This window comes from Agrobacterium sp. ST15.13.015, from assembly GCF_027871645.1.
In the GTDB taxonomy this organism is placed as follows: Bacteria; Pseudomonadota; Alphaproteobacteria; order Rhizobiales; family Rhizobiaceae; genus Agrobacterium; species Agrobacterium leguminum.
Genome location: NZ_JAQAHF010000002.1, coordinates 1 through 55888 on the forward strand (window position 1 = coordinate 1; position 55888 = coordinate 55888).

Annotated in this window: 55 protein-coding genes and 1 tRNA gene (1 of these 56 cut by a window edge); 31 read left to right on the forward strand and 25 right to left on the reverse strand. The window is 59.8% G+C overall.

Features of this window, described 5'->3' with window-relative positions; genetic code table 11:
- The first annotated feature begins 207 nt into the window (after nt 1-207).
- From PIB16_RS03190 to PIB16_RS03200, 3 genes are all read left to right on the forward strand, one after another.
- Nucleotides 208-579 (forward strand): hypothetical protein, encoded by a 372-nt coding sequence (locus PIB16_RS03190; protein ID WP_271044974.1) that lies wholly within the window; start codon nt 208-210, stop codon nt 577-579.
- A gap of 446 nt (nt 580-1025) precedes the next feature.
- On the forward strand, nt 1026-2690 hold the full coding sequence (locus tag PIB16_RS03195; RefSeq protein WP_271044975.1) for an electron transfer flavoprotein-ubiquinone oxidoreductase: 1665 nt from the start codon (nt 1026-1028) through the stop codon (nt 2688-2690).
- Nucleotides 2691-3143: 453 nt separating this feature from the next.
- A complete protein-coding gene (locus PIB16_RS03200) occupies nt 3144-3884 on the forward strand; it encodes a pentapeptide repeat-containing protein (protein WP_020808663.1) in 741 nt (246 codons plus the stop codon).
- Between the two features lie 87 nt (nt 3885-3971).
- Here the strand turns inward: PIB16_RS03200 and PIB16_RS03205 are convergent, their stop codons facing one another.
- The gene (locus PIB16_RS03205; RefSeq protein ID WP_020808664.1) at nt 3972-4988 is read right to left on the reverse strand and encodes a zinc-binding alcohol dehydrogenase family protein; all 1017 of its coding nucleotides are present in this window, start codon (nt 4986-4988) and stop codon (nt 3972-3974) included.
- Nucleotides 4989-5091: 103 nt separating this feature from the next.
- On the opposite strand from PIB16_RS03205, the gene PIB16_RS03210 reads away from it, so the two are divergent.
- Both PIB16_RS03210 and PIB16_RS03215 read left to right on the forward strand, forming a co-directional pair.
- A complete protein-coding gene (locus PIB16_RS03210; protein ID WP_059753738.1) occupies nt 5092-5481 on the forward strand; it encodes a winged helix-turn-helix transcriptional regulator in 390 nt (129 codons plus the stop codon).
- 120 nt (nt 5482-5601) lie between these two features.
- Nucleotides 5602-6438: an undecaprenyl-diphosphate phosphatase gene (locus tag PIB16_RS03215; protein WP_271044976.1), complete on the forward strand. Its 837-nt coding sequence runs from the start codon at nt 5602-5604 to the stop codon at nt 6436-6438.
- Nucleotides 6439-6507: 69 nt separating this feature from the next.
- Here PIB16_RS03215 and mgtE read toward each other — a convergent pair whose 3' ends face one another.
- Nucleotides 6508-7884, reverse strand: coding sequence for a magnesium transporter (gene mgtE / locus PIB16_RS03220; RefSeq protein WP_125144607.1), 1377 nt, complete (start codon nt 7882-7884; stop codon nt 6508-6510).
- Between the two features lie 248 nt (nt 7885-8132).
- Complete coding sequence (locus PIB16_RS03225) at nt 8133-9377, reverse strand: MFS transporter (RefSeq protein WP_271044977.1); 1245 nt, start codon at nt 9375-9377, stop codon at nt 8133-8135.
- Nucleotides 9378-9612: 235 nt separating this feature from the next.
- Between PIB16_RS03225 and PIB16_RS03230 the strand changes: the two genes are divergently transcribed.
- The 3 genes from PIB16_RS03230 (at nt 9613) to PIB16_RS03240 (ending at nt 12735) form a co-directional block, all read left to right on the forward strand.
- A complete protein-coding gene (locus PIB16_RS03230) occupies nt 9613-10521 on the forward strand; it encodes a diacylglycerol/lipid kinase family protein (RefSeq protein ID WP_271044978.1) in 909 nt (302 codons plus the stop codon).
- A gap of 305 nt (nt 10522-10826) precedes the next feature.
- Entirely contained in the window at nt 10827-12203 is a 1377-nt protein-coding gene (locus PIB16_RS03235) for an aspartate aminotransferase family protein (protein ID WP_271044979.1), read from the forward strand.
- Nucleotides 12204-12264: 61 nt separating this feature from the next.
- Nucleotides 12265-12735 carry an OsmC family protein gene (locus PIB16_RS03240; RefSeq protein WP_271044980.1) on the forward strand — a complete coding sequence of 157 codons (471 nt, stop codon included), beginning with the start codon at nt 12265-12267 and terminating at the stop codon, nt 12733-12735.
- A gap of 3 nt (nt 12736-12738) precedes the next feature.
- Here PIB16_RS03240 and vapC read toward each other — a convergent pair whose 3' ends face one another.
- The 7 genes from vapC to PIB16_RS03275 form a co-directional block, all read right to left on the reverse strand.
- Entirely contained in the window at nt 12739-13128 is a 390-nt protein-coding gene (vapC, locus tag PIB16_RS03245; RefSeq protein WP_003524104.1) for a type II toxin-antitoxin system VapC family toxin, read from the reverse strand.
- Nucleotides 13125-13355: a type II toxin-antitoxin system VapB family antitoxin gene (locus tag PIB16_RS03250; protein ID WP_003524105.1), complete on the reverse strand. Its 231-nt coding sequence runs from the start codon at nt 13353-13355 to the stop codon at nt 13125-13127. Before PIB16_RS03250 ends, vapC begins: the two co-directional genes overlap by 4 nt.
- 66 nt (nt 13356-13421) lie before the next feature.
- Entirely contained in the window at nt 13422-14927 is a 1506-nt protein-coding gene (gene amn, locus PIB16_RS03255; protein WP_078054232.1) for an AMP nucleosidase, read from the reverse strand.
- A 105-nt stretch (nt 14928-15032) separates the two neighbouring features.
- Nucleotides 15033-15206 carry a hypothetical protein gene (locus PIB16_RS03260; RefSeq protein WP_003509979.1) on the reverse strand — a complete coding sequence of 58 codons (174 nt, stop codon included), beginning with the start codon at nt 15204-15206 and terminating at the stop codon, nt 15033-15035.
- Nucleotides 15207-15216: 10 nt separating this feature from the next.
- Nucleotides 15217-15399: a hypothetical protein gene (locus tag PIB16_RS03265; protein ID WP_333779990.1), complete on the reverse strand. Its 183-nt coding sequence runs from the start codon at nt 15397-15399 to the stop codon at nt 15217-15219.
- Between the two features lie 158 nt (nt 15400-15557).
- Nucleotides 15558-16154, reverse strand: a complete 597-nt coding sequence (locus PIB16_RS03270; protein ID WP_271044982.1) for a hypothetical protein — start codon at nt 16152-16154, stop codon at nt 15558-15560.
- A gap of 162 nt (nt 16155-16316) precedes the next feature.
- Nucleotides 16317-16655, reverse strand: a complete 339-nt coding sequence (locus PIB16_RS03275) for a DUF2147 domain-containing protein (RefSeq protein WP_003524108.1) — start codon at nt 16653-16655, stop codon at nt 16317-16319.
- 599 nt (nt 16656-17254) lie between these two features.
- Between PIB16_RS03275 and PIB16_RS03280 the strand changes: the two genes are divergently transcribed.
- Nucleotides 17255-17518, forward strand: coding sequence for an SEL1-like repeat protein (locus tag PIB16_RS03280; RefSeq protein WP_003524109.1), 264 nt, complete (start codon nt 17255-17257; stop codon nt 17516-17518).
- 48 nt (nt 17519-17566) lie between these two features.
- Nucleotides 17567-17770 (forward strand): hypothetical protein, encoded by a 204-nt coding sequence (locus PIB16_RS03285; protein ID WP_271044983.1) that lies wholly within the window; start codon nt 17567-17569, stop codon nt 17768-17770.
- Nucleotides 17771-17952: 182 nt separating this feature from the next.
- Here PIB16_RS03285 and PIB16_RS03290 read toward each other — a convergent pair whose 3' ends face one another.
- Nucleotides 17953-19065, reverse strand: coding sequence for a pyridoxal phosphate-dependent aminotransferase (locus PIB16_RS03290; protein WP_271044984.1), 1113 nt, complete (start codon nt 19063-19065; stop codon nt 17953-17955).
- A gap of 156 nt (nt 19066-19221) precedes the next feature.
- A complete protein-coding gene (locus PIB16_RS03295; protein WP_035240153.1) occupies nt 19222-19569 on the reverse strand; it encodes a hypothetical protein in 348 nt (115 codons plus the stop codon).
- Nucleotides 19570-19875: 306 nt separating this feature from the next.
- On the opposite strand from PIB16_RS03295, the gene PIB16_RS03300 reads away from it, so the two are divergent.
- Nucleotides 19876-21093: an NAD(P)/FAD-dependent oxidoreductase gene (locus tag PIB16_RS03300; protein ID WP_271044985.1), complete on the forward strand. Its 1218-nt coding sequence runs from the start codon at nt 19876-19878 to the stop codon at nt 21091-21093.
- Nucleotides 21094-21100: 7 nt separating this feature from the next.
- Nucleotides 21101-21907, forward strand: coding sequence for an HpcH/HpaI aldolase/citrate lyase family protein (locus PIB16_RS03305; RefSeq protein WP_271044986.1), 807 nt, complete (start codon nt 21101-21103; stop codon nt 21905-21907).
- Nucleotide 21908: 1 nt separating this feature from the next.
- On the opposite strand, the gene PIB16_RS03310 is transcribed toward PIB16_RS03305, so the two are convergent.
- Nucleotides 21909-22085, reverse strand: coding sequence for a hypothetical protein (locus tag PIB16_RS03310; protein ID WP_271044987.1), 177 nt, complete (start codon nt 22083-22085; stop codon nt 21909-21911).
- Between the two features lie 89 nt (nt 22086-22174).
- Nucleotides 22175-22516, reverse strand: coding sequence for a hypothetical protein (locus tag PIB16_RS03315; RefSeq protein WP_078054229.1), 342 nt, complete (start codon nt 22514-22516; stop codon nt 22175-22177).
- A 162-nt stretch (nt 22517-22678) separates the two neighbouring features.
- Here PIB16_RS03315 and PIB16_RS03320 point away from each other — a divergent pair.
- From PIB16_RS03320 to PIB16_RS03330, 3 genes are all read left to right on the forward strand, one after another.
- Nucleotides 22679-22769 (forward strand) — tRNA-Ser (locus tag PIB16_RS03320).
- 715 nt (nt 22770-23484) lie between these two features.
- Entirely contained in the window at nt 23485-24549 is a 1065-nt protein-coding gene (locus tag PIB16_RS03325; RefSeq protein WP_078054127.1) for a porin, read from the forward strand.
- Between the two features lie 603 nt (nt 24550-25152).
- A complete protein-coding gene (locus tag PIB16_RS03330; protein ID WP_149741625.1) occupies nt 25153-26220 on the forward strand; it encodes a porin in 1068 nt (355 codons plus the stop codon).
- A gap of 326 nt (nt 26221-26546) precedes the next feature.
- Here PIB16_RS03330 and PIB16_RS03335 read toward each other — a convergent pair whose 3' ends face one another.
- Nucleotides 26547-28619, reverse strand: coding sequence for a lytic transglycosylase domain-containing protein (locus PIB16_RS03335; protein WP_271044988.1), 2073 nt, complete (start codon nt 28617-28619; stop codon nt 26547-26549).
- Between the two features lie 465 nt (nt 28620-29084).
- Between PIB16_RS03335 and dapA the strand changes: the two genes are divergently transcribed.
- Together dapA and smpB are read left to right on the forward strand one after the other, a co-directional pair.
- On the forward strand, nt 29085-29969 hold the full coding sequence (gene dapA / locus PIB16_RS03340) for a 4-hydroxy-tetrahydrodipicolinate synthase (RefSeq protein WP_003524121.1): 885 nt from the start codon (nt 29085-29087) through the stop codon (nt 29967-29969).
- 161 nt (nt 29970-30130) lie between these two features.
- On the forward strand, nt 30131-30613 hold the full coding sequence (smpB, locus tag PIB16_RS03345) for an SsrA-binding protein SmpB (protein ID WP_078054125.1): 483 nt from the start codon (nt 30131-30133) through the stop codon (nt 30611-30613).
- 192 nt (nt 30614-30805) lie between these two features.
- Here the strand turns inward: smpB and PIB16_RS03350 are convergent, their stop codons facing one another.
- On the reverse strand, nt 30806-32305 hold the full coding sequence (locus PIB16_RS03350) for a globin-coupled sensor protein (RefSeq protein ID WP_271044989.1): 1500 nt from the start codon (nt 32303-32305) through the stop codon (nt 30806-30808).
- Between the two features lie 215 nt (nt 32306-32520).
- On the reverse strand, nt 32521-33090 hold the full coding sequence (locus PIB16_RS03355) for a LabA-like NYN domain-containing protein (protein WP_004440903.1): 570 nt from the start codon (nt 33088-33090) through the stop codon (nt 32521-32523).
- A gap of 392 nt (nt 33091-33482) precedes the next feature.
- Here PIB16_RS03355 and rpoZ point away from each other — a divergent pair, with 392 nt between their 5' ends.
- From rpoZ to recO, 11 genes are all read left to right on the forward strand, one after another.
- Complete coding sequence (rpoZ, locus tag PIB16_RS03360) at nt 33483-33872, forward strand: DNA-directed RNA polymerase subunit omega (protein ID WP_003521126.1); 390 nt, start codon at nt 33483-33485, stop codon at nt 33870-33872.
- Nucleotides 33873-34004: 132 nt separating this feature from the next.
- Nucleotides 34005-36239: a RelA/SpoT family protein gene (locus tag PIB16_RS03365; RefSeq protein WP_065654813.1), complete on the forward strand. Its 2235-nt coding sequence runs from the start codon at nt 34005-34007 to the stop codon at nt 36237-36239.
- 197 nt (nt 36240-36436) lie between these two features.
- On the forward strand, nt 36437-36583 hold the full coding sequence (locus tag PIB16_RS03370) for a hypothetical protein (RefSeq protein ID WP_003496944.1): 147 nt from the start codon (nt 36437-36439) through the stop codon (nt 36581-36583).
- Nucleotides 36584-37015: 432 nt separating this feature from the next.
- Complete coding sequence (locus PIB16_RS03375) at nt 37016-37594, forward strand: DUF2062 domain-containing protein (RefSeq protein ID WP_080856170.1); 579 nt, start codon at nt 37016-37018, stop codon at nt 37592-37594.
- Nucleotides 37591-37995, forward strand: a complete 405-nt coding sequence (gene acpS, locus PIB16_RS03380) for a holo-ACP synthase (RefSeq protein ID WP_271044990.1) — start codon at nt 37591-37593, stop codon at nt 37993-37995. Before PIB16_RS03375 ends, acpS begins: the two co-directional genes overlap by 4 nt.
- 209 nt (nt 37996-38204) lie before the next feature.
- Entirely contained in the window at nt 38205-38951 is a 747-nt protein-coding gene (gene lepB, locus PIB16_RS03385; RefSeq protein WP_003496938.1) for a signal peptidase I, read from the forward strand.
- Nucleotides 38948-39667: a ribonuclease III gene (gene rnc / locus PIB16_RS03390; protein ID WP_125146846.1), complete on the forward strand. Its 720-nt coding sequence runs from the start codon at nt 38948-38950 to the stop codon at nt 39665-39667. The genes lepB and rnc overlap by 4 nt, the downstream gene beginning before the upstream one ends.
- Nucleotides 39668-39744: 77 nt before the next feature.
- Entirely contained in the window at nt 39745-40695 is a 951-nt protein-coding gene (era, locus tag PIB16_RS03395; protein WP_271044991.1) for a GTPase Era, read from the forward strand.
- Nucleotides 40696-41038: 343 nt separating this feature from the next.
- On the forward strand, nt 41039-41791 hold the full coding sequence (locus PIB16_RS03400) for a Crp/Fnr family transcriptional regulator (RefSeq protein ID WP_065654134.1): 753 nt from the start codon (nt 41039-41041) through the stop codon (nt 41789-41791).
- Between the two features lie 136 nt (nt 41792-41927).
- Complete coding sequence (locus PIB16_RS03405; RefSeq protein ID WP_271044992.1) at nt 41928-42305, forward strand: response regulator; 378 nt, start codon at nt 41928-41930, stop codon at nt 42303-42305.
- 69 nt (nt 42306-42374) lie between these two features.
- Nucleotides 42375-43154, forward strand: coding sequence for a DNA repair protein RecO (gene recO / locus PIB16_RS03410; RefSeq protein ID WP_125145848.1), 780 nt, complete (start codon nt 42375-42377; stop codon nt 43152-43154).
- Here the strand turns inward: recO and PIB16_RS03415 are convergent, their stop codons facing one another.
- The 6 genes from PIB16_RS03415 to PIB16_RS03440 all read right to left on the reverse strand — a co-directional run bounded on the left by PIB16_RS03415 (nt 43155) and on the right by PIB16_RS03440 (nt 51019).
- A complete protein-coding gene (locus PIB16_RS03415; protein ID WP_271044993.1) occupies nt 43155-44369 on the reverse strand; it encodes an MFS transporter in 1215 nt (404 codons plus the stop codon).
- Between the two features lie 153 nt (nt 44370-44522).
- Nucleotides 44523-45029 carry a hypothetical protein gene (locus PIB16_RS03420; RefSeq protein ID WP_078054121.1) on the reverse strand — a complete coding sequence of 169 codons (507 nt, stop codon included), beginning with the start codon at nt 45027-45029 and terminating at the stop codon, nt 44523-44525.
- A 73-nt stretch (nt 45030-45102) separates the two neighbouring features.
- A complete protein-coding gene (locus tag PIB16_RS03425; protein ID WP_078054120.1) occupies nt 45103-45945 on the reverse strand; it encodes an MOSC domain-containing protein in 843 nt (280 codons plus the stop codon).
- Between the two features lie 11 nt (nt 45946-45956).
- Nucleotides 45957-46601, reverse strand: coding sequence for an HD domain-containing protein (locus tag PIB16_RS03430; protein WP_271044994.1), 645 nt, complete (start codon nt 46599-46601; stop codon nt 45957-45959).
- Nucleotides 46598-49348: a DUF2339 domain-containing protein gene (locus PIB16_RS03435; RefSeq protein WP_271044995.1), complete on the reverse strand. Its 2751-nt coding sequence runs from the start codon at nt 49346-49348 to the stop codon at nt 46598-46600. The genes PIB16_RS03430 and PIB16_RS03435 overlap by 4 nt, the downstream gene beginning before the upstream one ends.
- Nucleotides 49349-49459: 111 nt before the next feature.
- Complete coding sequence (locus PIB16_RS03440; RefSeq protein ID WP_271044996.1) at nt 49460-51019, reverse strand: VOC family protein; 1560 nt, start codon at nt 51017-51019, stop codon at nt 49460-49462.
- Between the two features lie 290 nt (nt 51020-51309).
- On the opposite strand from PIB16_RS03440, the gene PIB16_RS03445 reads away from it, so the two are divergent.
- From PIB16_RS03445 to PIB16_RS03455, 3 genes are all read left to right on the forward strand, one after another.
- Nucleotides 51310-52353 (forward strand): ABC transporter substrate-binding protein, encoded by a 1044-nt coding sequence (locus PIB16_RS03445; RefSeq protein ID WP_065654125.1) that lies wholly within the window; start codon nt 51310-51312, stop codon nt 52351-52353.
- 253 nt (nt 52354-52606) lie between these two features.
- Nucleotides 52607-53395: an ABC transporter ATP-binding protein gene (locus PIB16_RS03450; RefSeq protein ID WP_065654124.1), complete on the forward strand. Its 789-nt coding sequence runs from the start codon at nt 52607-52609 to the stop codon at nt 53393-53395.
- On the forward strand, nt 53392-54210 hold the full coding sequence (locus PIB16_RS03455; RefSeq protein WP_065654123.1) for an ABC transporter permease: 819 nt from the start codon (nt 53392-53394) through the stop codon (nt 54208-54210). The genes PIB16_RS03450 and PIB16_RS03455 overlap by 4 nt, the downstream gene beginning before the upstream one ends.
- Nucleotides 54211-54262: 52 nt before the next feature.
- Here PIB16_RS03455 and PIB16_RS03460 read toward each other — a convergent pair whose 3' ends face one another.
- On the reverse strand, nt 54263-54949 hold the full coding sequence (locus PIB16_RS03460) for a metal-binding protein ZinT (protein ID WP_065654122.1): 687 nt from the start codon (nt 54947-54949) through the stop codon (nt 54263-54265).
- Nucleotides 54950-55115: 166 nt separating this feature from the next.
- On the reverse strand, nt 55116-55888 hold the 3' portion of the coding sequence (locus PIB16_RS03465) for a mechanosensitive ion channel family protein (protein WP_080856178.1). The gene runs 49 nt beyond the window's last position; 773 of the gene's 822 nt are visible here — the last part of the coding sequence; its start codon lies off the right edge, out of view — the gene reads right to left on this strand; the stop codon is at nt 55116-55118.

Consider the following 55888-nt stretch of genomic DNA (forward strand, 5'->3'; position numbering starts at 1 on the left):
CTGTGCGTCCGAAAACTGTGATGCTTTCATCGTCTTCCGTTCCTTTCCCAGCCAGGAAAATGCACCGGAAAACTCTAACCAAAAACGGTCCAGTTTGAAGGGTTCAGATCATTTGTGGGGCGACGTTCTCTTCAACTGCCCAAAATTGTGGACTTATTGGTCGAGGGAAAGCCAAGAAAACAAGCACTCACACGTCTCAAGATGAGGGTGCAGCGCGTCAAGGAGGGCATCGCGATTCTGGGATTGTCATCCGAAGACGGGCTACTGTACTTGGAGGCCGCAATCGATTTCAACTCCGGGCGTTTGGTTTTTGACCCGATGTTGGAGCACTTTAATTTGGACGACGGTACTATCCGGGCGGCAGAACGTGCAGCTGAACTAAATGAATTTTGGGCTGAGGTGTTTTTGAACGGGGTCTGCCAATTGTGGGACTCAGAGAATTCGAGGTTACTTGCCGAGGCAAATGCTTACTTGCCGCTCAATTGCTTCTTCAATGCAGAAGGGCACAATAAGTCAGTAGAAGCGATACAGGCGGAGATCGAAAGGAGACGTCTTATTGCTGGAGAAAGGGTTAATTGAGAGGGACTTCTTTTCTCCGACAAGCCGCCATAATTGTCTGCCGCTTCACGTCAAAGCTATGCAATTTTGCACCTCGAACGTTTGAAATGGGCGCAAACAGAAGCGCCGCCATTGATGAAGCGAGCCGAATGGGCGTTTCACCCGCGGTAAACGCGAGAGTGGCACAAATGCCGACTACCCTTGACGGCTACACTCCCAACTTCTATTTTCATTATTACGTGAACGTAAAAGTAATTCATCAATCATCAGGTTGTCTGACAATTGGCTGGCGTGCGACATGTTTTGCCGCTATAGAAGCTCGACAAAGGCGTCCTGCTTTGCGAAGACAGGCGCTGGTGGATGCGGTGTCGCGTATGGCTTTTTGACCGGCGCAGGCGATGCGCCGGGAATGCCGGAAAGCGGATATAACAACAGCCGGATGGGACCGGCGATGCGGAGAGGATGAGATGACGGAAGCGATGGAACTGCCCGAACGCGAAGCGATGGAATTCGACGTTGTGATCGTTGGCGCGGGTCCTGCGGGCCTTGCCGCCGCGATCCGGCTGAAGCAGGTGGAGCCGGAGCTTTCGGTCGTCGTTCTCGAAAAGGGTGCCGAAGTCGGCGCGCATATTCTCTCCGGCGCGGTTGTCGATCCGATCGGCATCGACAGGCTGCTGCCGGGCTGGCGCGAAGAGGAGGGGCATCCCTTCAAGACCGAGGTGAAGGACGACCAGTTCCTGTTTCTCGGCCCGGCCGGCTCTATTCGCCTGCCGAATTTCATGATGCCGCCGCTGATGAACAATCACGGCAATTACATCGTCTCGCTCGGGCTGGTCTGTCGCTGGCTGGCGGAAAAGGCGGAAGCGCTCGGCGTCGAGATCTATCCGGGCTTTGCCGCAACCGAAGTGCTCTATAATGATGAGGGTGCGGTCATCGGTGTCGCCACCGGCGATATGGGCATCGAAAAGAACGGCGAGCCGGGCCCGAACTTCACCCGCGGCATGGAGTTGCACGGCAAATATGTGCTGATCGGCGAGGGCGTGCGCGGTTCGCTCGCCAAGCAGCTGATTTCCAAATTCGATCTGTCCAGGGATCGCGAGCCGCAGAAATTCGGCATCGGCATCAAGGAACTCTGGCAGGTCAAGCCGGAAAAGCACAGACAGGGTCTCGTGCAGCATTCCTTCGGCTGGCCGCTCGGTTTCAAGACCGGCGGCGGTTCCTTCCTCTATCATCTCGAAGATAACCTCGTCGCCGTCGGCTTCGTGGTGCACCTCAACTACAAGAACCCCTATCTTTATCCCTTCGAGGAATTTCAGCGCTTCAAGACGCATCCGGCCATCCGCGAGACCTTCGAGGGCGGCAAGCGCATTTCCTATGGTGCGCGCGCCATCACCGAAGGCGGCTACCAGTCGGTGCCGAAGCTGACTTTCCCCGGCGGCGCGCTGATCGGCTGTTCCGCCGGTTTCGTCAATGTGCCGCGCATCAAGGGCAGCCATAATGCGGTGCTGTCGGGCATGCTGGCAGCGGAAAAGATCGCCGCGGCGATTTCCGCCGGCCGCGCCCATGACGAGGTGGCGGAGATCGAGGCCGAATGGCGCGAAGGCGATATTGGCAAGGATCTGAAGCGGGTCAGAAACGTCAAGCCGCTGTGGTCGAAGTTCGGCACGCTCATCGGTGTTGGTCTCGGCGGTCTCGACATGTGGACCAACCAGATCTTCGGCTTCTCCGTCTTCGGCACGCTGAAGCATGGCAAGACGGATGCGGAGAGCCTTGAGCCGGCCGCAAAGCATAAGCCGATCGCCTATCCGAAACCGGATGGTGTGTTGACCTTCGACCGCCTCTCCTCGGTGTTCCTGTCCTCCACCAACCATGAGGAAGACCAGCCGGTGCATCTTCAGGTGAAGGACATGGCGCTGCAGAAATCGTCGGAGCACGACGTCTTTGCCGGCCCTTCGACGCGTTATTGTCCGGCCGGTGTTTACGAATGGGTGGAGAAGGACGGCGAAGAAGTCTACGTCATCAACGCCCAGAACTGCGTGCACTGCAAGACCTGCGACATCAAGGACCCCAACCAGAACATCAACTGGGTGCCGCCGCAGGGCGGCGAGGGGCCGGTTTACGCCAATATGTGATGGCGATTACGGCCGAAGCCTTCTCTTCCGTCATGCTCGGGCCTGTCCCGAGCATCTGCAACGGATTGATTTCACGATACGTGGATAGGTCCTCGGGACAGGCCCGAGGATGATGCCGAGCGTGGGAAGACCGCTCGCAATCACTCTCAGCCGTTGTGTCATACGGCCGAGAGTGACGACATTTGCGGAACGAGCAGACCTCTGATCGAAGGGCCAATTTCCCGCGAAGCAGACGCGTCGTTAACGGTTGCCGTGTCTAGCCCGGGATGAGAGAGCGGCGTTCACAGCCCGTCTCCCCGTCAGTATTTGTGGATTGCTCTTCGATTTCCTACATATAGGATGTTGGGGTGTTGCGTGGTCGCGTGGCCCGTGGATTGTGGTTCAGCGATGCGGTAACGCCTTGAATGTGCATATGGTCCTAGGTACCGTCGCCCGACGGCAGGGAGTGAAGGAATGTCCGGCTTTCAAAGGCTGAATATCGTGCGGAAGACAGGGTTCGTTGCCGGTGTGGCGGCGCTTGCGATGATTGCCGTTTCTTTCAGCGGCGGTCCGCTGGTGGCCGCAAGCTGCCGTACCGACGCCATGGCCGGCATCGACTGGCGCGAATGCAACAAGCGTCTGCTGATGCTGGGCGGCAGCAATCTCGATTCGGCAATGCTTTACGGCACGGATTTCACCTATACCGACCTGCGCGGTTCATCGCTGAAGGGGGCCAATCTCGAGAAGGCGAAGCTCATCCGCACGGCCCTTGGCGAGGCGAACCTGCAGGGCGCCAATCTGACCAAGGTGGAAGCCTATCGCAGCGATTTCTCCGCCGCCGACGCCACCAACGCCAAATTCGTCAATGCTGAAATGCAGCGGACCAAATTCGAAAACACCAAGCTGGACGGCACGGATTTCACCAAGGCTGAACTCGGCCGCGCCGATTTCGAGGGCGCGACACTGAACGGCTCGAAATTCTCCCTGACCAATCTGTCGCGGGCCCGTTTCGGCGGCGCCAAGCTCGGCGGCCCGGTGGATTTCACCAGCGCATTCCTGCTGCTGACGAGGATCGAAGGGCTCGATCTTTCCATGGCCACCGGCCTTGATCAGAAGCAGATCGACATTGCCTGCGGCGACGCCAAGACCAAATTGCCGAACGGCCTCACCGCGCCGGCCTCCTGGCCGTGCCCGGAAGATCCGGACGACGATTGACAGGAATAGCCGGGCGTTTTTGCGCTCGGCCCAAACATCTCCATAAGCGGAAGAGAAGCGTCCGCGATGCGGACGCCTCGCCGGCGATCAGAAGCCCGAAAGCACGATCTTGCCCTTGGCCTTGTTGCTCTCGATCAGCGCATGCGCCTTGATGAGATTTGCGGCATTGATGGTGCCGAAAACCTCGGTCAGCGTCGTCTTGATCTTGCCGGCATCGACAAGCCCGGCCACATGGTTGAGCAGCCTGTGCTGCTCGATCATGTCAGGCGTCTGAAAAACGGCGCGGGCGAACATCATTTCCCAATGGATCGATACGCATTTGCGCTTGAAGGCCATGACGTCAAAACCGCCAGCCGGATCGTCGATCAGCGCGAAACGGCCCTGCGGCGCGATGGTCGCCACGCTGTCGGCGGCATGAATGTCGCTATGGGTGGTGGAGAAGACAAAGCCCGGCGCACCGAGCCCGAGCGCTTCCACCTGCGGGGCTATCGGCTTGCTGTGATCGATGACGTGATGCGCGCCGAGTTCCTTCACCCACGCAATCGTCTCGGGCCGTGAAGCGGTGGCAATGACGGTGAGATCGGTCAGCGCCCGCAGAAGCTGGACGGCGATGGAGCCGACGCCGCCCGCGCCGCCGATGACCAGAATGGCGTTGGCCGCGCCCGGAACCGGCTCCTTCACCCGCAGCCGGTCGAACAGTGTCTCGTAAGCGGTGATGGCGGTGAGCGGCAGGGCGGCGGCTTCCTCGAAATTCAGAGACTTCGGCTTTGCGCCGACGATACGCTCGTCCACCAGATGGAACTCGCTGTTGGAGCCGGGGCGGTTGATGACACCGGCGTAAAACACCTCGTCGCCCGGTTTGAACAGCGAGACCTTGTCGCCGACGGCTTTCACCACGCCCGCCGCATCGAAGCCGAGCACGCGCGGTTCGCCGTTTTCCGGCGACTGGTTGCGGCGCACCTTGGTATCGACGGGGTTCACCGAAACGGCCTTCACTTCCACCAGAATATCGTGCCCCTTTGCTTCCGGCTGGGGCAGGTCGATATCGACGAGGGCGTCTTTCGCGGTGATGGGCTGGCTGGTCCTGTAACCGATGGCGCGCATGAACAGTCTCCTTTGCTTGTTTGCGTGCCTCTTACTTGATACATATGAACATCGATCGCAAGAATGCACATTTTGTGATGATACATACAAAAAGGATACTGTGATGTCGCGACCGCGCGCCAAGCTCACCGGCAACTTTCCCGGCTGCCCGGTGGAATCGGCCTTAAGTTTCCTCGATGGCAAATGGAAGGGCGTGATCCTGTATCACCTCATCAATGAGGGCACGCTGCGCTTCAACGAGTTGCGCCGCCATATTCCGAGCGTCACCCAGCGCATGCTGACCAAGCAGCTGCGCGAGCTGGAAGAGGCCGGCCTGATTTCCCGCACCGTCTTCCCGGTGGTGCCGCCGCGCGTGGATTATGCGCTGACACCGCTCGGCGAGACGATGATACCGGTGATTTCGGCGCTGAAAAGCTGGGGCGACGCCCATGTCGTGTGCAAGAACGGCGCGAAATATACCCGCCTTCCCGAGGCGAAGGAAAAGGCCGCCTGAAAAATCACAGGTAAAAGCGCACCCCTTAGTGCGCCTTTTTCATGGTGCGATGCAACATGTATTTGCCCCGATTGATGCATAATGCTGCGATCTCGATTCGCAGCAGGGACATCAGGACACATGAGCATCGGTTGGTTGGAGGCCGCATTTCTCGGCTTTTTGCAAGGGCTTACGGAATTTCTTCCGATTTCTTCAAGCGCGCATCTGAGGATCGCCGGGGAGTTCCTGCCCTCCGGCGCGGATCCGGGAGCCGCCTTCACCGCGATTACGCAGATCGGCACCGAAGCGGCCGTGCTGGTTTATTTCTGGTCGGATATCATGCGCATTGCCATCGCCTGGCTCCGGCAGAACTTTCGCCTTGGCGAGTATAACAAGGCCGATGCCCGGCTCGGCTGGCTCATCATCATCGGTTCTGTGCCGATCGTCTTTCTTGGCCTGTTCTTCAAGGATGCCATCGAGCACTCGCTGCGCAACCTTTACATCACCGCCGTGATGCTGATCGTCTTCGGCATCGTTCTGGGCGTTGCCGATAAAATCGGTGAAAAGCGTTACAAGCTGAACCAGCTTATCTGGCGAGACGGTATCCTGTTCGGTTTCGCGCAGGCCATGGCGCTCATCCCCGGCGTTTCGCGCTCGGGCGGCACCATCAGCGCCGGCCTGCTTTTAGGCTATACCCGCGAGGCGGCCGCACGTTATTCCTTCCTGCTCGCCGTTCCCGCCGTCTTCGGTTCCGGCTTTTACCAGCTCTTCAAAAGCATCGGCGAAGACAATCCAGTCGGTTGGGGCCCGACGGGGCTCGCGACCCTGATCGCCTTCGTTGTCGGTTATGCGGTGATCGTCGTCTTCCTCAAACTGGTATCCACCAAGAGCTACATGCCCTTCGTCTGGTACCGCGTGGTCATTGGCTTTATTTTGCTCGGGCTTCTGGGAGCGGGTGTTATTAGCGCGGGTGGGTGAGGGTAGGGCTTTTCGCTTTTCCCCACCGCAAATGAAAAGGCCCGCTCTTCCGAGCGGGCCTTTTGTCTTTTACAGCAACGTACCGCTGAGGATCACCAGCGCCACCGAGAAGTAGATGATGAGCCCGCTGACATCCACCAGCGTCGCGACGAAGGGGGCCGAGGCGCTGGCGGGATCGAGCCGCAGGCGCTGCAGCACGAAGGGCAGCATGGAGCCGGCGAGCGAACCGAAGGTGACGATGCCGACGAGGGCTGCGAAAACGGTGGCGCCGACCAGCAGCCAGTGTTCGCCATAGTCGTAAAAACCGGCCTGCTGCCAGAGGCTCAGGCGCAGGAAGCCGATGGCGCCCAGAATGCAGCCGAGCGTCAGGCCCGTCGGGATTTCCCGCAGCAGCACCCGCCACCAGTCGGAAAGCTTGAGTTCGCCAAGCGCCAGCGCCCGGATGATGAGCGAGGTGGCCTGCGAACCGGAGTTGCCGCCCGACGACATGATAAGCGGAATGAACAGCGTCAGCACCACGGCCTTTTCCAGCTCGCCCTCGAAATGCTGCATGGCGCTGGCCGTCAGCATTTCACCGAGGAAGAGCGCTGCGAGCCAGCCGGCGCGCTTGCGGATCATGTCCGGAAAACCGATCGTCATATAGGGCTTGCCGAGCGCTTCCATACCGCCGAACTTGTGGGCGTCTTCCGTCGTGTCGGCGATCATGGTGTCGATCACGTCATCGACGGTGACGATGCCGAGGATATGCGAACGGTCATCGACGACGGGAAGCGCCAGAAGATCGTGCTTGCGGATCAGCCGGGCGACATCCTCCTGCGACATCAGGGGGCTGGCGCAGACGATGCCTTCCTTCGATGCGACGGAGAGGATGGAGGCGCCAGCTTCGCCGGTCAAAAGGCGACGCAGCGTCACGACGGTGCAAAGCGTTCCGTCCTCAGCCAGCACATAGATGGCATAGACCGTTTCACGCGACCGCTCGACGACGCGGATGTGCGAAAGGGTCTGTTCCACCGTCCAATTGTCCGGCACGCTGACGAATTCCGTGGTCATGATCGAGCCGGCGGTACGCGGCGGATAACCCATCAGGTGCTGGATGGAGAGTGCCGTCGTGCGGTCCAGCCGGGAAAACAGCTTTGCGCGCGGCTCTTCGGCCATTTCCGCCATGACGTCGGCAACGCGGTCGTCAGACATCAGATTGACGAGGCGGGCGGCCTGTTCGACAGGAATATGGGCGATTATGGCGGCGGCGCCATGCAGTTCCGGCCGGTCGAGAATGGCGACGGCCTTTGCCTGCGGCATGGCGAGGAGGGCGGTTACGGCCTCGGCGACATCCAGCGTGTTGAGGTGCTCGACGCGTTCGGCAATGGTGGTGGAGGAACCGGCGTTTCCGCTACGAAGAAGACGTGCGGCCTTGCTGGCCCTCTGGGAGAGGTTGTGGAAGTTCATGATTGCTCACCTTTCCGTCGATTCGCCGATCACGGCGAACGCGGTGGTGAGCCGACAGCGGTCGGATCAGTTCACGTTCGCCGGTCTCGGCAAAGGCAATCGACTGCTACTGTCGCTAGACATCCAATGATGCTCCGTTGAAATCCGCGCCGTGCTGATTGGCCTGCGCGTAAGGCCGTGTTGCGCCTGAAACCGAAAAGAGTCAAGCACCCGATTGTGAAATTTCCGTAAGCTGCGATAGGGCCGGCTCAGGCCGCCTTTTCGCGCCGTTCGACGGTGACGGAAACAAGGAAAACGCCAAGCCCGAGAAGGGAAAGAACCGCGCCGACATAACCAGTGGAGGCGTAACCGAAACCCATGGCGATGACGAGGCCGCCGAGCCAGGCGCCGAGCGCATTGGCGATGTTGAAGGCGGAATGGTTGGAGGCGGCGGCCAGCGTCTGCGCATCCTGCGCCACATCCATCAGCCGCGTCTGTACGGCCGGACAGGCGGCGAAACCGCAGCCGATCAGGAAGACGCAGAGGCAGAGCATGAAAGGATTGTCCGCCGTCATGCCGAACACGGTCATGACAAGCACGTTGAAGGCAAGCATGCCGCCAATCGTGCCGTTGAGCGAGATATCGGCCAGCCGCGAGCCGACCACATTGCCGACATTCATGCCGATGCCGAACAGCGCCAGCACCATGGAGACGGTGGAAACCGGCATCATCGCCACATCGGTGGTGGTCTTGGCGATATAGCTGAAGACCGAGAACATGCCGCCGAAGCCGACGGCGGCTATGGCGAGCGTCAGCCACACCTGCACGCGGCGGAAAGCGCCGAGTTCGCGCCACACGCTGGCGCCTTCCTCCACCCTGTCACGCGGCTGGAAGAACCAGAGCAGAGCCACCGTCAGAAGCGCGATGCCGCCGACCAGCATGAAGGCCGCGCGCCAGGAAAGCAGCTGGCCGAAGAAGGTGGCGAGCGGCGTGCCGAGCAGGGTGGCGATGGTGAGGCCGAGCATGACGCGGCCAACGGCGCGGGCGCGCTTGTGGATCGGCGCCATGGAGGCCGCCACCAGCGCCGCAACCCCGAAATAAGCCCCATGCGGCAGGCCGGTGATGAAGCGCAGAACGGTGAAGCTCAGGAAATCCGGCGCGACGGCGCTCAAGATATTACCGGTCGCAAAAAGCCCCATCAGGCCGAGAAGCAGCGTGCGGCGCGTCATGCGCGCGGCGAGAACCGCGATGATCGGCGCGCCGATGACGACGCCGAGCGCATAGGCCGTGATGACATAACCCGCCTGCGGAACGGTGACGCCATAGGTGGTGGCGACGTCCGGAAGGAGACCCATGATGGCGAATTCGCCGGTGCCGATGCCGAAGCCGCCGGCGGCAAGCGCCAGTTCGATGAGCGCGATGGCAAGCGGGGAGAGGGCCACGGCAGGAGCGTCCGTGTAAACGGTTTCATTCTCCGCGCCAGGGCGGGCTTCGGACATATTCGACTGGCTCATCGTGACCTGAAAAGCGGGAAGGGCCCACAGAAAAAAGGGCAAGACCGTATGGGAGCGGTCTGCCCTGACTGGAGATGCGCGGTCATGAAAATGACCTTAAGTGATCCCTAACATGAAATGATGCGTTGCGGTAGAGCGATTCTCGGCAAAAGAGCATCTTCACGCGATGGTGTTCGGAACCCTATATAGGGTCAGGCATTTACGCGCGGCTGCCTCACTGGATCGGGTTGGAAACATGAAGCTCATTGCAATTTTCAATCGTGACGGCGGCACGTTTCGCACCACTGACATGGAAGCCTATTGCGACCATGCCCGCGAGGTCTTCACCCGCGCCGGCCACGCCATCGATTGCCGTCTGGTCTCCGGAAAGGATATCGTTGAGGAAATGGAGCGCGCCGCCGATGAGCCGGGCATTGAAGGCATCATTGCCGGCGGCGGTGACGGCACGATTTCCGCAGCAGCCGCCATCGCCTGGAAACACGGCATCGCGCTCGGCATCGTTCCGGCCGGCACCATGAACCTCTTTGCCCGCTCGCTGAAGCTGCCGCTCGATATTCGGCAGGTGCTGGAGATGCTGGCGAATGGCGAGATTGCCAGTGTCGACATCGCAAGCGCCAATGGCCGCCTCTTCGTCCACCAGTTTTCCGCGGGCCTGCATTCGCGCATGGTGCGCTATCGCAACAATCTCGCTTTTGCTTCCCGCCTCGGCAAGATCAAGGCAAGCATCCGCGCCGCCATCAACGTCATCCTCAATCCGCCGGTCTTCGAAGTGGAATACACCGTCAACGGCGAAACGCAGCATCGCAAGGTCTCGGCCATTTCCGTCTCCAACAATGAATTCGGCCAGAGCTCGCTGCTGGTGGCGGATAATGTCTCGGGCGGCCATCTCGGCTTTTATCTCACCGATCCGTTGCGTCCTTCCGGTGTCGCGAAACTCGCTTTCGACATTCTGCGCGGCAGGCTGAAGGAAAACGCCGCCGTGACCGCCATGACGGTGACGGATGTGGAACTGCATTTTCCGAAGAGACGCCATGACCTGCGCTGCGTCATCGATGGCGAATTGCTGCCGATGGAGCGGGATGTGGCGCTCGAAGTCCATGCCGGCGAATTGAAGGTGCTGGTGGGTCGGTCGTTCTTCGCATAACGCGTGACTGAGGAGCAGCGACACCCGCCTATGGACAGGGTGTTTGCCGCTTGTTTCTTCTCCCCGAGGGGGAGAAGTCCGCGGCAGCGGGATGAGGGGGCTACGGTAGAGATATTCGGAGAGCTAGCCCCCTCATCCGACCCTTCGGGCCACCTTCTCCCCGGCGGGGAGAAGAAACCCAGCCGCACCCGTTCGTCCAAGCCGCCCCCTAAAAAACGCCAGCCTTGCCAAATCGAAGCCGCCCGGCCATGTTCGGCGGGCGCGGTGGCGTGAGCGCCGCTGCCTTTATGGGAGTGCGATCTGTCATGAATGAAATCTCCAAGCCGATGTCCAATCTTGCCGTCATCGATGCCGCCCATCACCTCCACCCCTTTTCCGACATGGGCAAGCTCAACGCCGCCGGCACCCGCATCATCGAGCGCGCTGAAGGGGTGTTCATCTATGACAGCACCGGCAAGAAATACCTCGACGCCTTTGCCGGGCTCTGGTGCGTGAATATCGGTTACGGACGCCGCGAGATCGCCGATGTCGTGCAGCGCCAGATGAACGAACTGCCCTATTACAACGCGTTTTTCGGCACCACCACGCCGCCCGCGACGCTTCTGGCGCAGAAGATCGCCTCGCGCGCCGGGCCAAAGATGAACCATGTGTTCTTCACCAATTCCGGCTCGGAAGCGACCGATACCTGGTTCCGCATGGCGCGCGTCTACTGGAAGGCGCTCGGCCATCCGACGAAGACCAGGGTAATCGCAAGACGCAACGGCTATCACGGCTCGACGGTGGCGGGCGCTTCGCTCGGCGGCATGAAATGGATGCACGAGCAGGGCAACCTGCCGATCGAGGGCGTGGCCCATATCGGCCAGCCCTATTGGTATGCCGAGGGCGGCGATCTTTCACCGGCCGAATTCGGCCTGAAGGTGGCGCGCGAACTGGAAGCGAAGATCGATGAACTCGGCGAGGAAAATGTCGCCGCTTTCGTGGCCGAACCCATTCAGGGTGCGGGCGGCGTCATCGTGCCGCCGGAAACCTACTGGCCGGAAATCGCCCGCATCTGCAAGGCGCGCAACATCCTGCTCGTCTCCGATGAGGTGATCTGCGGTTTCGGCCGTCTCGGCTCCTGGTTCGGTTATCAGCATTTCGGCGTGGAGCCGGATTTTGCGCCCGTCGCCAAGGGGCTGTCTTCCGGTTACCTGCCGATTGGCGGCGTCATCGTCTCGGATCGTGTGGCGGAGGTGATGTTGTCCGAGGTCGGTGACTTCAACCACGGTTTCACCTATTCCGGCCATCCCGTCTGCGCCGCCGCCGCCCTGGAAAACCTCCGCATCATCGAGGAGGAGGGACTGGTGGAACGGGTACGCGACGATATCGGCCCTTATTTCTCCGAGGGCTGGAAAAGCCTGACGGATCACGAATTGGTCGGCGAGGTGGTGAACGTCGGCCTGATGGGCGGCCTTCAGATTACCGCCGACAAGGCGATGCGCCGGCGTTTCGCCAAGCCGGACGACATCGGAACCGCCGTGCGCAACCATTGCCTGGCAAACGGCCTCGTCATGCGCGCCACCGGCGACCGCATGCTGGCCTCACCGGCACTGACGATCAGCCGCTCGGAAGTGGACCAGATCATAGAAACGCTGCGCAAGGGGCTCGACCACCTGCGCGATACGCGAGAGCATTTCCAGTAAAAGGGCGTAGCGGTTTTACGTTCGGAAAATGCGACGAAAAAAACTCTTAGGGAGGACTAACATGGCAGGACAGGAACATCATTACGCCGTTCAGGTGAAATGGACGGGCAATCGCGGCAAGGGGACGTCGGGTTATCGCGACTATGAACGCGACTACACGATTTCCACTTCGGGAAAGGCGGACATCGCCGGCTCTTCCGACCCCGCCTTCCGTGGCGATCCCGCCCGCTGGAACCCGGAAGACCTGCTGGTCGCCTCGCTCTCGGCCTGCCACAAGCTGTGGTACCTGCATTTCTGCTCGGTCAACGGCATCATCGTCGAAGACTATGTCGACAATGCCGAAGGCACGCTGGTGATGGAAAAGGATGGCGCGGGGCAATTCAGCGAAGTGGTGCTGAAGCCGGTCATCACCATTTCAAAGGGGGATGCCGCCCGGGCGGATGAGCTGCACCATGATGCGCATGACAAATGCTTCATTGCGCGCTCGGTGAATTTTCCGGTGCGGGTGGAAGGGACGGTGAAGGTGGTTTGAGGCTCACGCCAGGCGCAGACCGAGATGATCGGCCATCGGCTGAAAGTCTCGGTCATTTTGCAACAGCTTGTGCCCGTGCTCGATACAGTAGGTACCGATAATGAGGTCGTTGCTTTTTCTGATCGTATAGCCGCGCTCCCGCAGGAAGCGGTAATTGGCGGCGGCCTTGATGGCGAGCTGGGGCGACATCATCGCGACGCAGGGAAATTCGCCCAGCATCTGCTCAAGTCGGCGCGCATGATGACCGTCACGCGCGCCTCTAAGCACCTCAAGAAGAATGATATCGCCGATCAGAATTTCGCCCTGCGCCATTAAGGCGCGAAACTTGGCGGAGAGGGTAGGCGCGTCTTTTCGAATAAATGAAATCCAGGCAGAGCTATCTGCTACGATCATTTGGCGTTCTTCACATCCCAGTCCGTCTCAGCATCCCAATCCGTCCGCATCTCGTCCAGATCACCTTCCCAGCCCATGCCCTCCAACGCATCGAGGGCGCGCATCTGACGATGAATGCGCACCAGATCGCGCAACGCCTTTTCCACCGTTGCCTTTTTTGTCGAAAGACCGGTGATTTCCATCGCCTCGGCGAGCAAGGCGTCATCGAGTTCAATGTTGGTGCGCATCGAAAAATCCTTGGTGTATCGATTTTCGAAACGATACACCAACGACGCTTTCCGCGATATCTGTTTTTACTGGAACGCCGTCTCGTAAAAGCTTCTGAGCTTGCGCGAATGCAGCGTTTCCGTCGGCATGGCGGCGAGCTTCTGCACGGCGCGGATGCCGATTTGCAGATGCTGGGCGACCTGGGTGCGGTAGAACTCCGTCGCCATGCCGGGCAGTTTCAGTTCGCCATGCAGCGGCTTGTCGGAAACGCAGAGCAGGGTGCCGTAGGGCACGCGGAAGCGGAAGCCATTGGCGGCGATGGTGGCCGATTCCATGTCGAGCGCTATGGCGCGCGACTGCGACAGGCGCTTGACGGGGCCAGCCTGATCGCGAAGCTCCCAGTTGCGGTTGTCGATGGTGGCGACGGTGCCGGTGCGCATGATGCGCTTCAGCTCGAAGCCCTCGTAGCCGGTAACTTCCGCGACGGCGCCTTCCAGCGCCAGCTGCACTTCGGCAAGCGCCGGGATCGGCACCCAGACCGGCAGGTCGTCATCCAGAACGTGGTCCTCACGCACATAGGCATGCGCCAGAACATAATCGCCAAGCCGCTGGCTGTTGCGCAGGCCAGCGCAGTGGCCAACCATCAGCCAGGCATGCGGGCGCAGCACGGCGATGTGGTCGGTGATCGTCTTGGCGTTGGAGGGGCCGACGCCGATATTGACCAGCGTGATGCCGGCATGGCCCTTTTTCTTCAGGTGATAGGCGGGCATCTGCGGCAGGCGCGCGAGCACGGCATCCGTTTCCGGCTTGTCGCAACCGGCGGGGGTGACGATATTGCCCGGCTCCACGAAAGCCGTGTAACCCTCGCCACCATTCTTCATCAACTGCCGCGCCCATGCGGCGAATTCATCGATATAGAACTGGTAGTTGGTGAACAGCACGAAGTTCTGGAAATGGTTGGCGCTCGTCGCCGTATAGTGGCTGAGGCGGGCCAGAGAATAGTCGATGCGCTGCGCGGTAAAGGGCGCGAGCGGCGCGGGTTCGCCGGGCACCTGATCATATTCGCCATTGGCGATGAGATCGTCGGTATTGTTGAGGTCGGGCGTATCGAACAGATCGCGCAGCGGCACGTCGGACAGCGAGGAGGCCGCCGCCGCCTCGACATAGGCGCCTTCGCCGAAAGCGAAATGCAGCGGAATGGGCGTGGCCGATTCCGAAACCGTGACCGGAACGCCGTGGTTCTTCATCAGAAGCCCCAGCTGTTCCTTGAGGTAATGGCGGAAAAGCTCCGGCCGGGTGATGGTCGTCGTGTAAACGCCGGGGGCGGTGACATGGCCGTAGGAGAGACGCGAATCGACATGGCCGAAGGTGGCGGTCTCGAGGCTCACCTGCGGATAGCAGGCGCGGTAGCGCCCGGCAATCGGCGCGCCCTTGGCAAGCTCGGTGAAGGAATTGATCAGGAACGCCGTATTGCGTTCGTAAAGCGCGGTCAAAGCCGCCACAGCTTCTTTCGGGTCCGTGAAGGACTGCGGCGCGAAAGGCTCGGGGCTGATGAAGGTGAGGGGCGGAATCGTTCGTTTTGCTATTGTCATGGCCCATTATAAGAGGCCAATTTCGACAGGCAAGCGACAGAAATACGAAGAAACTGAAAAGAAACGCAAAAAGGCAGTTCGAATAACAGCGGGTCGGCGGAAATTTCAGCCGAGCGCGCCACGCTGCAGGCTCATCAAAAGCACGAAGCCGGCGCCCTTGGAGGCGGGGCGGGGATCGGCCTTGTAAACCGCAAGTCCGGCGACCGGACCGAGAAAGATCGAGGCCATCAGCACCAGCCGCAGCGCGGAAAACAGGCCGTTGGAAAAACTTGTCGTCATCGGCCTGTCCTCACAACACGACGGGGCAATTGTCGGCGGGCGAGGGACTGTGCTGGCAGGCGATTGCCGCGCCTGCATTCACCCGCTGGAAACTGCGGTTCGGATTAACGACGAGCGAGGCGAAGGACATGGCGAAGATCGCCATGAGAAACGCGAAGATTGCCAGTCGGCTGATCAGCTTTGCCATGTCCATTCCCCTTATTGGAGTTGATGGACAGAGTTTTGCCACACTCGGACTGAACGGACCCTGAGACCCCGGTTCATATGGCATTCAGGGATGTTAACAGGCGGTGACATGGCAGATTGATGCCGCAATGGCGCCGGGCATCTCGCGGGCCACGCGATTTTCGATCAGGACAGAGGGGCTTCCGCACGTGCAGCAAGATCGGTCAGCAGGGTCTCGAATGCCTGAGGCTGCGTCACATCGACAACCGGCACGCGGTGCTCCTGCGCGGATGCCAGCATGTCCGTATTTTCCTGCAACGAACGCTCGATAAAGGCGTCGATGATCCGCCGCTTCTCAGCCGCTGCATCTTCATAGCGGGCGTGAGAGCGCATTCTCTCGAGAAGAAAATCATTGCCGGCATGGAGAAAGACACCGGCGACCTCGCCGCCAAGCAGGGGCGAGATGAATTCCGGCCGCAGCGCCGCGCCCTCGAAGATAGTGGGAGTGCCGGTGCCGGACCTGCTATCGATCATCGTGCGGATCAGCGGCCAGATGTTCTGATGATGTATCTTCAGGAACCAGTGGATCGTTTCCGCCGAGAGCCGTGTGTAATATTCTTCCACCGGTGCCGGAATGCCCGGCCATGGCCTGCCCGGATGACGGGCGAGACTGTCGGTCGATATCGCCTCGCAGCGCAGCCTTCCGCTCAGCAGGCCGGCAAGGGTGCTTTTGCCGACATGTGAGGTGCCCGCAATCAGGATTGTCGAAAGGGTGGGGCGCATGCGTCGCTCTCGTTGGTGTTGGGCGCAACGATACATCAACGGATATATGGCTTCCATGCGGCGTGCGCCCGCAGTCTCGAACGTAATCCTTGGGCAGCGCACCGTACCGTCAGGCGCGGGACCGCAGGCGGCAGGACAGAAGCCCGCCCGCCGCCCTGTCGATTACAGCCGCGTCCAGGTCTGCGATTTGCACAGAACCTTCAGCACGCAGCCCTTCATGCTCAGCGAGTTGCCGGAAACGGTGCCGGAGCCGCTATAGGTCTTGTCATTGGCGGGATCGGTGATTTCACCCGAATAGCTGTTTCCCTTGCCGGAAAGCTTGCCGATCTGTTTTCCGGCGTGTTTGCCGGTCTTCAGCGTCACGCAGAAGGCGCCGCCGCAGGGGCCGATCACGGCAGTTTCGCCACTGGCGGTCTTCCAGTTGCCTTCGATTGCCTCGGCGGCGAAGGCAAGGTTGCCGCTCAGCATGAGGGCGGCGGCAATCGTCATTATACGCTTCATAAAATTCCTCCCGAAATTCGCGCAGGCTTTCTCGAGCCGGCGGCCCAAAGACGTAATGCGCAGATCAAACCCTTTTGGCGTGCGAATGCGCCATCTCTGGCCCAAGCCGCCTGCGGCGCAACGATTGCTCCTTGCACCGCGTTATCCTGTGCCCGTTTCATCCTCATGACGGGCAGGGCGGATAGTATTTGACGTTCACGTAAAAGGAAACAGAAATTTGCGGCCCCGGCGCGGCATTTTCAGCGGCGGGAGGAGCGAAAGAGGGAGAATTGGAAAATCGCTGTTTTGATCGTGGTGAAGGAAGGGTTTAAATCCAATTCTAAACTTTTCGTAAAATTCGCCGCAAAGTCCTTAATTTCCGCGGCTCGTGATATTTAACGAAAACCCAATTTTACCAATCGTTTGCAGTTTGTTTGCGGCCCATTAATCATGCCTTTTAAGCGACCGTTGAAGGCCCCGTGGCATAGTGAACTCATCAAAAGCGCAGGGAAAACCTGCCGGACGAAAGGACAAAAAAGCCGCAAAAGACGGCAGGTCCGGACGATGGCCTCGACAAGAAGGCGAATGATGAAACAGGCAGAAGGACAGGGATTAAAACAATGGCACGCTTTGAAATTCGCGATATCGAAATGGCTGCCGGTGGCGAAACCCGCGCCGACACTCTTTGCAATCTCGGCCTGGTCTATGCGACCGGCCGGGGCTGCAAGGTGGACCTGATCGCCGCCCATAAATGGCTCAACATCGCCGCGATCCGCGGATCGGAAAGAGCCGCTTCGCTGCGCGCCGATCTCGCCCGCAACATGACGAAATCGGAACTGGCCGAAGCGCTGCGCGCCGCCCGCGACTGGATGACGATGCACTGATCGACCCAGCCATTATTGAGATTGCCGGCCCGGTTCCCTCCAGTCCCGATGACCGGCGCAAAGGAAAGTAAACCCGAAGGGGAACGCGGCGAGGCCTTTGAAAAGGGCTTTTGCGCTGACACATCAAACCGCGACCGGCAGGAACAAGGCCGGCGCGGTTTTCTTATGTTTGGCGATGTCGCTTCGCCGGAAAACGATTCGCGGGCAGGGGCTTGCGGGCGGATGTTGAATCGCATTCGCATCATCCTGTGATGAGGATGAAACCGCTACGGCAGGCATGACAGGTGCGGTTTTCGAATCGCTTCCTTCTTCCGTCATGCCGGACCTGATCCGGCATCCAGCCACGCCGCGTCTGCGGCGTGAAAGGGTCTTTCGCGATCAAGGACTTGATCGCGCTGGATTCCGGCTCAAGGCCGGAATGACGGCACTCGATATCAGCCGATCGACTTAAGAACCTTCGGCAGCGCCTGCTCGAACAGATCGAGCTTGTCACCCGGCCCCACGCTCACGCGAATGCAGCGGTTGAGCGGCGCGACGCCCGGCATGCGGATGAAGACGCCATGTTCCATCAGCCCATCGACGATGGCGCGGGCATAAGCCCCGTCGCGGTGGCAATCGATGGTGACGAAATTGGTAGCGGAGGGGAGCGGGGAAAGGCCGTTATTGCGCGCGATTACCGAAATGCGCTCACGGGCGTCAGAAATTTTACCAACGACTTCACGCAGATAGTCCTGATCCTTCAGCGCCGCCAAAGCGCCGGCGACCGAAATGCGCGCCATCCCGAAATGGTTGCGGATCTTGTCGAAGGCTTCGACATTGCCGAGCGTGCCGATGGCGTAACCCACGCGCGCACCCGCCAGCCCATAGGCTTTCGAGAAGGTTCGCATGCGCAGAATGTTCGGCTGGCCGATCAGCGCGTCGATGGCTGGGACGGCGCTTTCGGGCGCGGTTTCGCAATAGGCCTCATCCAGAATGAGCAGGCAGGTTTCCGGCAATGCGCGGGCAAAGGCGATCACTTCGCTCGCTTCCCACCAGCTTCCCATCGGATTGTCGGGATTGGCGAAATAAACGAGCGGCGCATTTTCCCGGATGACGAGATCGAGAAGCCCGTCAAGGTCTTCGTGATCGTCGACATAGGGTGTGGTCACGAGTTTCCCGCCAAAACCGTTCACATGGTAATTGAAGGTGGGGTAGCCGCCAAAAGAGGTGACGACAGGCGTGCCGGGCTCGACGATCAGCCGCGCGATTTCACCCAGCAGCCCATCGACGCCGCTGCCGATGGCGATATTGCCGCGTGCAACGCCATGGTGGATGGCAAGCGCTTCCTTCAGCTCATAATTTTCCGGATCGCTGTACATCCACGTCTCCGCCGCCGCATCGCGCATGGCCAGAAGCACGGAAGGGGCGGGGCCGAAGCCGCTCTCATTGGCGCCGATACGCGCTTCAACCTTCAGGCCGCGGTTGCGCTCGATGGCTTCGGGGCCGACGAAGGGAACGGTTGAGGGAAGCGAAGCGGCAAGCGGCGTGAGGCGGGAAAAGGCTGACATTGGCTGAGAGTTCCGGTACCTGTGTTTAAAACCCGGCTCACAATAGGTGCAAAAAAACCGGACGCAAGGCGCAGCCGGTTCCGGCACGACTGTTTTGGAACAGAATTTTACGTCCCGGCGAGGAGACGGAAAAGCCATCGGCCTGTCATGTCAGGATCACGCGTTGGTCTCGAAGCTCAGGCGTCGCACATGGTGCAGGAACTCCGCATCGATCAGCATATTGAAGCCGATCGTCACTTTTTCCTCTTCGCGGCGGATCAGCGTGCAGCCGATCTCATCGCGGATACCGAGAATTTCCAGATAGAAATTGGCCGGCATTTCCAGATCGGGACTGACATCCAGTTCCGCGCCGTAAAGGGAAATGGTCCGCACCAGGCAGCGCATGGTGTCCTTGGCGCTGAGATGATGCCCGATGAAGGTGATCTTGCCGGGCCGGTCGATCTGAAATTTCTCGTACATCTCGTCCTGGGGGACGTTCTGACGGGGATCCATATGCAAAGCCATGACAACCTCCCGGATTGCCTCTTTTGATGCCGATTTTAACGCCGCTTCCTTGCCAGGGCATGAAGGAAATCCGCGCAATTGTCTGTTCTGTGTCTCGATCTCGACCAATCTTCCCTTCGGAAGCCGATGTTTCCGCTATGGAAATGCATTCGGCCCCATCCGGTTGCAGCCTGTGCTGATACTGCGTCACGCTTGCACGGGGCTGGTGTTGACTGGGGCCGTACTTGGCGTTACGCCTGAACCTTGCAATATCGCATCTCGGGGCCCGGCAGGACCGGCGCTTCGTGATTCTTCTGGGAGTGGATTGTGACGGGAAGGCTGGTAATCGTCGGGGCGGGGCAGGCCGCTTTCGCGCTGGCGTCGAAGCTTCGGGCGCTGAAGGATGAGCGCCCCATCACCATCGTCGGTTCCGAGGATGCCTATCCTTACCAGCGGCCGCCGCTCTCCAAAAAATACCTCCTCGGCGAGATGAGCTTCGACCGGCTGATGTTCCGGCCGGAGGAATGGTACGCCGAAAACAATGTCGATATCCGGCTTTCTACCTGGGTCGAGGAGATAGACCGAGCCGCCAAATCCCTGCGCATGCAGGACGGCAGCACGCTTTCCTATAACAGGCTGGTGCTGGCAACCGGGGCGGCTCCCCGCCTGCTGCCCGCCAGCATTGGCGGCGATCTGGAAGGCGTCCTGACCGTTCGCGACAAGCGCGATGCCGACCGGCTTATGGAGGAGATGAAGCCCGGCCGCAGGCTGCTGGTGATCGGCGGCGGTTATATCGGTCTCGAAGCAGCGGCCGTCGCGCGCAAGCTCGGCCTCGAAGTGACCTTGATCGAAATGGCCGACCGCATTCTCCAGCGTGTGGCGGCGAAGGAAACCGCCGATATCATGCGCGGCATCCACCAGGCCCACGGCGTTTCCATTCGCGAAAAGACCGGCCTTGTGCGCCTTGTCGACATGGACGGCCGGGTGGCCGCCGCCGAACTCTCCGACGGCTCGACGCTGGATGTGGACTTTGTGATTGTCGGCATCGGCGTGACGCCGAATGATCGCCTCGCTCGCGAATCGGGCCTTGATGTCGGCAATGGCATCGTGGTGGACGACCACACCCGCACCTCCGACAACGCCATTCATGCGGTGGGCGATTGCGCGCTGCTGCCCTGGCGCGGCCAGCATGTGCGTCTCGAATCGGTACAGAACGCAGTCGATCAGGCCGAGGCGGCTGCTGCCGTGCTGACCGGGGCTGAAGCCGCCTATGATCCGAAGCCATGGTTCTGGTCGGATCAATATGACGCCAAGCTGCAGATCGCCGGCTTCAACCTTGGTTACGACGAGACGATGCTGAGGCAGGGCGCGCGTGAGGGTAGCTGGTCCGTCTGGTATTTCCGCGATGGACGATTCGTGGCGGTGGATGCCGTCAACGATGCCAAGGCCTATGTCGCGGGCAAGAAATTGCTCGATACCGGCGCGGAGCCGGATCGCGCCATCCTGGCGGATGCTTCCGCCGATCTGAAATTACTGCTTTCCTGAGGACATCATGCCTGCTCCCGAAAACCGTTTTAAAACCGCCATCCATGCCGGCAAGCCGCAGATCGGCCTCTGGCTCGATATGGGCGAGGCGATCACGGCGGAAATCGCCGGTACGGCGGGGTTCGACTGGCTGGTGATCGACGGCGAGCATGGGCCGAACGATCTGCGCAGCATCATCGACCAGCTGCGCGCCCTTGCCACAGCGTCTGCCGAACCGGTGGTGCGCGTGCCGGTTGGCGAAAGCTGGATGATCAAGCAGCTTCTGGATGCGGGTGCGCGCACGCTTCTGGTGCCGATGGTCGATTCGGCAACCCAGGCGAAGGATCTGGTCAGCGCCATGCATTATCCGCCGCGCGGCATTCGCGGCATGGGCGCTGCCGTTGCCCGCGCTTCCGCCTTCAACACGATAACCGACTATGCCGACAGCGCCTCGGACAGCGTCTGCCTGCTGGTGCAGGCAGAAACGCGCGCGGCGATCAACGATCTCGACAATATTCTTGCGGTGGAGGGCGTGGACGGCGTCTTCATCGGCCCCGCGGATCTGGCCGCCGATATGGGCTATCTCGGCAGGATAGATGAGCCGGAAGTGCAGGCGGTGATCGAGGCGGCCATCGTCAAGATCGTCAAGGCCGGCAAGGCCGCCGGCATTCTCACCTTCAACGAAGCCTATAATCGCCGCTATCTTGAACTCGGCGCGTCCTTCGTGGCCGTCGGCGCGGATGTGACGGAATTCGCCAGTACCCTGCGTGCGCTGTCGGCCCGTTACAAGGGCGGGGCAGCGCCTGCACCATCACCATCACGGTCTGGCTATTAATTCAGTCGTCGTTGCTGGCGTTCAGCTTTTCCGGCGGAATGCCTTCTTCGCCGGAGGCGAGATAACCGGTATTGATAAGCGCGGAGCGAATGATGCGCTGGATGGCCTCATCCCTGTCGACGCCGTGATCCCTCGCAAAATCCGACAGAGCCGCTTCAATATCGTCGCTGAATCGCATATTCGCCCCCATTTACCGCATTTCAAACCAGTAAGAAAAGGCAAGGCAGGATAGACCCGCCTTGCCTCAATTTTAATTCGGTCAGGCGATCAGCGCCAGCGATAAAGGCTGTTGTTCGACGAGTTCTGCTGCGTGCCCGCGCCAACCGCATAACCGATGGCAAAACCGAGTGCGCCAACGATCGTCAGCAGGGAAGTCGCCGTTCCGGGATTTTCCTTGACGGCTTCCACGACATTCTGGCCCTGGGCGCGGACATTATGCGCGGCCTTGCGAACGCGTCCGCGCGCCTCATCCAGAAATTCGGACGCATCCTCGCTCACACCTTCCGCGCGGGCGGAGACGGATTTGGAGAGGGACGAGATCTGCGAACGCAACTCCGCAATCTGGTTTTCGATCGTGTCTTCGACAACATTCAGTTTGGTCTGAGCCATTAGAACACCTCTTTTGTTACCGAAGGCAGAACGTGCCGACCTGCAAGAAGTTCCCGAAAGGCCCGCAAAGTTTCGCAGGAGGATGTTCAGCCAACAGGTTTTTGTGCTTCTTGGCGAAAAAGCCTTGCAATCATTTTTTTTACGCAATAATCAGGCCGCACCGGAGAGGTGGCCGAGTGGTCGAAGGCGCTCCCCTGCTAAGGGAGTATACGTCAAAAGCGTATCGTGGGTTCGAATCCCATCCTCTCCGCCACTTCGGCGCAAGACCGGAAAATTCCAGCCCAATCATTCCCAGTACCAAGCCACCGCCGGAGCGCTTTGGCGACGGTCTTCGCATGTCGCTTGTTCTCCCGTCTGTTTCGAATTGACACGCGTGACAAATCGGCTGCTGCCGATATTGACGGGCAATTGTCAAACGCGAGGTCACGTCATCAAATCAGTTCTCACGACAAACCTGACGGGTGGCGGCGTATCGGTATCTTAACCGACATGCGGCGAGCCTTTCGAATCGTTATGCGGGGAATCGGGCGGCAAACGGCATGGGTTTTTCCATCGTTTCTTCATGCGCGCTGCGAAGGAGTGTCAGGTGCAGGGGTGTGAGGAAGCAAAAGTTTCCATCATCCTTGCCCGGCGAGGCAAGTCTTCGCCGAAAAAGCCGGTAGTTTAGAAATACCTTGTTAACCTCGCTAACTAATGGATTTTCAAGCAATTTCTTAACGCATGGTAAAGCCGCCTGCGGGCCGGCTGCGCACTGTGTGTTGTTTCCGCAACAAACCGAAATGAAGCATATACGTAAATGCTATTTATCGGATGTTGGCGATTGCAAGCGGCGAAACCTTTTGTATTTTCACCACCAGAAGCGAGGCGGTGGATCGTTTGGCTTCTAAGAACACGGGAATGGGGCAGGGAATGCTGTCCTTCAGCGAAAGTACCCAGACCCACTTAAAAACTTTGACTGGAGGTCAACCATGAACATCAAGAGCCTTCTGATCGGCTCCGCTGCGGCTCTCGCAGCAGTATCCGGCGCTCACGCTGCCGACGCTATCGTCGCTGCTGAGCCTGAGCCCCTGGAATACGTTCGCGTTTGCGACGCTTTCGGCACCGGCTTCTTCTACATCCCCGGCACCGAAACCTGCCTGAAGTTCGACGGTTACATCCGTTTCCAGACCGACTTCGGCCGCAACAAGTCCGGCACGTCTGACTGGGATTCGTTCACCCGCGCCCAGTTCAACATCGACACCCGCACCGACACCGAGCTCGGCGCTCTGCGCGGCTATATCGGCTTCCGCGGCCAGGCCGACAACGACAGCAACCGTGGCGTTGTTGTTGACCAGGCTTTCATCGAACTCGGCGGCCTGAAGGTCGGTTACTACTACAACTGGTGGGATGACGGTCTCTCCGGCGAAGTTGACGTTCTCAGCTCTAACCAGACCCGTCTGAACGCTATCCGTTACACGTACGACGCTGGCTCGTTCTACGTTGGCGTTGCAGCTGAAGAACTCGAAGCTGCTCGCGGCGGTTCCAACATCTCTGACGACTTCGTAAAGGGCGGTTTCTTTGAAGGCGCTAACAACGTTGGCGTATCCGCTATCGTTGGCGCGAAGTTCGGCGGCGTAAGCGCTAACCTGCTCGGCGGCTACGACACCGACGCTGAAGAAGGTGCAATCCGCGCTATCGTCACGGCTGACATCGGTCCGGGCACGCTTGGCCTCTCCGGCGTTTGGGCTTCTGGCGCGAACCGCTACTACGAAGAGTCCGAGTGGGCGGTTGCTGCTGAATACGCCATCAAGGCAACTGACAAGCTGACCATCACCCCCGGCTTCCAGTACTTCAACACGATCGACCTCGGCTTCGATAACGACTGGGTTGGCGATCGCGATGCATGGCGCGCTGGTGTAGCTGTTGGCTACAAGATCACCGACGGCCTTTCCTCGCTCGTTTCGGTTAACTACCAGGACGTCGACGGCGTCGATGGTGTTAACGGCGGTGGCGACAGCTGGGTTGGTTTCGTTCGCCTTCAGCGCACGTTCTAATCTGATCTGACATTGTCAGTGATGGAAAGCCCGGCTCTCGAGCCGGGCTTTTTGTTTGAATTGCATCTTGATAGGGCAGGCATCGCCACAGGTGACGAGATCGTGGCGGCGTTCCGATTTTCCGCAGGTTTATCCTCTGAGCAGACCGCTACACATGCCCATCGATTCGCTCGGTAACGGGAGCCTTGAGTCGTTTAAGGAATCCGAATCTGCGGGTTTTTGCTTTTTGCTCAGTTTTTTCTTGCAGAGGTAGGGTCCTCTGCACATTGCAATCGTCTTTTGAACAATTTCCGGTGGCCTGATCGTGTCCAGATTCAGGTGATCTCGTGGGTTTTCTCACGGCGGATTTTTCGACCCTCTTGTTAAGTTATTGAAAAGCATAAGTTATTAATGATTTTTTAACGAATGGGGTCCCGTCGGTTAGAATTGTAGCTATTTCGCAACAATGAAAAACTAAGGACACCTTACTGTCTTCCTTCTGTCATGATTACGATTGCCTGAGCGACCGGTTTTGGCTCTAATCATCTTCATAAGCGGCACGCATTTCTGAAGTGCTTTCCCACCCGCTGCTTAGAAGATTAAGCGTTTGACTGGAGGTCAACCATGAACATCAAGAGCCTTCTCATCGGCTCCGCTGCGGCTCTCGCAGCAGTATCCGGCGCACAGGCCGCTGACGCTATCGTCGCTGCCGAGCCCGAGCCCCTGGAATACGTTCGCGTTTGCGACGCTTTCGGCACCGGCTTCTTCTACATCCCCGGCACCGAAACCTGCCTGAAGTTCGACGGTTACATCCGTTTCCAGACCGACTTCGGTCGCAATCAGTCTGGTACGTCTGACTGGAACTCGTTCACGCGCGCCCAGTTCAACATCGACACCCGCACCGACACCGAGCTTGGCGCTCTGCGCGGCTACATCGGTCTGCGTGGTCAGGCTGACAACGACAGCGATCGCGCTGTTCGCGTTGACCAGGCTTTCATCGAACTCGGCGGCCTGAAGGTCGGTTACATGTACACCTGGTGGGATGACGATCTCTCCGGCGAAACCGATATCCTGTCTTCGAACACGACCCGTGGCAACGCTCTGCGTTACACCTATGACGCTGGTTCGTTCTACGCAGGTATCAGCGTTGAAGAACTGGATGCCGGCCGTGGCGGCTCGAACATCTCCGGCGACTTCGTTAAGGGCGGTTCGTTTGAAGGCCCGAACAATGTTGGCGTAAGCGGTATCATCGGCGCTAAGTTCGGTGCAGTTGCTGCGAACCTGCTCGGCTCCTACGACACCGACCAGGAAAATGGTGCAATCCGCGCTATCGTAACGGCTGACATCGGTCCCGGTACTTTCGGTCTCTCTGGTGTTTGGGCTTCTGGCGCAAACTACTACTACGAAGAGTCCGAGTGGGCAGTTGCTGCTGAATACGCCATCAAGGCGACCGACAAGCTGACCATCACCCCCGGTGCTCAGTACCTCGGCACGATCGACATCGGTGCTGACAACGACTTCACTGGCGACCGTGATGCATGGCGCGCTGGTGTAACGGTTGACTACAAGATCACCCAGGGTCTGGATGCCAAGGTCGCTGTTAACTATCAGGACGTCGACGGCACCGAAGGTCTTGACACCGGCGCTGGCGACAGCTGGGTTGGTTTCGTTCGCCTTCAGCGCACGTTCTAATCTGATCTGACATTGTCAGTGATGGAAACCCCGGCAGAAATGCCGGGGTTTTTCTTTTGGAAGGCTAGATGAGACTACAGGTCGTCGGACACCGCGTCGGCTGCATCGACCAGCCGGCCTCTCGCTTATCGGCAAATCTGCCCAAGCCGTCGACCTTATCCCCGGGACTTGCCCCAGTGATCCAATCACGTCGCATGAAATCTAAATGTTGCAGATGCTCGGGACAGGCTCGAGCATAACGGAAGAGAACTTCAGGCTTTTCAGCGGTCTCGAGCGCTGGCCGGCAGGCGCTTGAATGCTCCGCTCGTCAGCCGGGGAAGCCGCCTTTACCCCGCACGCCCATGGCGCAGGTCGTCAACGATATCGGCCTGTTGCCCGAGCCTCGTCTTGTAGACCTGATAATTCTCCATCACCCGCTGCACGTAATTGCGGGTTTCGGGGAAGGGGATGCGCTCGATCCAGTCGACCACCTCGTCGATCGGCTTGCCGCGTGGGTCGCCATAGCGGGCGATCCATTCCGGCACGCGCTTCGGCCCGGCATTGTAGGCGATGAAGGTGAGGATGTAGGAACCGCCGAAACTGTCGATCTGCTCGCCGAGATAATGCGCGCCGAGCGTGGCGTTATAGCCGGCATCGGTGGTCAGTCGCGCCTGGGTGTAGGGCAGGCCATGGCGTCCGGCCACGCCTTTGGCGGTTCCGGGCAGCAGTTGCAGAAGACCGCGCGCATTGGCGGCGGAGACGGCGGCCGGGTTGAAGGCGCTTTCCTGCCTGGCAATCGCGTAAGCAAGCGCCTTGCCGGAGCCGGCAATATTGGCGCTGGCGGGAATGACGCCGAGCGGATAGGCGAGTGCGGCCGCATCGATGCCGCGGCTGAAAGCCGTCTTGCCGATCTGCAGCGAAACCTGATGATTGCCGTTGCCCTCCGCCCTTGCCGCCAGAATGGCAAGCTCGCCGGGACTGTCGAGCTGTTCGGCCAGCGAGCGGTAAAGGCTGTCGGCCCGCCAGCCGTAACCGGCTGCTTCCAGCCGGTCGATGGCGCGCACGGCTTCGCGGCCGGCGAAACGTTCGCGGTCGCCGCTGCTGGGGCTTGGATAGGTGACATTCAGTGTCTTGGCGCCGATTCGCGCAGCGGCAAGCTGGCCATAGAACGTGCCGGGATGAGCGGCGGCTTTGGTGAAAAAGTCGCGGGCATCCCCCGGTCCGCCGGCTTCCGCCGCTCGCCCGAGCCAATAATAGGCGCGCGACGCCGAAAGTGGCCGGTTCGAAGTCTGAAGCAGCGTGTTGAAGTGGCGTGAAGCCGTGGCCGGATCGCGCAGCGCTCTTAGCGCATACCAGCCGGCATGGAATTCCGCATCGGCGGTATCGACGGCAGAGGTGGCCGAATGATTGGCGACGATGCGATAGGCCTCGGCGAAATCGCCGAGATCGGCGACGCCGCGCGCGATGATGCGCCGCTCGTTCCACCATTCGCCCGGATTGACGAGCTTGGCCGTTTCCTTCGGGGCCTGCCTCAAAAGCACGGCGGCTTCGGAATATTTCTGCTGGTTGCGCAGGTTTTCCACCCGCGCGAAAAGATAGGCGGGGTCGCTGCGCCAGGAGGCGTCGACTTTGCCGAGCAGCGCAGTCGCAGTAGTGGATCGCTGCAACACGGCCGCCCACGCATTGTAAAGCGACTGCGCCTTGCCGAGATCGCCGAAACGCTTCGCCTGGCTGATGCGGCTGCGATACATCAGATAATCCATGCGCGCCTTGTGGTCGGCGGGCGTCAGATAGGTGGGAAATTCGGCAAGCACACGGTCTTCCATGTCCTTGTCCATGCCTTCGCTCACCCAGAGCTGGCGAATGAGATGCTGCGATTCCGCACCCTTGCCGGAGGAGGCGAGCGCCTTGGCGAGCACCACGCTGCCTTCTGCGGTTTCCGGCCGGCTATTGCCGAAGGCGGCAAGCACCTGCGATGCCGGCGGATCTTCGCGGTAAAGCGCTTTTTCGGAATTGGCGCGCAGGGTGGCAGCACCCGGCCAGCCGGAGAGCTCGCGCTGGGCGGCGGCGATTTCGGCCGAAGCGACGTCCTTCTGGCCGGAAACGGCGATTGCCCAGGTAAGGATATGGCGGTCGAGGCTGCCGGTCGGCATGGTGTTGCGCAACGCAATCGCCCGGGCCGCATCGCGGCTGGAAAGCGCGTCGAGGCCGGCCTTCAACTGGCTTGTATCGTCGGGGCGGTCGAGGCGCGGTATGGCCCCGGTGATCTCGGGTGAGGCCGGCATGAAAGCCGGAACGGTCGGCGCATTCGGCTTGACATAGGGAAGCGGTGCCGCACCTTCCGGCAGCGGCCCGGCCAATGCGTTCCAAACGGTTGCGGCAAGGCCCGCCGCCATCAATCCCCAGACTGTCTTTTTCATGCCGTTCTTCATCGTGTAACGGAGTTGCCGACTTTCTTCCAGAGCACGTCCTGTTAGACGGAATCGTTCGACATGCTCTGGCTCTTTGTTTTTCCGCATTTTCCGGACGTAAAACCGCTACGCACTTTTACTGGAAATGCTCTAATATCATTTCATTGCAGCGGGATTGCCGAAACCGGTCTGATGTCCCGCCCGGAAATCTTGGGATTTCAGGCTTAATGAAATGTTAATCGCCGCCCTGCAATTCAATCAACTTTTATTCACCGTCCCGCGAGCGGCGTCTCATTTCGACGCCTGCTTTTTTTGCTTGCCGATTGCGGCCCGGAGACTGTCATACTTCCGACAATTTCGGACAAAATACCCTGCCTTTGCGCTTGTCGGCGCCAAGGGCTGGCACTAATGTGTGCCGGTTTTAACCATCGAATGCGGCCGAAGCATGAACCGGCTCGGCGCCAGGAGCTTTGCATGTTCAAGGGATCAATTCCCGCCCTCATTACCCCGTTCACGGACAATGGCGCCGTGGACGAACAGGCATTTGCCGCCCATGTGGAATGGCAGATAGCCGAAGGCAGCAACGGACTTGTGCCCGTGGGCACGACGGGGGAATCTCCAACCCTCTCCCACGACGAACACAAACGTGTCGTCGAGCTGTGCATTGAGGTAGCGGCGAAACGGGTTCCGGTCATTGCGGGTGCTGGCTCCAACAATACCGATGAGGCGATCGAGCTTGCGCTGCACGCGCAGGAAGCCGGCGCGGATGCGCTCTTGGTGGTCACCCCCTATTACAACAAGCCGACCCAGAAGGGCCTGTTCGCGCATTTTTCCGCTGTCGCCGAAGCGGTGAAGCTGCCGATCGTCATCTACAATATCCCGCCGCGCTCGGTGGTGGATATGTCGCCGGAAACCATGGGTGCGCTGGTCAAGGCGCACAGGAACATCGTCGGCGTCAAGGATGCGACGGGCAAGATCGACCGCGTTTCCGAACAGCGCATTTCCTGCGGCAAGGATTTCATCCAGCTCTCGGGCGAGGATGGCACGGCGCTCGGTTTCAACGCCCATGGCGGCGTCGGCTGCATTTCCGTTACCGCCAATGTCGCGCCGCGCCTCTGTTCGGAGTTCCAGGCGGCGATGCTCGCCGGCGATTATGCCAAGGCGCTGGATTATCAGGATCGCCTGATGCCCCTGCACAAGGCGATCTTCATGGAGCCCGGTGTTTGCGGCACCAAATATGCGCTGTCGAAGACGCGCGGCGGCAACCGCCGGGTCCGTTCGCCCTTGATGAGCACGCTGGAACCGGCAACGGAAGCAGCCATCGATGCAGCGCTGAAGCACGCCGGCCTGATGAACTGAGACAGGCCCGAAAGCGTTTAAGGCGCGCCATGAACCGCTTCGCAACAGAAGCCGTTCGGCGCGCCTTTTCTTTTCGCGGCGACAACATTAAATAGGGGTTCGAAAACCGCTCTCGGCGGTAAGCCGAAGGCGCAATAAGAAAAACAAGGGATTGAAATATCATGGCCCCCAAAGGCAGCCAGCGCGTGGTGAACAAGATCGTTGCGGAAAACCGCAAGGCTCGTTTCAACTACGAAATCATCGACACCTATGAGGCAGGGCTCGTGCTGACCGGCACCGAGGTCAAGTCGCTGCGTGAAGGCAAGGCGAATATCGCCGAATCCTACGCATCGGACGAGGGTGATGAAATCTGGCTCATCAATTCCCACCTGCCGGAATATCTGCAGGCCAACCGCTTCAATCACGAGCCGCGCCGCCGCCGCAAGCTGCTTTTGAGCAAGCGCGAGATCAACCGTCTGCGCGCCGGCATCAACCGTGAAGGCATGACGCTGGTGCCCTTGAAGATTTATTTCAACGACAGGGGCCGCGCGAAGCTGGAACTGGCGCTTGCCAAGGGCAAGAAGCTGCACGACAAGCGCGAGACGGAGAAGGAACGCGACTGGAACCGGCAGAAATCGCGGTTGCTGAAGGGTGGGGCGGCTTAAGTCTCGGTGAGTTTTGCGTATAAGGCGTGCCGCCTTTTGCAGCATACTCCTTCGTCATGCCGGACTTGATCCGGCATCCAGCCACGGCGCGTCTGCGCCGTGGAAAGAGTCCTTTCAGCCCAAGGACTTGGGCTGGCTGGATCCCGGCTCAAGGCCGGGATGACGGGAGTGTGTTGCTGCCCGCTGCGCCCGTCACGCCGCCCGGTACGTCCGTTCCACATGCGCCTTCGTTGTCGAAACGCTGAACCGGCTGACAAGCGCCGCCAGATTGGCGCTGACATCGCTCAGATTATGCGTCGCCGCATTCGTCTCTTCCACCATGGCCGCATTCTTCTGGGTCAGATTGTCCATGCTGTTGATGGCGGCATTGATTTCCTGAATGCCGACGGACTGTTCCTGCGCCGCCTTGGTCAGCGAGGCGATATGCTCCTGAATATGATCCACCTTGTTGCCGATCGTATTCAAGGATTCGCCCGTCTTGTTGACCAACGAAACACCCTGCATCACGTCTTCGGAAGACTTGGAGATCAGCGTCTTGATTTCCTTGGCGGCGGTGGCGGAGCGCTGCGCGAGTTCACGCACTTCCTGTGCGACGACGGCAAAGCCCTTACCGGCATCACCGGCGCGGGCGGCTTCGACACCGGCATTCAGCGCCAGAAGATTGGTCTGGAACGAAATCTCGTCGATGACGGAGATGATCTGGGTGATCTTCTGCGATGAGTCCTCGATGGCCCCCATTGCTTTCACCGCTTCCGTCACCACATCGCGTGAGCGCGCGGCTTCAACGGCCGAGCTTTCGACAATGGCCTTGGCCTCTTCGGAACGCTGCGCCGACAATTTGGAAATGGTTGTGATTTCCTCGACGGCGGCGGCGGTTTCCTCAAGGGCGGCGGCCTGCTGCTCCGTGCGGCGGGCCATGTCGTCGGTCGCGGAAGTCAGCTCGCGCGTATTGCCGGAAATCTTGTTCGCCTCTTCGACGATCTGCGCAAATGCGCCGGAGAGATTGCCGACCGCCGCGTTGAAATTGGCCACCAGCCCTTCGAATTGCGGTGCGGGTTTTTCGCCGATGCTGGAGGTGAGGTCGCCATTGGCCAGCCTGTCGAGAGCGCTGTTGAGCAGTGCGAGAACGTGCTCCTGTTCCTTCTTCATCTGCGCCTGTTCGGCTTCCACCTTCTGCCGCTCGGCGGCCAGCACGTCGAGATAGACGGAGATCGAATAATCCATGTCGAGAAGGGCGGCCTTGATGGTGGCCGACAGGGCGTCCTTCACCTTTTTGGCCTTCTTTTCCATGAAAAAGCCCTTCAACTCGGACTCGATCACCGCCTTGACGATGCCGTCGAGCATCAGCGCATAACCGCCAATGTACCATCTCGGCTCCAGCCCCAGTCTCGCATGGGTACGGCCAATGGCGGTCACGGCGTCGGTATAATCCGCATTGAAGGTGCCGGAGGCGATCCTCTCCCAGTGTTTGAGCTGCATGCTCTTGGCGTGGTGGATATGGGCCTCGCTGGAGAAAAACTTTGCCGTCTCCGGCACCGAGCGAACCTTCGTATAAAAACGATCGAGAGACGCATCGAGAGAGCCGGTGATAACACCTTTCATCTCGGAGAGATTTTTCCGTTGCTCGTGACCAAGTCCCAGAAAATTCAGTCTTTCGTCGAGTTGTCGGTCGGTTTTTGCTTGGCCATGCATGTCTAAACATCCTGATTTGGCACCGAAATCATATCGTTGGCGCCGTTACATCTTTTAGACACCTCTAAAATTAACCAAGTTATAATTTTGACTTATCGAATTTGATGTTTGTTAATTCTAAAAAGAATTTTTAACGCGCCGGCGTCACGCCAAACAAAAACGCGCCCGTCTGTTGGACGGACGCGTTGATGATGTCTTCGCAGCAAAAGCTGGGATCAGACCGTCTCAGGACCCTCGGCGTGCCGGGCAGGGCGTTCGTTCGGGTCGCGCCCGATCTCGGCCTTCAGCGTCATCAGATCGATGAAGTGATCGGCTTGGCGGCGCAGGTCGTCGGCGATCATGGCGGGCTGCGTGGCCATGGTGGAAACCACGGAAACCTTGCGGCCCTTGCGCTGCAGCGCGTCTACCAGCGTGGTGAAATCGCCATCGCCGGAGAAGAGCACCAGATGATCGACCGTCTCGGACTGTTCCATGGCATCGACTGCCAGTTCGATATCCATGTTGCCCTTGATCTTGCGGCGGCCGAGAGCGTCGGTGAATTCCTTCGCCGGCTTCGTCACGACCTTGTAGCCGTTATAATCCAGCCAGTCGATCAGCGGGCGGATCGAGGAATATTCCTGATCCTCGATGAGCGCGGTGTAATAATAGGCGCGCAGCAGGTATCCACGCTTTTGAAACGCCTTCAGGAGCTTGCGGTAGTCGATATCGAATCCCAGGCTTTTCGATGCTGCATAAAGATTGGCTCCGTCTATGAAGAGCGCAATTTTCTCCCGTGGATCGAACATTCCATCCCATTCCTTTTTTTGGAAAGGCCATTATCTGGCTTTTATTTCCGGTCGATAACGCAAAAAAACATGTCGTATCAACGAGCTTTGCGTATCGCCGTTGCGTTTTAAGTAAGCTACCTTCCCCCTTATTCCAAGACAATTCTTCTAGACATTTTGTTCATCAGACGCCAAAGGTGGGCAATAAGGTGCCAAAAGACGCCAAAGACAGGAAAAACTTGAATTCCGCGGCCAATGGCTGTATCGGAAGCTGGAAAGCATCGTCGCGAGAAATCTTGAATGTTTTTCGCAAGGCACGAAGCGCAGATTCAATAGGTTAGAGCAACCCTTGTGCACCCCGAACACCGCACGGCGCTCTGATCCACGACATTACGACCCGCAAAGGACAGGCAATGGCCCGCGTCACAGTTGAAGATTGCATTGATAAAGTAGACAACCGTTTCGAGCTGGTGCTTCTCGCCAGCCACCGTGCGCGCCAGATTTCTCAAGGGTCCTCCATCACGGTTGACCGCGACAACGACAAGAACCCGGTTGTGGCGCTGCGCGAAATCGCCGACGAGACGCTGTCTCCCGACGATCTGAAGGAAGACCTGATCCACTCGCTGCAGAAGCATGTGGAAGTGGACGAGCCCGAGCCCGATCCGGTCACGCTCGCCGCCGCCGCTGCCGACAGCGAAGAAGACGATCAGCCGGAAACCGTTACTTTCGACCAGATGTCGGAAGAAGAACTGCTGGCCGGTATCGAAGGCCTTGTGCCGCCGGAAAAAAATGACGACTATTGATAGGATTTTATGATGCCTTTGGCAGGCGGCGGTTACCGTCTGTCAATAGTTGCCGTCATAATCTGATCCCTATTGATGCAGCATTGTGCGCCGACCCTCAGGTTGGCGCGCTTTCTTTTTGTGGAATATCGCATGATGCGGCAATACGAACTCGTCGAGCGGGTTCAAAAATATAAACCGGATGCGAATGAGGCCCTGCTGAACAAGGCCTATGTTTACGCCATGCAGAAACACGGCCAGCAGAAGCGGGCCAATGGCGACCCCTATATTTCGCATCCGCTGGAAGTTGCCGCGATCCTCACCGAAATGCATCTCGACGAATCGACCATAGCGGTGGCGTTGCTGCACGATACGATCGAGGACACCACCGCCACCCGCGCCGAAATCGACGAGTTGTTCGGCGAAGATATCGGCCGGCTGGTGGAAGGGCTGACCAAGCTCAAGAAGCTCGACCTCGTCACCCGCAAGGCCAAGCAGGCGGAAAACCTGCGCAAGCTGCTGCTTGCGATTTCCGACGACGTGCGCGTTCTCCTGGTGAAGCTCGCCGACCGTCTGCACAATATGCGCACCATGGAATATATGCCGGCCGACAAGCGCAGCCGCATTTCCGAAGAAACCATGGAAATCTATGCGCCGCTCGCCGGCCGCATGGGTATGCAGGATATGCGCGACGAGCTGGAGGACCTGTCCTTCCGATATCTCAACCCGGAAGCCTATGGCACGGTGACGAACCGCCTGCAGGAACTGGAAACGCGCAATGAAGGGCTGATCAAAAAGATCGAGGACGAGCTGCGCGAGCTTCTCGTGGCGAATGGTCTGGTCGGCGCCAATGTCAAAGGGCGGCAGAAGAAACCCTATTCGGTGTTCCGCAAGATGCAGTCGAAGTCGCTTTCATTCGAGCAGCTTTCCGATGTCTACGGTTTCCGCATTCTGGTGGATGATATTCCGTCCTGCTACCGGGCACTGGGTGTCGTGCATACCCGCTGGCGCGTCGTGCCGGGCCGCTTCAAGGATTATATCTCGACACCCAAGCAGAACGACTATCGCTCCATCCACACCACCATCGTTGGCCCGTCGCGCCAGCGTATCGAGCTGCAGATCCGCACCAAGCGCATGCATGAGATCGCCGAATTCGGTATCGCCGCTCATGCGCTTTACAAGGATGGCGAGAACGGGGAGGGCGATCTGCTCTCGCCGGAATCGAACGCCTATTCCTGGCTGCGCCACACCATCGAATCGCTGGCCGAAGGCGACAGCCCGGAAGAGTTCCTCGAGCACACCAAGCTCGAGCTTTTCCAGGACCAGGTGTTCTGCTTCACGCCCAAAGGCAAGCTGATCGCCCTGCCGCGCGGCGCAACCCCCATCGATTTCGCCTATGCGGTGCACACCAATATCGGTGACACCACGGTTGGCGCGAAGATCAACGGCCGGATCATGCCGCTCGTCACTCGCCTGAATAACGGCGACGAGGTGGAGATTATCCGCTCCGGCGTGCAGGTGCCGCCTGCCGCATGGGAAGAGGTGGTGGTGACGGGCAAGGCCCGCTCTGCCATCCGCCGCGCGACCCGCATGGCCATCCGCAAGCAATATTCCGGCCTCGGTTATCGCATTCTCGAGCGCACCTTCGAGCGCGCCGGCAAGGCTTTCTCGCGGGAAGCGCTGAAGCCCGTGCTGCATCGCCTGGCGCAGAAGGACGTGGAAGATGCCATCGCCGCCGTTGGCCGTGGCGAGGTTTCCTCGCTCGATGTCCTGCGCGCGGTATTCCCGGATTATCAGGACGAGCGCGTGACGGTGAAGATGACCGGCGACGATGGCTGGTTCAACATGCGCAGCGCTTCCGGCATGGTCTTCAAGATTCCCGGCAAGTCGCGCTCCGTTCTGGAAGATGACGGTGCGGCCGAGATGCTGGATGGACCGGACCCGCTGCCCATCCGTGGCCTTTCCGGCAATGTCGACGTGCATTTCGGTGCCGCCGGCGCCGTTCCGGGTGACCGCATTGTCGGCATCATGGAAAAAGGCAAGGGCATCACCATCTATCCCATTCAGGCGCCGGCGCTGCAACGCTTCGACGACGAGCCGGAGCGGTGGATCGATGTGCGCTGGGATCTCGATGAGGCGAACAAGTCGCGCTTCATGGCGCGGGTGATGATCAATGCGCTGAACGAGCCGGGCACGCTCGCCTCGGTGGCGCAGTCCATCGCCACGCTCGATGTCAATATTCGCGGCCTCAACATGGTCCGCATCGGCACGGATTTCTCCGAGCTGGCGCTGGACGTCGAAGTCTGGGATCTCAGGCAGCTGAACCAGCTTCTGTCGCAGCTCAAGGATCTCGATTGCGTCTCGACCGTGACGCGTGCCTTCGATTGAGGCATTTTTGATCCTTTGCAAATACTAAAAGGCCGCCGTTATGCATTGAGCGCATGGCAGCGGCCTTTTCCTGTCTCTGGTGGTGAAGGCGGTTTGAGACTATTTTCTTCTCAGAAATTGAAGAGAAGGAAACGCGGCGTGCCGGTGGATGAACACCGATGAGAAACGCCAGTTCCAAACCGAAAGGACCGAAAATCATGTTTACTCCGCTTCGCAAGATCGCCCGCGCCGTTCGTGGCAAGACCACCCAGGAACGCGAATTCGAATATCTCAGCGGCTCGGTATCGAATGTCGACCTGGAATTCCGCCAGCGCGAAATCGACCGCGGCCTGTTCCGCCGGTAATGCACTCAGCGCATGGCAGCCCATCGCCATGCGTATGAGACTCGGAGGGTGCGCGGCCGTTGTTGGCGCGCTCGCCCCTGTATCCTGCAAAACTATGTTCAAGCGGTTGTCCCAAACTGGTTGACAAATACGTCGCGAAAAATCCCGGTTCAGTCCCCTGTCACAATAGACGACACTAAATTGGGACTGATATCGAAGGCTCGATATTCACTTTATTCTTGACATCCCGCGTCCGTCATGCCGGACTTGATCCGGCATCCAGCCAGCCCAAGTCCTTGGGCTGGAAAGAGTCTTCTCGCCGCGCAGACGCACGTCGGCTGGATTCCGGCCCAAGGCCGGAATGACGGACGCGGAGAATACACCTGCAAAAGAAATCCCTGCGTCATCTATGATGCTCTTGGCGCGGCCGGGGCGATGAAATAGACTGCCCCCATGCCGTTTCGCCGCCGTGAACCCGTTGGTTTTTCAGAGAAGATTCGCGACCTCTTCTGGCCGCGTACGGGTTTTTCCCGTTCGTTGCGCTATATGAAGCTGCGCCTTCTGCGGCTTTCCGCCTCTCCGCATTCGGTTGCCGCCGGTGTCGCTCTCGGTGTCGGCGTGGCGTGGACACCGTTTCTCGGCGTTCACATCATCATCGCCATGGCGCTGGGTTTTCTCATGCGCGTCAATCTCGTGGCGGCGGCGCTCGGCACCACCTTCGCCAATCCGCTGACATTTCCCTTCATCTGGGCATCTACCTGGGAGCTGGGGCACCTCATCCTCGGCCGGCAGAAGACGGAAAGCGCTGCGCATGTGGATTTCGTGGCGCTATTCAGCCATCTCGAATTCCGGCAGATATGGACGCCGGTGCTGGAACCCATGACCATCGGTGCGCTGCTTCCTGCCGTTATCAGCGCAATCATCGCCTATATCGCGGTTTATGGTCTCATCAGCGGTTTCCAGCGCCGCAAGATGGAAAACCTCGCGCATCGCGCCGCCAACAAGAATGCTTCTCTGGAGATGTTGAAATGATCATTGGATTGGGCAGCGACCTGATCGATATTCGCCGCGTTGAAAAGTCGATCGAACGTTTCGGCGAGCGCTTCACCCATCGCTGTTTCACCGATATCGAGCGCGCCAAATCCGATGGCCGCAAGAACCGCGCCGCTTCCTATGCAAAGCGTTTCGCCGCCAAAGAAGCCTGTTCCAAGGCGCTGGGAACAGGCCTTGCGAACGGCGTTTTCTGGAAGGATATGGGCGTCGTCAATCTGCCGGGCGGCAAGCCGACCATGGTGTTGACCAATGGGGCAGGGGAGAGGCTGGCGGCCATGCTGCCCGCCGGCCACCGCGCCAATATTCACCTGACGATCACGGACGATTTTCCTTACGCTCAGGCATTTGTGATTATCGAGGCGCTTCCCGTGAACGGGTAAGACCCGGTGAAGCCGCATTGGCGTCCTATTTGCGGACGTGTCACAGAAGCGCTTCCCTTCGGGCTGGAAAGGTTCTAGAGAAGTCGCAGAAATATGAAAGCGTTGCCGGCTGCGTAAAAACCGCTTGCCCGCCGCATATGCGATAAAACAACGGCCCGGCCGCCTTCGTGAAACCGAAGAAGCCGGGAAACAATCAGGCAGGTCTTTAAGTGTCGGAAAAAGCTGAAAAGAAGCAGAACGCCCTCTGGGAGAACGTCAAGGTCATCATTCAGGCGCTGCTGCTGGCCATGGTCATCCGCACCGTGCTGTTTCAGCCCTTCACGATCCCGTCCGGCTCGATGATGCCGACGCTTCTGGTTGGCGACTATCTTTTCGTCAACAAGTTCTCCTACGGCTATTCGAAATATTCGCTGCCTTTCTCGCCGAACCTGTTTTCGGGCCGCATTCTGGAATTCAGCAAGCCGAAGCGCGGCGATGTCGTGGTCTTCCGCCTGCCGCCCAATCCTGAAGTCGATTATATCAAGCGCCTCGTCGGCCTGCCGGGTGATCGCATCCAGGTGACGAACGGCGTGCTGTTCATCAACGGCCAGCCGGTTCCAAAGCAGCCCGACGGCACCTTCACATCAGATTATCGCGCCGATCCAGGCGCCAATGTACCTGTCTTCCGCGAAACGCTCGACAATGGCGTCACCTACGACACGCTCGACCAGTCGCCTGATTCGCGTGGCGACAACACCCGTGAATTCGTGGTGCCGGAAGGCCATTATTTCATGATGGGCGACAATCGCGACAATTCGCTCGACAGCCGTTTCGATGTCGGTTTCGTACCGGAAGAAAACCTGATCGGCCGCGCCAGCGTCATCTTCTTCTCGCTGGGCAATGACACGCCGTTCAGCCGCATTTGGGAATGGCCGGCCAACATGCGTTGGGACCGCCTCTTCAAGGTTGTGGAATGAGCAAGACCAAGCCGCTTGCGGCGGACGAGATTTCCCGTCTGGAAGCGTTGATCGGATATGAATTTAAGGAAAAGGCCCGGCTCGACCGGGCCTTGACCCATGCCAGTGCCCGCTCGGCGGCGGCCGGCAATTACGAGCGGCTGGAATTTCTAGGCGACCGTGTTCTCGGTCTCTGCGTTGCCGAATTGCTGTTCTCCACCTTCCGCAACGCCACCGAAGGCGAGCTTTCGGTGCGTCTGAACCAGCTCGTCAGCGCCGAATCCTGTGCCGCGATCGGTGACGAGATGGGCCTGCATAATTTCATCCGCACCGGCTCGGATGTGAAGAAGCTGACCGGCAAGGCGATGCTGAACGTGCGCGCCGATGTCGTCGAAAGCCTGATCGCCACCATCTATCTGGATGGCGGGCTGGAAGCATCGCGCAAATTCATTCTGAAATACTGGCAGGGCCGCGCAACCAGCGTGGATGCCGGGCGGCGCGACGCCAAGACCGAGTTGCAGGAATGGGCGCATGCCAGATTTGCGGTGACGCCCTCTTACCGGGTTGACGATCGCTCCGGACCGGATCACGATCCCCGCTTTACGGTGACTGTCGAAATTCCCGGCGTGAAGCCGGAAACCGGTGTCGAGCGCTCCAAGCGCGCGGCCGAGCAGGTGGCGGCAACAAGATTGCTGGAACGCGAAGGCGTCTGGCAGAAGACCTCCACCCGGAACTGAGCGCCCGGCGAAACGGGTGCTGAACATCGAGCGCATGACGGGCCCTTTGGCCGCATGTTGAATACCTCTGACCTTGAATGGATATCATGACCGATCACGAAAACCCCGCCATCACTGGCGAAGATGCAACCCTTCCGACCCGCTCCGGCTTCGTGGCCCTCATCGGCCCCACAAATGCCGGCAAGTCGACGCTGGTGAACCGTCTGGTGGGCGCCAAGGTTTCGATCGTCAGCCACAAGGTGCAGACGACGCGCGCCGTGATGCGCGGCATCGCCATTCACGACAATGCCCAGATCGTTTTCATGGACACGCCCGGCATCTTCAAGCCGCGCCGCCGGCTGGACCGCGCCATGGTCACCTCCGCCTGGGGCGGCGCGAAGGATGCCGATCTCATCCTGCTGCTGATCGACAGCGAACGTGGCCTGAAGGGCGATGCGGAAACCATTCTCGAAGGTTTGAAGGATGTCCCGCAGAAGAAGATCCTCTGCCTCAACAAGATCGACCAGGTGAAGCGCGAAGACCTTCTGAAACTCGCCGCCGCCGCCAACGAGACGGTCGCCTTCGACCGCACCTTCATGATCTCGGCGACCAACGGTTCGGGCTGCGAGGACTTGATGAACTATCTGGCCGCCGAACTGCCGGAAGGCCCGTGGTATTATCCGGAAGACCAGATTTCCGATCTGCCGATGCGCCAGCTCGCCGCCGAAATCACCCGCGAAAAACTGTTCCTGCGCCTGCATCAGGAGCTTCCCTACGCCTCGCATGTCGAGACCGAAAAGTGGGAAGAACGCAAGGACGGCTCCGTGCGCATCGAGCAGGTGATCTATGTCGAGCGCGACAGCCAGAAAAAGATTGCGCTCGGCAAGAACGGCGATGCGATCAAGGCCATCTCCACCGCCTCGCGCAAGGAGCTGTCGGAAATCCTAGAGCAGCCGGTGCATCTCTTCCTGTTCGTCAAGGTGCGCGAGAACTGGGGCGATGACCCCGAGCGCTTCCGTGAAATGGGACTGGAGTTCCCGCGGGGGTAACGCGCAGGCGCGATATGCGCGGCGCGAAACCACACCCGCTTCCGTCATTCCGGCCTTGAGCCGGAATCCAGCCAGCCCAAGTCCTTGGGCTGAAAAGAGGGCCTCTCGCCGGCCGACGCGCGTCGACTGGATTCCGGCTCAAGGCCGGAATGACGGGCGGGAAATGTCGCGAACCAACGCGAACGTCGAGATTGCCCAAGCCCTTCGTTTTTTTGTGTTCGAGACGGGGCGCGACGCAATCCCGGAACGAACTGAATATCTTCACTCACCATCGGGAACCGAATACGTTCGGGCGGGTTGTTCCAAAACAATTGGGCGCAACCTTTTTCGATGATGGATATTCATGTCGCCAAAAAAACCGAACGGAATTTCCACCACTCCGTGCCAGCAATGTCCCCTGCGCGACCTGCCGCATTTCCGGGATTTTTCCTCTTCCGAACTGGATTTCGTCTCGCGTTTCAAGACGGGGGAACTTGCGGTGGAAAGCGGCTCCGTCATCCTGATGGAAGGCTCGCACAGCGCCCATCTTTACACCGTTCTGCAGGGCTGGGCTTTCCGTTACAAGACGCTTGAGGACGGTCGGCGGCAAATCCTCAACTATGTCATGCCCGGCGATCTCGTCGGTCTTCAGGGCACGGTGATGGGGGAAATGCAGCATTCGGTGGAGGCGCTGTCGCCGGTGACGCTCTGCGTCTTCGAGCGCTCCCGCCTCAACAATCTCTTCACCGATCACCCGACGCTTGCCTATGACCTCACCTGGATCGCGGCGAGCGAGGAACGCATGCTGGACAACCATCTCCTCAGTATCGGCCGCCGCACCGCGCTGGAACGCGCCGCCTATCTGATCGCGTTTCTTTATCGCAAGGCGAAAGCGGTCAACCTCATCCCCGGCGAAACACCGATCCCGGTTACCCAGCAACACGTTGCCGATACGCTCGGCCTGTCCATCGTTCACACCAACAAGACCTTGAGAAAGCTCGTCGATCGCGGTCTCATCCGCTGGACGGACAAGGGCTGTCTGGTGCTGGACGATGCCGGCTTGACCAACGTGGCGGGATGGGAAAGCGATGAAAAGCGGCAAAGGCCCTTCATCTGATCTTCCTTTGACATGTCTTTTTTAAATGACGGCGCAGCCGCAATTTGCGACTCCTGTCGTGTTATCTGACGGGAGAATCATGTCGGAGACCGCAGCTTCGAGCCGTGCGGTCCTCTTTTTGGAAAGAAGAAAACATATGGTGCCACAACGGGTTATCATCGTTGAGGATGAATATCTGGTGGCGCTCGATGTCGAAGCGGTTCTCCAGTCCATGGGGGTGGAATCCGTCGCCATCGCCACCACGCTTGCGCAGGCGAGGCAGGCCGTCGAAGAGGATGGCGCCGATTGCGTGCTTCTCGATGTCAGCCTCACCGACGGCAAGAGCTACGATTTCGCGCGCGGGCTGCGCGATGCGGGCATTCCCTTCGGTTTCGTCAGCGGTTATGGCGACACGACGGGTTTTCCGGAAGATCTCGCGCACGCGCCGTTGCTCGGCAAACCCTTCGGGGAAAACGAGATTATCGATTTCGTTCTCAACCTCGTCGGCGTGGTTGACGGTGCCGTAAAAGAATAACGTTTTGCCGCCAGATCGGGTATGATCGGGCCTGAATCGAAATCCTGAATCGAAATTCGGACGCGTTTCATGCAGTGGCAGGAAGAGGCAATCATTCTCGGCGTCAAACGCCATGGCGAGACGAGTGTCATCGCCGAGGTGATGACCCCTTCGCGTGGCCGCCATCTGGGGCTGGTGCGTTCCGGCCGTTCCCGCAGCATGCAGCCTGTGCTACAGGCGGGCAACCGGGTGGATGTCATCTGGCGGGCGCGCCTTCACGATCATCTGGGTGAATTCCGCATCGAGCCGCTGCAATTGCGCGCTGCGCAGCTGATGGAAACAGCGACCGCCGTTTATGGCGTGCAGGCCATGGGCGCTCTGCTCAGGCTTCTGCCGGAGCGTGATCCGCATCCGCATCTTTATCAGGCGCTGGATATCATTCTCGACAATCTGCATGACCCAGTCGATGCCGGAGAATTATTCGTGCGCTTCGAACTGGCGGTGCTGAACGAACTCGGTTTCGGGCTCGATCTCACCGAATGTGCGGCGACGGGGCTGCGCACCGACCTCATCTATGTATCGCCGAAAACGGGCAGGGCGGTTTGCCGCACGGCAGGTGCGCCCTATGCGGAGCGGATGCTTTCGCTTCCGGCTTTCTTAAGCGAAGGCCAGTCGAAGGCCGCCGATCCTGACAGCCTCGCGGCTGCTTTCCGCCTCACCGCTCATTTCCTCAACCGGCATGTCTACGATCCGCGTGGCCTCAACGAAAACGCCGCCCGCGACGGTTTCGTGCAGGCGGCGCTGAAGGCGCTTGAGCGGAGGGCGAAGGAGGGCAGGGCGATGTCGCCCGCCCTCGATAAGGCCGTCTGACTAGGCCATTGCAGGCCTCGGAGCCGGTCGCTCCTGAATGGGCCAATGCACGATGGCCGCGAAAATCCCCATGCCGACGCCCAGCCACCAGACGAGATCATAAGAACCCAGCCTGTCGTAAAGGAAACCGCCGAGCCAGACGCCGAGGAACGAGCCGATCTGGTGCGACAGGAACACGACGCCGCCGAGCATGCCGAGATGGCGCGTGCCGAACATGATCGCCACCAGCGCATTGGTCGGTGGCACGGTGGAAAGCCAGAGGATGCCCATGACGGCCGCAAAGATGATGACTGAAAGCGGCGATTGCGGCAGGAGCATGAAAGCGGTGACGGCAACCGAACGGGCGATATAGATATAGGCCAGCAGATAGGGTTTCGAATAACGCTGGGCGATGACGCCGGCGGCAAGCGATCCGATGATGTTGAAGAAGCCGATCAGCGCCATGGCGATGACGGCGTAGCGCGGTTCGATGCCAATATCGCCGAGATAGGCCGGGAAATGCGCGGTGATGAAGGCCACCTGAAAACCGCAGACGAAAAAGCCCGTGGTCAAAAGCAGGTAGCTTTTATGGCCGAGCGCTTCTTTCAGCGCTTCGCCCGCCGTCTGCTGGAACTGCGCCTGCGACTGGCTGCCGGAAGAGGAATTGCCACGCATCGGAAAGGCGAGCAGCGGCACGAGCATCATCATCGCGGCAAGCCAGACGAGGCTGTCCGACCAGCCATAGGTGGAAATCAGGCCCTGGCTGATCGGCGCGAACAGGAACATGCCGGCTGAGCCCGCCGCGGTGCCGATGCCGAAGGCGAGCGAACGCTGCTGCGGCGTGACATGGCGCGCAAAGGCCGAAAGGATGACGCTGAAGGAGCCGGCGGCAATGCCGAGCCCGACGAGAACGCCGCCGCCGAAATGCAGCCAGAAGGGCGAGGTGCCGAAGGACATGCAGATGAGGCCGGCAGCATAAAGCAGGCCGGAAAGCACGAGCACGCGGCCAGTGCCGTATTTATCGGCGATGGCGCCGAAGAAGGGCTGACCGAGCCCCCAGAAGAGGTTCTGCAGGGCCATGGCGAGACCGAAGGTGGAACGGTCCCAGTCGGTATCGGCGAGCATCGGCAGCTGGAAAAAGCCCATGGCGGAACGGGGGCCGAAGGTCATGACCGCGATCAGCGACCCGGCGGCGATAATCAGCCAGGGCATGGTCTGGCGTGTGGCTTGCGACATGAATATTCTCCCATCGCGGCGCCGCGTCCCAAAAAAATAGGGACATGGCTTGCCGCAGATTCCGCTACGATGGGATGAATATTATCTTTTGTCAGCCGGTCCCACTAGCGACTTTTCTTGACGGCCACTATTCATGGGATTGATAAGACGCTGTCAGCGCATCTTGCCTATCAAAGCCTCGTTTTTGCCGAGAATATCCTCAACGCTCTGCTGCCGCTGCTGAATATCGCCCAGGAGCGAGTCTGATTTGTCTATCGATGAGCTCAGATTCTTCTGGATTTGAAGCCAATTTATCTTTGGCGTAAAGGAATTATCCGACCCGGCGGCAGGCGTGCTGGCAAATGTTTGCACCACGGTGTTGAGTGCCGCCAGCCCCTGTTTCACTTCCTCGATGGCTTGCGTTTGCTTAGCGACGGTCGTCGCCAGTTCAATATTGGCCTTCTGGCTATTGGTCAAAATCTCCAATCCGTCCCTATTGACCTTCATGCTGGTGATGAAGGGCAGAGCGGTAAAAACGGCGCCGACAAGAGCAAGCAGGAGCCCATGTGTTTTGCCAACGGAAAAGAAGCACAGAAGCAAACCCGACACGCACATCAATATGCCTATCGTTGCTACGACGGATATATGATTATTTGAAATGACATTGAAAAAATCGACCATGGAACATCTCCTGAAAATAAACCCATGATTGATTTTTGTTATTCGAAAATCAACTTAAAACTACGGCCTCCGACTAACGCCGCTTGATCGCCCAGCCTTCCGGCCTTTCCTCGATCACCTTCGCCACATCGCCAACCGACAGCCTGCCTTCGCCACGCGGCGTCACGTTCCAGCCGAACAGCGGGCCGGGCACGCGCCGGTCTCCGGACATGCGGATGCGGCCCATGGCTTTCATGGGGGAGGGCACATCGCGGGATCCGGTCGTCTGGTCCTGTGTGGTCATGATGCAGCGGGCGCAGGGTTTGACGAGATCGAAGCGAATGCCGCCGATCTCGATGGCCGCCCAGCGGTCCTCGGCCCATGGCTCGTCCGTATCAAGCACGATATTGGGCCGGAAGCGTTCCATGCCGACCGCGTCCTCGCCATTGGCGCGCATATTGTCGTTCAGCGCGGCAAGCGAGGCGGTGGTGGTGACGAGGATCTGGTAACCGTCCGCAAAGGTGACGGGCGTTTCGTTGCCGGTCCATTCCAGGCTTGCAATGCGTTTCGAGGCGTCGTCGAAGAACACCAGCTTCACCTCGCGCTCCAGCCATGCCGAGAGCGCCTCGTTGGTCTCGCGATCGGCGATATTGGCGCTGACGATCGATTTCCACACCGCTACATCCATGCGCTCTCCGGAAGGTCTTGCGAGAACCTCGCCATTCGCTTCCCGCGAAAGCACCATGCCGCCATCCTTGTGCCGGGCCAGAACCGTGGCAATTGCCGGCAATTCGCGCTGGGTGATGAAATGGCCGTTGGGGTCGATGAGCATGGCGCGGCGGTCGCCCGGCAGGCCTTCTGCCGAAACAGTGCTTTCGGAGAGGGGAATGCCGCGCGCGCTTTTCAGAGGATAGATGTTTAGCTCGGTCACACGCATCTCGGGTCTCCTCAAATTTCGTCGAGAAACAGGTCCAGCACCTGTTTCAGCCGCTCATGGCGGGCCGTGGCCATCTGCCGGCCCGTCTCGGTGCGAAAGCCGTCGGCCAGCTTGAACAGCTTGGTTTCGAAATGGTCGATGGCAAAGGCGCGGTCGTCAAGCGGCCGCTCCTTCGCCAGCGGGTCGACCGGGTCGTAGAGAGCCGAACCCATGCGCCCGGCAATATAAAAGCAGCGCGCCGCTCCCACCATGCCGATGGCGTCCAGCCGGTCGGCGTCCTGAAGGATTTTCGCCTCCAGCGTCTGCGGCTCTATATTGGCGGAAAAGCTGTGGGTGGTGATGGCATGGGCGGCGGCGTCGATATCCTGCCGTTGCCAGCCGAGAGACTCGAGAATGCCCGAAGCTTTTTCCGCAGCCAGCCGTGAGGCCTGCGCGCGGAGCGGCGAGTTCTTCTCCACCGCCACGCAATCATGCAACAGCACGCTGGCGGCCAGCACGGTGCCATCGCCGCCTTCGCCCGCATGGATGCGCATGGCGTTGCGGAAGACGCGGTGAATATGGGCAAGATCATGCGAGCCGTCGCCCGTATCGGCGGCGTGCGGTATCAAATCCTGCGCAAGCGCCGCATAGGGCGCGAAAGCCTCGGCCGCGATCATGCCTGCGGCTTCCGGGTGAGGATTTTCTGGTAGAACAGGCCGATGCCGATCAGCACCGCGCCGAGACCGATGAAGGACAGGGCCCTGAGCACACCTTCTAGATTGCTCATGTCGATCAGGAAGGCCTTCGCAACCGAGATCAGCACGAAGGCGGCCGATGCAAGACGCAGGCTGCGGGCATTGAAGCGTGAGCCGAGCACGAGAAGCAAGACGCCGATCAGCAACCAGACCACCGAATAGCTATAGGTCTCGCCCTGCAGGAAGCCCTTCCAGTCGGCAATGTTCTCGCCCTGCCAGAAACGGCGCACCGAAAGCGTGGCCCAGGCAAAGCCGAGTGCCGCACCTGCCACCGCCAGCATGCTGACATAGGGCGGCGGACGTTTTCCGCGCGCATAATAGGCAAGGCCGCCATAGGCGAGCGCCGGCAACAGGTAGCCGATCAACATCAGGTTGAGGAACGGGATGCTGCCGGTATTTTCGCCGGTGAAATAGGGGTTGAGCGTGAAGAAATGCATCGTCAGCACGTTGATGACGGCAATCACGCCGGCAATCATCGAGCCGTAACGGAAGACGGGGCTGGGGCTCTTCAGGTCCAGGGTCATCAAGACGCCCGAGAAGCCGATGGTCAGCAGCGTGTAGATCGACTGTTCGCCAAGCGTCGGCACGCTGTCATCCAGCGTGCCGCCATTCATCGCGTGGCGGATGAGGATGGCGACGGCGAGAAGGCCCATGACGCTGGCAATCGCCTGCAGGAAGTTCTTCGCCCTGACCCCCGGCCAGTCGCGCAGCAGCCACGCCGAGGCGACGGCCAGCAGTGCGGGAATGCCGTAACCCGGCAGAAGCGCGTTGAAGACCGGCGTGGTGCCGAGGTTCTGCGGCCCGACAATGGTGGGTTCCCAGGCGATACGGCCGAGAACGGCAACGCTCGCCACGGCCATCACCCAGGGCAGCACATCCCAGTTGCGGTAACGTGTCGCGAGCACATAAATGAAACCGATGACGGAGAGCAGCACGGTCGTCGCAAGCCCCTCCGTCAGCGTGTGCAAGCAAAGCGCAAAGGCGGCGAAGGAGCCGAGCACGAGGATGTTCAGCGGCTTGCGATAGGCCTCGTTGTTCTGCCGGTGCAGCCACTCGGCGCCCGCAAGCAACACCAGCCCAAGGCCGAGGCCATAGGCGGCGTGCAGCCAGTCACGGCCGAGATTGCCGTATTCGACAAAGCTTGAGGTGGCGAGCCAGACGGGGAAAAGTGCTGCGATACCGGCCCAGAGCTGGGCGAAATCCGCATCGTCAGCGCCTTTGCGTTTCAGGAAAGAGAAGGCGCAGAGCACGAAGACAGCCCCGAGGCCGAGCGCCATGGCGATTTCCGCCGTGTAGCCGACCGATACGGGCGGAAGGGACACGGACGTATCGTTGATAAGGCCGATGAAGTCGATGCCCTGCCGCGACATCAGCGACACGGCAGCCTGCGCACCGAGCGCTGCGATAATGGCGGGCCATACCGCATAGTGGCGGGCGGCGCCAAGGGCCGCAAGGGCGGCGATGAGCGCTGAAACGATGAGCGCCGGATGGGTGTCGATACCGCCATCGGCAAACAGGAAACCCATGGCCGGCAGGATCACGGCCATCGAAACGGTGAGATTGAGGGCGAGCGACGGCCGCAGCAGAAGCCGCATGGCGCGGATGGCGCGCCGCTCGGGAGCGGCGGTTTCGCCGGTCTCCGCAGGCGGCGTGTCGAATGCCTTGCCCGGCCAGAGGAATATGGTTCCCGCCAGCATGACGAGCAGGGCAAGCGTTGGCGGTTCGGCGCTGATCGTTTCGGAAAATCCGATATAGCCGAGCGCCCAGATGCCGAGGCCGGCATTGGCGAGAGAGGGAACCACGGTCCAGCCCTGCCTGCGCGCCGCGGCCGCTGTTGCCAGCCAGGAGATGGTGAGGAACACAAAGAGCGCCCAGATATTCGGCGTCTCGGTGGAAATCAGCGCCGGCGTCAACATGGAGCCGAGAAGGCCGAGACCGGCCAGCGCTTGCCCGTGCAGCAGCGAAAGCCCGATGGTGGCGAAGGCGACGAGCCCGAGCAGGCCAAAAGCCATGCCGGGGCCGATATAGCCGTAAATGCCATAGGCGGCGTAGACGACGCCGAACAGCGTCAAGGCGCCGGCCGCCGTCAGCACGCCCGGAATCATGGCGTTGGAATAGGTGGCGGCGATGCCCGGCACCGCCTTGCGGCGGACAGCCTCGCCGGCAACGCCGAGAACGAGGCCGAAAATGGCGGCGAGCGACAGCCTGACCGCCGGGCTGAGCAGCCCCGATTCGATCGAATATTTGACGAGGAAAATACCGCCGAGCGCCAGCGCCAGCCCGCCGGCCCAGACGGCCCAGCGCGCGCCGAGCAGGCTTTCGAAGCTTTCCTTCGTCGCCGGAGCGGATGCCGTATCGCTCGCAGGAGCGGAAGGTGCTTCCTCGCTGACGGGGTCTTCCGCCTGCGCGATGGCGGCGGCTTCCTGGGGTTCGGAGGCGTCTTCCGCAGGCGCCCTGCTTTTCTCTTCCGCCTCGAAATCCGGTTTTGCCGTGGTTTCCGCGCTCTCCGCCTGCGCCGCCACAGGCGACGTCACGCCCGCAGCCATCAGCCGCTTGAGACTGAGAACTTCCCGTTCCAGCGACTTGATTCGACTTGAATTGCGGATGCTCGCGACCAGCGTGTAGACGAAGGCCGCGACGAGGGCGAGGATAAACAGCGGGATTTCCAAACGGACTCTCCAATTACGAAGCTGTTTTTAAAGCCCTTTTGGTGAATTTATGCAAGGCCCGGTTGATGAATGGCTGGGTGGCGAGTGGGTGGCACACGCCCTCCCGCCGTGTCAGGAAACATCCGCCAGCCAGCGCCGCGCCGCTTCGATATCGGCAAGCCCGAGCTCATGCCCGTCCTCAACCGTTTCCATCTCAGCTCTTGCTCCGCTCGCCGCCAGCCGGCCCTGCAATTCGTGCGCCTTGTCGAGATATTTGTCGCGTTCTCCCGCCACAAGCATGACATTGCGGCCGGAAAGATCAGCCTGCGGCCATGTTTCCAGAACCGGCATCGGGCGGTAGAGCAGGGCGTCTCCGGCAAGTTCGGGATAAAGTGCTGCAAAGGCCGCGTAGAAATTTGCGCCATTGGAATGGCCGATAAACTTCAGTTTCGAACGGTCGAGACCATAGGACCGTATCGCCCCCTCCACGAAGGCGGCGAAGGCTTCCGCTTCCGAGGCGATATCCTTCTGGTCGAAGCTGAAATCGGGATTGCGGCGGAACCAGCGGGCGATGTCTTCCTCCGTGCTGCGGCCGCGCACGCCGAGAAGCGTTGCGCGCGGCGCTGCCCGGTGCGCCAGCGGCATCAGGCTCGTTTCGCTGCCGCCGGAACCGTGCAGCAGGATGATGGTGCTGCCATCCGGCTCCTCGGGCGTATAGAAACGGTGCACGAAGGGCAGGTCGCGATAGACGATGCGCTCTTCGCCCGGCATCGCAAACTGCGGCAGGGCGACACGCACATCCGCCTCATCCTTCATGAAGAGCGGTGGGATAAACAGTTTTTTCCCCAGCGATTCCAACGGTTCGTCCACGGTCATGCCCGGCCCGTCGGTCGCCATTTCGATCAGCACGCCGCCCGGTTCGCGGACATAGAGCGAGTGGAAATATTTGCGGTCATGGGCATTGGTGGTGCTGGAATTCAGCGATTTCAGCCCGGCATGAACCGCGTTCAGCTCGTCCATGTCCTTGGCCCGGAAGGCGATATGATCGACGGTGCCGGTGCCCGGCGCGCTTGACCAGAAGCCGGCGGCGTCGCGCACGTCGATAATGTCGCCGCTTTCGGAAACGAGCCGGCGGATTGCGCCTGCCTGGCTTTCCTGCCGGTAACCGAAATGTTTCTCCAGAAACGCCACGGTTTCTTCCGGCACTTCGCTCAGCACCGTTGCGCCATAGATGCGGCGAATGGCGTCCTGCGCGGAAATGTCGTCCGTCACATGCGGCGTGGCATCGGCAAAGGCGTGGGTGCCGACCAGCTTGACGATCAGGCCGTCAGGGTCTTTCAGCCGGATGACCGGAGCGCCGAACTCATCGGAGGGGCCTTCCGCCCGCATGCCGAATTTCAGTGCCCGCGTTAGCCAGAAGCCGATGGCGGCGGGATCGATGGCCACGGAAATCTCCAGCGTCTGGCCATAGCCGACACGGCCTTGACCACCATCTTCCCAGACGAGAAATGTCAGAAGCGAGCCGGGCGAAGCGATATCGTCGCCATAAAGCAGGTGCAGCTGCATAGCGTCTTCGAAACCGGCCGTGCGCTTGGCCAGCCTCAGGCCCAGAAAGCCGGCGTAAAAATCCACATTCGCCTGCACCTTGCGGGTAATCATGGTGATGTGGTGTATGCCCAGTGCAGAATTCATCTTGCCGTCCCGCTGTTTCGCCTGCTGTTCGTGGCCCCATTTGTCGCACGCTGCCCCTGATCCGCAACCCCGGCAAATGAGAACGCTGTGTTCTCTGCGTGAACGATCCCGCTTTCGCTTCGTTGCATGCGCGATGGGCAAAATGCCGGCTTTTTGCCTGCCCTGCGCCCGTTTATGCATATAAAATAAGCATACAAAATAACGGCTATTTTGTATGCAATTTTATCTTGCCTTGAGGGCTGGAATTGGGTCTTATGCAACCAATCCAACAAAACCATCAGGGGGAATAGATGATTTTAACGCGCAGGTTGTTGACCAGGGCTCTGACCATTGCCGCCATCGGTGTAACCGCTGGTTTTTCGCTGCCGGTCGTCGAGGCGCGGGCCGAAACGCCGGTGAAATTCACGCTCGACTGGAAGTTCGAAGGCCCCGCTGCCGGTTTCCTGCTGGCGCTCGATAAGGGTTACTTCAAGGCTGAAGGTCTCGATGTCACCATCGATAGCGGCAACGGCTCGGTGGAAGCCATTCCGCGCGTGGCGACCGGCGCCTACCAGATGGGCTTCGGCGACATCAACTCGGTGATGAAGTTCCTCGACGAGGATCCGAGCCAGAAGATCAAGGCCGTTTATATGGTCTATGAGCGCCCGACCTTTGCCGTGGTGGGCCGCAAGTCGCTCGGCGTCACCGGCGATCCGAAGTCGCTGGAAGGCAAGAAGCTCGGCGCGCCGCCACCGGATGGCGCGTTTGCGCAATGGCCTGCCTTCAAACAGGTAGCAGGTCTCGATGACAGCAAGATCAAGATCGAATCGATCGGTTTTCCGGTGCGTGAACCGATGCTCGCCAAGGGCGATGTCGACGCCGTTTTCGGCTTTGCCTTTTCGGTGATCCTCAACCTCAAGAAACAGGGCATCGCCGATGACGATATCTCGACCATCCTGATGGCCGAGCACGGCTTGAATCTCTATGGCAATGCGGTGCTGGTAAACACTGATTTCGCAGAGAAAAACCCGGATGCCGTGAAGGGCTTCCTGAAAGCGCTGGCCAAGGGCTTCGCCGATTCCGTCAAGAACCCGGAAGAGGGCGTGGCGGCCGTGCTCAAGCGCAACGAGACGCTCGACAGCGCCATCGAGCTTGAACGCCTCAACATGGCCAACAGCATGAATATCAAGACGCCCTATGTGGTGGAAAACGGCATGGGCGGCGTCGATCCGGCCCGGCTTTCCGCCTCCATCGAGACGCTGAAAGTTTCTCTTGGCCTGAAGGGCAACGTCAAGGCGGAGCAGGTCTTCGACGCGACCTATCTGCCGGCCAAGGAAGAACGCATGCTTCCCTGATTGGGATAGCCGTTGCGGATAGAGCGAGCGGGCGCCGCAAATTTCTTCTCCCCGCCGGGGAGAAGGTCGCGGCAGCGGGATGAGGGGGCAAGGGTGCGGTCTATCGCTGACGTTGCCCCCTCATCCGACCCTTCGGGCCACCTTCTCCCCGGCGGGGAGAAGAAACAAGCAGCGACGCCGGGCGTAAGCGATTGCCTCGAAATTGAGGCGAGGATGATGGGGCCGCGGGCGCGCGCCAAAATAGGGAACAGCAATGTCACATCTCGTGGAAATAGACAGTGTGGACATGCGCTATGGCGGCTCCGCCGGCACGCTGGCCGTATCCGGCTTGAATCTCACGGTCGACAAGGGTGAATTCGCCGCCGTGGTCGGACCCTCCGGCTGCGGCAAGTCGACCCTGATGAAACTGGTGACAGGGCTGCACATTCCGCAGAGGGGCAATGTCATCGTTGCCGGGCGGCAGGTCACGGAGCCGGTTTCCATCGTCGGCATGGCGTTTCAGAACCCGACGATGCTGCCGTGGCGCACCACGCTTGAGAACATCCTGCTGCCGCTGGAGATCGTCGAGAAACATCGTCGACGCCTGCGCGCCCACAAGGCGGAGTATGTCGCGAAAGCCGAGCGCCTTCTGGAAATCGTCGGCCTGAAGGGGTTCGGTTCGAAGTATCCGTGGCAGCTTTCCGGTGGCATGCAGCAGCGCGCCAATCTTTGCCGGGCCTTGATCCACGAACCGGAACTGCTGATGCTGGACGAGCCTTTCGGTGCGCTCGATGCCTTCACCCGCGAGGAATTATGGTGCGTCATCCGCGACCTGCACGCCGCGCAGCGCGTCACCATCATCCTCGTGACCCATGATCTGCGCGAGGCGACATTTCTGGCCGACAAGATTTTCGTGATGAGCGCAAGGCCGGGCCGGGTGCTGGCGGAACACCGCGTGCCGTTTGCCCGCCCGCGCCAGCTCGATATCATGTATGACAAGGGTTTCAACGACATGGTGCAGGAACTGCATGGCGAGATCGCGCAGGCGAGGGTGGCGGCATGAGCGCGATCATGGAAGGCACCGTTGTGGCCGAGCCGCGCAAGCCGCTGATTGCCCGCGTCAACTGGGTGAAAGCCGCGCCCTGGCTTTATACGCTGGCGCTTTTCGTGTTGTGGGAACTGTTGGTCTACGCGCTGAAAATGCCGCCCACCATTCTGCCGTCACCGGTAAGGGTCGGACAGGCCATCTTGCAATATTGGTCGCCGATCTGGAAGAATTCGCTGCAGACGCTTTATACCACGACGCTGGGTTTCGCCATTGCGGTGGCCGCCGGCCTCGCCATCGGCCTGTTCATCGGCTGGTCCAAAACCATTTATGCCGGGCTTTATCCGCTGATGATCGGCTTCAACGCCATCCCGAAAGTGGCGCTGGTGCCCATCCTCGTCATCTGGTTCGGCATCGGCACAGTGCCTGCCGTGTTGACCGCCTTCCTGATCTCTTTCTTCCCCATCGTCGTCAACGTCGCGACCGGGCTTGCCACCATAGAGCCGGAAACGGAAGATGTGCTGCGGGCGCTTGGCGCAAAGAAGATGGACATCATGCTGAAGGTCGGCATTCCGCGCTCCATGCCCTATTTCTTCGGTTCGCTGAAAATCGCCATCACGCTCGCTTTCGTCGGCTCGGTGGTGTCGGAAACCGTCGCCTCCAATTACGGCCTCGGCAACATGATGAGTTCGGCGCAAAGCCAGTTCAATGTGCCGCTCGTCTTTGCCGGCCTGCTGATGCTCGCGGTGGAAGGCATCGTCATGTACGCCATCATGGCCTGGCTTGAAAAGCGCATGACCGGCTGGGCGCATCGCTCCACTATGGGGCAATAAGGAATGCAGCACGGGCATGAAGAATATGCCCGTGCCGGAATGTCGTGCGAAGTTAATGCGCCGCCATTTCTTCGACGATATCGCCGCCGTCCATCAGGAACGGGTAGTAGGTCGGCCAATTGGTCACTTCGTCCAGCAGTGCCTTGCGGTCGTTGCCCCAGTAGAGATGGTAATGGCCTGCCTTGACCGGGGCGATGGAGTGGTCGCTGAACTGGATGAATTGCGGCGCGGCCTCATCGCCGCCGGTTTTCTTGAAGATGTAGCGGACACCGCGATTGCCCTTCTTGTAGGTCAGGATTTCATGGCCATCGCTGACATAGATGCCTTCAGCGGGTTTGCCGTCCTTATAAAACGCCACGCTGTCGCTCTTGATGACGATGCGGTTCACATCGGTCTTGTAACCGATCTCGTAATAGGCGCGGTACTCCGCCGCCGTCTTGTCGCCATGCGCCGCCTTTTCGGCCATGACGGAATCAAGCGAGCCGTTCAGCAGATAGGGATAGACAGACTGCCAGTCGCCTTCCCAGTCGGAAAGCGTGCGCGCCTTCACCTGCGCATCCTCGAAATAACCCTTGTAAATCTGCTTTTCAGCTTCGGTCATCTGGTGGCCGTGATCGTGCCCATGGTCGTGGCTGTGGGCTGCGGATTTGTCGCCACCGGCAGCCATTGCCGCGGTTGCCGCCAGCAGCATGGAACCTAGTGCGACGGCGCCGGTGACGCGGGTGAGTATCTTCTGCATTGTTTCGGCCCTCTCATATCGACGAAGATAGTTACGTAATAACATTACGTATCGACCTATAGAGGCCGCATTCGCGGGATGCAAGTGCGCGCTGCTACGTGGCGCAACGAAAAAGCGCGATGGCTGTTGTAGCCACCGCGCTTGGAAAAAAGGAAAACGTGAGGTCTCAGGCCGGCTGGGCGCTCACTTCCGCCTTGCGCTCGTCGAAGGCGAGTTTCATGGCTTTCGTCACATCGCGGGTCGTCGCGAAAAAAGTGTCGCTGCGCACCCAGTAGCGCAATTTGACGGTGGCGCTGTCGGCGCTGACCGAATCGACGAAAGTAACGGGGGCGGGGTCCAGCAAAACCCGGCTCTCCGAACGCACGACTTTCATCAGCATATCCTGTGCGGCCGCCAGATCCTCGTCATTCTTGACCGTCAGGCTGAGTTCGTGACGGCGCGAGGGAAAGCGGCTGTAATTGGTGATGGGCACGTTCCAGAGCGTGGAGTTGGGCGCGAGACGGTAAAGTCCGTCGCTGGTCTTCAGCTCGGTCGCAAACAGCCCGATCTCGATCACCGTGCCGCTGACCGTGCTGGTCTCGATATATTCGCCGACCCGGAAGGGGCGCAGCACCAGAAGCATGATGCCGGCGGCAATATTCTGCAGCGTGCCCTGCAACGCAAGGCCGATGGCCAGACCGGCGGCGCCAAGGGCGGCGAGAATGGAGGCCGTCTGCACCCCGAACTGGCCAAGCACCATGACCAGCACCAGAATGAGAACCACATAGCGGATGGCGCCGGCGAAGAAACCGGCGAGTGTCGCATCGAAACCGCGAATGCGCGACAGGCCCTGAAAAGCCCAGCGTTGCAGGAAAGTGGCGGCCAGCCAGCCGACGATCAGCAGCAGAAGCGCACCGACGACCGAGAAGGAATATTGCACCGCAAGCGCGCTTGCCTGCT

Coding starts and splice junctions, on each gene's coding strand:
- PIB16_RS03405 (WP_271044992.1), top strand. CDS start 41,928: ATGGTGCCACAACGGGTTATCATCGTTGAGGATGAATATCTGGTGGCG.
- era (WP_271044991.1), top strand. CDS start 39,745: ATGGATATCATGACCGATCACGAAAACCCCGCCATCACTGGCGAAGAT.
- PIB16_RS03225 (WP_271044977.1), bottom strand. CDS start 9,377: ATGAGCCAGTCGAATATGTCCGAAGCCCGCCCTGGCGCGGAGAATGAA.
- PIB16_RS03355 (WP_004440903.1), bottom strand. CDS start 33,090: ATGTTCGATCCACGGGAGAAAATTGCGCTCTTCATAGACGGAGCCAAT.
- PIB16_RS03235 (WP_271044979.1), top strand. CDS start 10,827: ATGAATGAAATCTCCAAGCCGATGTCCAATCTTGCCGTCATCGATGCC.
- PIB16_RS03260 (WP_003509979.1), bottom strand. CDS start 15,206: ATGACGACAAGTTTTTCCAACGGCCTGTTTTCCGCGCTGCGGCTGGTG.
- dapA (WP_003524121.1), top strand. CDS start 29,085: ATGTTCAAGGGATCAATTCCCGCCCTCATTACCCCGTTCACGGACAAT.
- PIB16_RS03205 (WP_020808664.1), bottom strand. CDS start 4,988: ATGCGCGCCATCGGTTACAGGACCAGCCAGCCCATCACCGCGAAAGAC.
- PIB16_RS03400 (WP_065654134.1), top strand. CDS start 41,039: ATGTCGCCAAAAAAACCGAACGGAATTTCCACCACTCCGTGCCAGCAA.
- recO (WP_125145848.1), top strand. CDS start 42,375: ATGCAGTGGCAGGAAGAGGCAATCATTCTCGGCGTCAAACGCCATGGC.
- PIB16_RS03415 (WP_271044993.1), bottom strand. CDS start 44,369: ATGTCGCAAGCCACACGCCAGACCATGCCCTGGCTGATTATCGCCGCC.
- PIB16_RS03445 (WP_065654125.1), top strand. CDS start 51,310: ATGATTTTAACGCGCAGGTTGTTGACCAGGGCTCTGACCATTGCCGCC.
- PIB16_RS03440 (WP_271044996.1), bottom strand. CDS start 51,019: ATGAATTCTGCACTGGGCATACACCACATCACCATGATTACCCGCAAG.
- PIB16_RS03315 (WP_078054229.1), bottom strand. CDS start 22,516: ATGGCTCAGACCAAACTGAATGTTGTCGAAGACACGATCGAAAACCAG.
- PIB16_RS03265 (WP_333779990.1), bottom strand. CDS start 15,399: ATGGACATGGCAAAGCTGATCAGCCGACTGGCAATCTTCGCGTTTCTC.
- mgtE (WP_125144607.1), bottom strand. CDS start 7,884: ATGAACTTCCACAACCTCTCCCAGAGGGCCAGCAAGGCCGCACGTCTT.
- PIB16_RS03210 (WP_059753738.1), top strand. CDS start 5,092: ATGTCGCGACCGCGCGCCAAGCTCACCGGCAACTTTCCCGGCTGCCCG.
- PIB16_RS03215 (WP_271044976.1), top strand. CDS start 5,602: ATGAGCATCGGTTGGTTGGAGGCCGCATTTCTCGGCTTTTTGCAAGGG.
- PIB16_RS03455 (WP_065654123.1), top strand. CDS start 53,392: ATGAGCGCGATCATGGAAGGCACCGTTGTGGCCGAGCCGCGCAAGCCG.
- PIB16_RS03200 (WP_020808663.1), top strand. CDS start 3,144: ATGTCCGGCTTTCAAAGGCTGAATATCGTGCGGAAGACAGGGTTCGTT.
- PIB16_RS03280 (WP_003524109.1), top strand. CDS start 17,255: ATGGCACGCTTTGAAATTCGCGATATCGAAATGGCTGCCGGTGGCGAA.
- PIB16_RS03375 (WP_080856170.1), top strand. CDS start 37,016: ATGCCGTTTCGCCGCCGTGAACCCGTTGGTTTTTCAGAGAAGATTCGC.
- PIB16_RS03295 (WP_035240153.1), bottom strand. CDS start 19,569: ATGGCTTTGCATATGGATCCCCGTCAGAACGTCCCCCAGGACGAGATG.
- PIB16_RS03250 (WP_003524105.1), bottom strand. CDS start 13,355: ATGCGCACCAACATTGAACTCGATGACGCCTTGCTCGCCGAGGCGATG.
- PIB16_RS03270 (WP_271044982.1), bottom strand. CDS start 16,154: ATGCGCCCCACCCTTTCGACAATCCTGATTGCGGGCACCTCACATGTC.
- PIB16_RS03310 (WP_271044987.1), bottom strand. CDS start 22,085: ATGCGATTCAGCGACGATATTGAAGCGGCTCTGTCGGATTTTGCGAGG.
- PIB16_RS03305 (WP_271044986.1), top strand. CDS start 21,101: ATGCCTGCTCCCGAAAACCGTTTTAAAACCGCCATCCATGCCGGCAAG.
- rnc (WP_125146846.1), top strand. CDS start 38,948: ATGAGCAAGACCAAGCCGCTTGCGGCGGACGAGATTTCCCGTCTGGAA.
- PIB16_RS03370 (WP_003496944.1), top strand. CDS start 36,437: ATGTTTACTCCGCTTCGCAAGATCGCCCGCGCCGTTCGTGGCAAGACC.
- PIB16_RS03430 (WP_271044994.1), bottom strand. CDS start 46,601: ATGATCGCGGCCGAGGCTTTCGCGCCCTATGCGGCGCTTGCGCAGGAT.
- smpB (WP_078054125.1), top strand. CDS start 30,131: ATGGCCCCCAAAGGCAGCCAGCGCGTGGTGAACAAGATCGTTGCGGAA.
- PIB16_RS03230 (WP_271044978.1), top strand. CDS start 9,613: ATGAAGCTCATTGCAATTTTCAATCGTGACGGCGGCACGTTTCGCACC.
- PIB16_RS03365 (WP_065654813.1), top strand. CDS start 34,005: ATGATGCGGCAATACGAACTCGTCGAGCGGGTTCAAAAATATAAACCG.
- PIB16_RS03275 (WP_003524108.1), bottom strand. CDS start 16,655: ATGAAGCGTATAATGACGATTGCCGCCGCCCTCATGCTGAGCGGCAAC.
- PIB16_RS03330 (WP_149741625.1), top strand. CDS start 25,153: ATGAACATCAAGAGCCTTCTCATCGGCTCCGCTGCGGCTCTCGCAGCA.
- acpS (WP_271044990.1), top strand. CDS start 37,591: ATGATCATTGGATTGGGCAGCGACCTGATCGATATTCGCCGCGTTGAA.
- amn (WP_078054232.1), bottom strand. CDS start 14,927: ATGACAATAGCAAAACGAACGATTCCGCCCCTCACCTTCATCAGCCCC.
- PIB16_RS03195 (WP_271044975.1), top strand. CDS start 1,026: ATGACGGAAGCGATGGAACTGCCCGAACGCGAAGCGATGGAATTCGAC.
- PIB16_RS03335 (WP_271044988.1), bottom strand. CDS start 28,619: ATGAAAAAGACAGTCTGGGGATTGATGGCGGCGGGCCTTGCCGCAACC.
- PIB16_RS03240 (WP_271044980.1), top strand. CDS start 12,265: ATGGCAGGACAGGAACATCATTACGCCGTTCAGGTGAAATGGACGGGC.
- PIB16_RS03350 (WP_271044989.1), bottom strand. CDS start 32,305: ATGCATGGCCAAGCAAAAACCGACCGACAACTCGACGAAAGACTGAAT.
- PIB16_RS03285 (WP_271044983.1), top strand. CDS start 17,567: ATGACCGGCGCAAAGGAAAGTAAACCCGAAGGGGAACGCGGCGAGGCC.
- PIB16_RS03460 (WP_065654122.1), bottom strand. CDS start 54,949: ATGCAGAAGATACTCACCCGCGTCACCGGCGCCGTCGCACTAGGTTCC.
- PIB16_RS03290 (WP_271044984.1), bottom strand. CDS start 19,065: ATGTCAGCCTTTTCCCGCCTCACGCCGCTTGCCGCTTCGCTTCCCTCA.
- PIB16_RS03325 (WP_078054127.1), top strand. CDS start 23,485: ATGAACATCAAGAGCCTTCTGATCGGCTCCGCTGCGGCTCTCGCAGCA.
- vapC (WP_003524104.1), bottom strand. CDS start 13,128: ATGATCGTAGCAGATAGCTCTGCCTGGATTTCATTTATTCGAAAAGAC.
- PIB16_RS03420 (WP_078054121.1), bottom strand. CDS start 45,029: ATGGTCGATTTTTTCAATGTCATTTCAAATAATCATATATCCGTCGTA.
- PIB16_RS03425 (WP_078054120.1), bottom strand. CDS start 45,945: ATGCGTGTGACCGAGCTAAACATCTATCCTCTGAAAAGCGCGCGCGGC.
- PIB16_RS03450 (WP_065654124.1), top strand. CDS start 52,607: ATGTCACATCTCGTGGAAATAGACAGTGTGGACATGCGCTATGGCGGC.
- rpoZ (WP_003521126.1), top strand. CDS start 33,483: ATGGCCCGCGTCACAGTTGAAGATTGCATTGATAAAGTAGACAACCGT.